The 57671-nt window shown below is 46.9% G+C and carries 56 protein-coding genes and 1 other RNA gene (1 of these 57 running past the window's edge); 16 read left to right on the top strand and 41 right to left on the bottom strand.

Going from position 1 to position 57671, the window contains the following annotated elements; genetic code table 11:
* Positions 1 to 56, bottom strand: partial view of an ammonium transporter gene (locus tag QD47_RS12050; RefSeq protein WP_044646350.1) — the 5' portion only. The gene continues 1348 nt to the left of window position 1, outside the view; only the first 56 of its 1404 coding nucleotides appear in the window; it begins with the start codon at positions 54 to 56; its stop codon lies off the left edge, out of view.
* A gap of 296 nt (positions 57 to 352) precedes the next feature.
* Between QD47_RS12050 and QD47_RS12045 the strand changes: the two genes are divergently transcribed.
* Positions 353 to 784, top strand: a complete 432-nt coding sequence (locus QD47_RS12045) for a MerR family transcriptional regulator (RefSeq protein WP_044646349.1) — start codon at positions 353 to 355, stop codon at positions 782 to 784.
* Between the two features lie 44 nt (positions 785 to 828).
* Positions 829 to 1500: a zinc metallopeptidase gene (locus QD47_RS12040; protein ID WP_044646348.1), complete on the top strand. Its 672-nt coding sequence runs from the start codon at positions 829 to 831 to the stop codon at positions 1498 to 1500.
* A 96-nt stretch (positions 1501 to 1596) separates the two neighbouring features.
* Here the strand turns inward: QD47_RS12040 and QD47_RS12035 are convergent, their stop codons facing one another.
* The gene (locus QD47_RS12035) at positions 1597 to 2526 is read right to left on the bottom strand and encodes a LysR family transcriptional regulator (RefSeq protein WP_014280860.1); all 930 of its coding nucleotides are present in this window, start codon (positions 2524 to 2526) and stop codon (positions 1597 to 1599) included.
* 98 nt (positions 2527 to 2624) lie between these two features.
* Entirely contained in the window at positions 2625 to 3248 is a 624-nt protein-coding gene (locus QD47_RS12030; protein ID WP_044646347.1) for a rhomboid family intramembrane serine protease, read from the bottom strand.
* A 119-nt stretch (positions 3249 to 3367) separates the two neighbouring features.
* On the opposite strand from QD47_RS12030, the gene tpx reads away from it, so the two are divergent.
* On the top strand, positions 3368 to 3886 hold the full coding sequence (gene tpx / locus QD47_RS12025; RefSeq protein WP_014280858.1) for a thiol peroxidase: 519 nt from the start codon (positions 3368 to 3370) through the stop codon (positions 3884 to 3886).
* Positions 3887 to 3996: 110 nt separating this feature from the next.
* Here tpx and QD47_RS12020 read toward each other — a convergent pair whose 3' ends face one another.
* From QD47_RS12020 to QD47_RS12010, 4 genes are all read right to left on the bottom strand, one after another.
* The gene (locus tag QD47_RS12020; RefSeq protein WP_044646346.1) at positions 3997 to 4389 is read right to left on the bottom strand and encodes a DUF1499 domain-containing protein; all 393 of its coding nucleotides are present in this window, start codon (positions 4387 to 4389) and stop codon (positions 3997 to 3999) included.
* 212 nt (positions 4390 to 4601) lie between these two features.
* Positions 4602 to 4795: non-coding RNA, 6S RNA (gene ssrS, locus QD47_RS30720), on the bottom strand.
* Positions 4796 to 4847: 52 nt separating this feature from the next.
* Positions 4848 to 5615, bottom strand: coding sequence for a YesL family protein (locus QD47_RS12015; protein WP_044646345.1), 768 nt, complete (start codon positions 5613 to 5615; stop codon positions 4848 to 4850).
* A 221-nt stretch (positions 5616 to 5836) separates the two neighbouring features.
* A complete protein-coding gene (locus tag QD47_RS12010) occupies positions 5837 to 7426 on the bottom strand; it encodes a DEAD/DEAH box helicase (protein WP_044646344.1) in 1590 nt (529 codons plus the stop codon).
* A 325-nt stretch (positions 7427 to 7751) separates the two neighbouring features.
* Between QD47_RS12010 and QD47_RS12005 the strand changes: the two genes are divergently transcribed.
* The 4 genes from QD47_RS12005 to QD47_RS11990 all read left to right on the top strand — a co-directional run bounded on the left by QD47_RS12005 (position 7752) and on the right by QD47_RS11990 (position 11911).
* Positions 7752 to 8573, top strand: coding sequence for a YitT family protein (locus tag QD47_RS12005; RefSeq protein WP_044646343.1), 822 nt, complete (start codon positions 7752 to 7754; stop codon positions 8571 to 8573).
* Positions 8574 to 8745: 172 nt separating this feature from the next.
* Entirely contained in the window at positions 8746 to 8934 is a 189-nt protein-coding gene (locus QD47_RS12000) for a hypothetical protein (RefSeq protein WP_082067170.1), read from the top strand.
* Positions 8935 to 9165: 231 nt separating this feature from the next.
* On the top strand, positions 9166 to 10344 hold the full coding sequence (locus tag QD47_RS11995) for a putative glycoside hydrolase (RefSeq protein WP_044646342.1): 1179 nt from the start codon (positions 9166 to 9168) through the stop codon (positions 10342 to 10344).
* A 196-nt stretch (positions 10345 to 10540) separates the two neighbouring features.
* On the top strand, positions 10541 to 11911 hold the full coding sequence (locus QD47_RS11990) for an MATE family efflux transporter (RefSeq protein ID WP_044646341.1): 1371 nt from the start codon (positions 10541 to 10543) through the stop codon (positions 11909 to 11911).
* 12 nt (positions 11912 to 11923) lie between these two features.
* Here the strand turns inward: QD47_RS11990 and QD47_RS11985 are convergent, their stop codons facing one another.
* The 5 genes from QD47_RS11985 to QD47_RS11965 form a co-directional block, all read right to left on the bottom strand.
* The gene (locus QD47_RS11985) at positions 11924 to 12127 is read right to left on the bottom strand and encodes a DUF3906 family protein (protein WP_014280850.1); all 204 of its coding nucleotides are present in this window, start codon (positions 12125 to 12127) and stop codon (positions 11924 to 11926) included.
* Between the two features lie 187 nt (positions 12128 to 12314).
* Positions 12315 to 13286 carry a 6-phosphofructokinase gene (gene pfkA, locus QD47_RS11980; protein ID WP_044646340.1) on the bottom strand — a complete coding sequence of 324 codons (972 nt, stop codon included), beginning with the start codon at positions 13284 to 13286 and terminating at the stop codon, positions 12315 to 12317.
* Positions 13287 to 13309: 23 nt separating this feature from the next.
* Positions 13310 to 14389, bottom strand: a complete 1080-nt coding sequence (locus QD47_RS11975) for a tetraprenyl-beta-curcumene synthase family protein (protein WP_044646339.1) — start codon at positions 14387 to 14389, stop codon at positions 13310 to 13312.
* Between the two features lie 238 nt (positions 14390 to 14627).
* Entirely contained in the window at positions 14628 to 16043 is a 1416-nt protein-coding gene (locus QD47_RS11970; protein WP_044646338.1) for an MATE family efflux transporter, read from the bottom strand.
* 206 nt (positions 16044 to 16249) lie between these two features.
* Complete coding sequence (locus QD47_RS11965; protein WP_044646337.1) at positions 16250 to 16447, bottom strand: cold shock domain-containing protein; 198 nt, start codon at positions 16445 to 16447, stop codon at positions 16250 to 16252.
* Between the two features lie 173 nt (positions 16448 to 16620).
* On the opposite strand from QD47_RS11965, the gene QD47_RS11960 reads away from it, so the two are divergent.
* The 6 genes from QD47_RS11960 (at position 16621) to QD47_RS11935 (ending at position 21548) form a co-directional block, all read left to right on the top strand.
* Complete coding sequence (locus tag QD47_RS11960) at positions 16621 to 16854, top strand: hypothetical protein (protein ID WP_044646374.1); 234 nt, start codon at positions 16621 to 16623, stop codon at positions 16852 to 16854.
* A gap of 6 nt (positions 16855 to 16860) precedes the next feature.
* The gene (locus QD47_RS33155; RefSeq protein WP_025686450.1) at positions 16861 to 17049 is read left to right on the top strand and encodes a hypothetical protein; all 189 of its coding nucleotides are present in this window, start codon (positions 16861 to 16863) and stop codon (positions 17047 to 17049) included.
* Positions 17050 to 17248: 199 nt separating this feature from the next.
* Positions 17249 to 19045, top strand: a complete 1797-nt coding sequence (gene pepF / locus QD47_RS11950; RefSeq protein ID WP_044646336.1) for an oligoendopeptidase F — start codon at positions 17249 to 17251, stop codon at positions 19043 to 19045.
* Positions 19046 to 19101: 56 nt separating this feature from the next.
* Positions 19102 to 19524, top strand: a complete 423-nt coding sequence (locus tag QD47_RS11945; protein WP_044646335.1) for a LapA family protein — start codon at positions 19102 to 19104, stop codon at positions 19522 to 19524.
* A 14-nt stretch (positions 19525 to 19538) separates the two neighbouring features.
* The gene (locus QD47_RS11940) at positions 19539 to 20576 is read left to right on the top strand and encodes a M42 family metallopeptidase (RefSeq protein ID WP_044646334.1); all 1038 of its coding nucleotides are present in this window, start codon (positions 19539 to 19541) and stop codon (positions 20574 to 20576) included.
* Between the two features lie 72 nt (positions 20577 to 20648).
* Positions 20649 to 21548, top strand: a complete 900-nt coding sequence (locus tag QD47_RS11935; RefSeq protein ID WP_044646333.1) for a LysR substrate-binding domain-containing protein — start codon at positions 20649 to 20651, stop codon at positions 21546 to 21548.
* 20 nt (positions 21549 to 21568) lie between these two features.
* Here QD47_RS11935 and QD47_RS11930 read toward each other — a convergent pair whose 3' ends face one another.
* From QD47_RS11930 to hemE, 10 genes are all read right to left on the bottom strand, one after another.
* Positions 21569 to 22558, bottom strand: coding sequence for an aldo/keto reductase family protein (locus QD47_RS11930; protein WP_044646332.1), 990 nt, complete (start codon positions 22556 to 22558; stop codon positions 21569 to 21571).
* Between the two features lie 277 nt (positions 22559 to 22835).
* Positions 22836 to 24782 carry an ABC-F family ATP-binding cassette domain-containing protein gene (locus tag QD47_RS11925; RefSeq protein WP_044646331.1) on the bottom strand — a complete coding sequence of 649 codons (1947 nt, stop codon included), beginning with the start codon at positions 24780 to 24782 and terminating at the stop codon, positions 22836 to 22838.
* A 120-nt stretch (positions 24783 to 24902) separates the two neighbouring features.
* Positions 24903 to 25487 carry a TetR/AcrR family transcriptional regulator gene (locus tag QD47_RS11920; RefSeq protein ID WP_044646330.1) on the bottom strand — a complete coding sequence of 195 codons (585 nt, stop codon included), beginning with the start codon at positions 25485 to 25487 and terminating at the stop codon, positions 24903 to 24905.
* A 19-nt stretch (positions 25488 to 25506) separates the two neighbouring features.
* Complete coding sequence (locus tag QD47_RS11915; protein ID WP_044646329.1) at positions 25507 to 26313, bottom strand: DUF92 domain-containing protein; 807 nt, start codon at positions 26311 to 26313, stop codon at positions 25507 to 25509.
* Between the two features lie 213 nt (positions 26314 to 26526).
* The gene (locus tag QD47_RS11910; protein WP_044646328.1) at positions 26527 to 27150 is read right to left on the bottom strand and encodes a fumarylacetoacetate hydrolase family protein; all 624 of its coding nucleotides are present in this window, start codon (positions 27148 to 27150) and stop codon (positions 26527 to 26529) included.
* Between the two features lie 35 nt (positions 27151 to 27185).
* Positions 27186 to 27959 (bottom strand): glycerophosphodiester phosphodiesterase, encoded by a 774-nt coding sequence (locus tag QD47_RS11905; protein ID WP_044646327.1) that lies wholly within the window; start codon positions 27957 to 27959, stop codon positions 27186 to 27188.
* Positions 27960 to 28032: 73 nt separating this feature from the next.
* Positions 28033 to 29520, bottom strand: coding sequence for a CapA family protein (locus QD47_RS11900; protein ID WP_044646326.1), 1488 nt, complete (start codon positions 29518 to 29520; stop codon positions 28033 to 28035).
* A gap of 154 nt (positions 29521 to 29674) precedes the next feature.
* On the bottom strand, positions 29675 to 31120 hold the full coding sequence (gene hemG / locus QD47_RS11895; protein ID WP_044646325.1) for a protoporphyrinogen oxidase: 1446 nt from the start codon (positions 31118 to 31120) through the stop codon (positions 29675 to 29677).
* Positions 31121 to 31127: 7 nt separating this feature from the next.
* Positions 31128 to 32069, bottom strand: a complete 942-nt coding sequence (hemH, locus tag QD47_RS11890; protein WP_044646324.1) for a ferrochelatase — start codon at positions 32067 to 32069, stop codon at positions 31128 to 31130.
* Positions 32070 to 32100: 31 nt separating this feature from the next.
* Positions 32101 to 33147 (bottom strand): uroporphyrinogen decarboxylase, encoded by a 1047-nt coding sequence (gene hemE / locus QD47_RS11885; protein WP_044646323.1) that lies wholly within the window; start codon positions 33145 to 33147, stop codon positions 32101 to 32103.
* A 230-nt stretch (positions 33148 to 33377) separates the two neighbouring features.
* Here hemE and QD47_RS11880 point away from each other — a divergent pair, with 230 nt between their 5' ends.
* Entirely contained in the window at positions 33378 to 34598 is a 1221-nt protein-coding gene (locus QD47_RS11880) for an MFS transporter (protein ID WP_044646322.1), read from the top strand.
* 124 nt (positions 34599 to 34722) lie between these two features.
* Here the strand turns inward: QD47_RS11880 and QD47_RS11875 are convergent, their stop codons facing one another.
* Positions 34723 to 35367: an O-methyltransferase gene (locus tag QD47_RS11875; protein WP_082067168.1), complete on the bottom strand. Its 645-nt coding sequence runs from the start codon at positions 35365 to 35367 to the stop codon at positions 34723 to 34725.
* A 157-nt stretch (positions 35368 to 35524) separates the two neighbouring features.
* On the opposite strand from QD47_RS11875, the gene QD47_RS11870 reads away from it, so the two are divergent.
* Positions 35525 to 36685 carry a THUMP domain-containing class I SAM-dependent RNA methyltransferase gene (locus tag QD47_RS11870; protein WP_044646321.1) on the top strand — a complete coding sequence of 387 codons (1161 nt, stop codon included), beginning with the start codon at positions 35525 to 35527 and terminating at the stop codon, positions 36683 to 36685.
* Positions 36686 to 36924: 239 nt separating this feature from the next.
* Positions 36925 to 38934 carry an LTA synthase family protein gene (locus QD47_RS11865; RefSeq protein WP_044646320.1) on the top strand — a complete coding sequence of 670 codons (2010 nt, stop codon included), beginning with the start codon at positions 36925 to 36927 and terminating at the stop codon, positions 38932 to 38934.
* Between the two features lie 153 nt (positions 38935 to 39087).
* Here QD47_RS11865 and QD47_RS11860 read toward each other — a convergent pair whose 3' ends face one another.
* The 18 genes from QD47_RS11860 to QD47_RS32145 all read right to left on the bottom strand — a co-directional run.
* The gene (locus QD47_RS11860; RefSeq protein ID WP_044646319.1) at positions 39088 to 39357 is read right to left on the bottom strand and encodes a hypothetical protein; all 270 of its coding nucleotides are present in this window, start codon (positions 39355 to 39357) and stop codon (positions 39088 to 39090) included.
* Positions 39358 to 39450: 93 nt separating this feature from the next.
* Positions 39451 to 39672 (bottom strand): YuzB family protein, encoded by a 222-nt coding sequence (locus QD47_RS11855; RefSeq protein ID WP_014280826.1) that lies wholly within the window; start codon positions 39670 to 39672, stop codon positions 39451 to 39453.
* Between the two features lie 23 nt (positions 39673 to 39695).
* Positions 39696 to 39998, bottom strand: coding sequence for a heme biosynthesis protein HemY (locus tag QD47_RS11850; RefSeq protein WP_014280825.1), 303 nt, complete (start codon positions 39996 to 39998; stop codon positions 39696 to 39698).
* 182 nt (positions 39999 to 40180) lie between these two features.
* Positions 40181 to 40447 (bottom strand): hypothetical protein, encoded by a 267-nt coding sequence (locus QD47_RS11845; protein WP_044646318.1) that lies wholly within the window; start codon positions 40445 to 40447, stop codon positions 40181 to 40183.
* Positions 40448 to 40580: 133 nt separating this feature from the next.
* Entirely contained in the window at positions 40581 to 41837 is a 1257-nt protein-coding gene (locus QD47_RS11840) for a M14 family metallopeptidase (protein ID WP_044646317.1), read from the bottom strand.
* A gap of 116 nt (positions 41838 to 41953) precedes the next feature.
* Positions 41954 to 42763 carry a glutamate racemase gene (gene racE / locus QD47_RS11835; protein WP_044646372.1) on the bottom strand — a complete coding sequence of 270 codons (810 nt, stop codon included), beginning with the start codon at positions 42761 to 42763 and terminating at the stop codon, positions 41954 to 41956.
* Positions 42764 to 42971: 208 nt separating this feature from the next.
* Positions 42972 to 43295 (bottom strand): YtxH domain-containing protein, encoded by a 324-nt coding sequence (locus QD47_RS11830; protein WP_044646316.1) that lies wholly within the window; start codon positions 43293 to 43295, stop codon positions 42972 to 42974.
* Positions 43296 to 43392: 97 nt separating this feature from the next.
* Complete coding sequence (locus tag QD47_RS11825) at positions 43393 to 44040, bottom strand: helix-turn-helix transcriptional regulator (RefSeq protein WP_044646315.1); 648 nt, start codon at positions 44038 to 44040, stop codon at positions 43393 to 43395.
* A gap of 8 nt (positions 44041 to 44048) precedes the next feature.
* A complete protein-coding gene (locus tag QD47_RS11820) occupies positions 44049 to 44489 on the bottom strand; it encodes a DUF86 domain-containing protein (RefSeq protein WP_044646314.1) in 441 nt (146 codons plus the stop codon).
* A gap of 24 nt (positions 44490 to 44513) precedes the next feature.
* Positions 44514 to 44801 (bottom strand): Dabb family protein, encoded by a 288-nt coding sequence (locus QD47_RS11815; protein ID WP_013309679.1) that lies wholly within the window; start codon positions 44799 to 44801, stop codon positions 44514 to 44516.
* 82 nt (positions 44802 to 44883) lie between these two features.
* Complete coding sequence (locus QD47_RS11810; RefSeq protein WP_014280817.1) at positions 44884 to 45309, bottom strand: phage holin family protein; 426 nt, start codon at positions 45307 to 45309, stop codon at positions 44884 to 44886.
* 208 nt (positions 45310 to 45517) lie between these two features.
* The gene (locus tag QD47_RS11805) at positions 45518 to 46654 is read right to left on the bottom strand and encodes a polysaccharide deacetylase (protein ID WP_044646313.1); all 1137 of its coding nucleotides are present in this window, start codon (positions 46652 to 46654) and stop codon (positions 45518 to 45520) included.
* A 330-nt stretch (positions 46655 to 46984) separates the two neighbouring features.
* The gene (locus tag QD47_RS11800; protein WP_152643797.1) at positions 46985 to 47269 is read right to left on the bottom strand and encodes a hypothetical protein; all 285 of its coding nucleotides are present in this window, start codon (positions 47267 to 47269) and stop codon (positions 46985 to 46987) included.
* A gap of 32 nt (positions 47270 to 47301) precedes the next feature.
* Positions 47302 to 48471 (bottom strand): RHS repeat domain-containing protein, encoded by a 1170-nt coding sequence (locus QD47_RS11795; protein ID WP_044646311.1) that lies wholly within the window; start codon positions 48469 to 48471, stop codon positions 47302 to 47304.
* A complete protein-coding gene (locus tag QD47_RS33150) occupies positions 48432 to 48569 on the bottom strand; it encodes a hypothetical protein (protein ID WP_235332252.1) in 138 nt (45 codons plus the stop codon). The genes QD47_RS11795 and QD47_RS33150 overlap by 40 nt, the downstream gene beginning before the upstream one ends.
* A gap of 222 nt (positions 48570 to 48791) precedes the next feature.
* Positions 48792 to 49445, bottom strand: coding sequence for a hypothetical protein (locus QD47_RS11790; protein WP_044646310.1), 654 nt, complete (start codon positions 49443 to 49445; stop codon positions 48792 to 48794).
* Positions 49446 to 49526: 81 nt separating this feature from the next.
* Entirely contained in the window at positions 49527 to 54488 is a 4962-nt protein-coding gene (locus tag QD47_RS11785) for an RHS repeat-associated core domain-containing protein (protein ID WP_161797175.1), read from the bottom strand.
* A 14-nt stretch (positions 54489 to 54502) separates the two neighbouring features.
* On the bottom strand, positions 54503 to 57671 hold a 3169-nt coding region (locus QD47_RS32145; RefSeq protein WP_044646309.1), incomplete at its 5' end, for a hypothetical protein.

Here is a 57671-nt window from a genome sequence, read left to right as displayed (position 1 = left end):
GGAAAAGCCAGTACCGTCAGCATGGCCAGTAATGAAACAAACCACTTTTTTCTCATGAAGCCCACTCCCTCGAATGTTAAGTTTCTTTACACTTCGTGAAATTCTTATTGTCATTATAATCAGAATACATGAAACTTGACAAGATTTTTTTTATTAACTGAAAAAAATTCGATCTCGAACTTTCCATGTCATGTTTACTAACTATTAAAGTAGCTTGTATCTTACCCTAAAAAAAGCATGACGTTTGACTGTACGGTTGGGAATCATGTAAAATATTTTTATAAGCACTCTGTTTGCAGATGCGTAATATGGAAGGCTGAATGAAGAGCGCGAGGTGAGGACAGATGGGGATATGAAGCTATTTCGAATTGGCGAGCTAGCCAAGACGGCTGGTGTCAGCGAACGGACCATTGATTATTATACGAAGCTTGGTTTGATCACACCTGAAGAACGATCTTTGAAAAATTATCGGCTATACAATGATGAAACTTTAAAAAGACTTGAACGTATTAACCAAATGAAACAAGAGAAGTATAGCCTCGAGGAGATCAAACAGACATTAATGAAGTGGAATTCGGTTTCAGGCGAAGAGCACGTCACCGACAAGCTGACAAGTCTGGAGATGCACATGCAGCGCCTGGAGCGCGAAGTCAATGAGCTACAACCTCTTTTGGGGCAGCTCAAGCCCGTTCAAGCGCGTAAGCTGCTTACTGGTCTACTACCGCAAAGCGCCGCTTGTATCGAAGCTCTGAAGTATTTGCTGGAGCATAGCTCTATGATGTGAATTTCCAGGCTATACTGATGAAATAATATTGGAGGGTTGCTTTTATGATGGGGATGTATCTATTGATTATTCTTGCGTTCGGCTTATCCTTATGGGCGCAATTTCGTGTTAAAGGTACCTTTAACAAATGGTCTGATGTTCCTACAGAAAACGGCATGACAGGCTACGATGCCGCCCGGCACATGCTGGATCGCAACGGTTTGCATGATGTGCCCATTGAACCTGTGCCCGGTGCGTTATCTGACCACTATGATCCGATGCAACGAGTAGTACGCTTGTCCGAGCCTGTATATTATGAAAAATCTATTTCCGCAGTTGCAGTGGCTTGTCACGAGGTCGGTCATGCGATTCAGCATAAAGAGCATTATCCTATGCTGGCGCTGCGTCACCGGATTTTCCCGATTGTCAACTTCGCATCCGGTCTTGCACCGTTTCTGCTGATTGCCGGGTTCTTGTTCAGCTACACCAACCTGATTGGCTTAGGCATTATCTTTTTCTCAGCTACTGTCGCTTTTCAATTAATTACATTGCCAGTCGAATTTAATGCTTCCAACCGAGCCCGTGAAATTATGGTGTCCGAAGGATTTATCCGCAGTGATGAAGAACGAGGTGTAGCTAAAGTATTGAATGCCGCTGCATTAACATATGTGGCCGCTGCTCTCGTTTCCTTGCTGGAGCTGATTCGCTTGATCGGTATCTTCAACAGCCGTGACTAATCGCTTTTGTAGCAAAAAAGGTTGTTCCTCCGCCATGATGATGGTAGAGGAGCAACCTTTTTATATTTTATCCAATTCCCTATACTCACCTGTCCGTTAGTCCGCTTTAGCACTTCCATCCGTCACAGTGCCACTACCTTGAAGACCAAAATATTGCAACAAAAAAGTGCGGAACGATTTGGCAACCAACGGAAGCTTGTCATCTCTACGGTGAATTAAGCCAATGGTTCGCGTCACCTCGGGATCAACAATAGACACCCTCGCGGGCTGGAGCGGATTGGTCTGGAACAACGCCATCTCCGGCAAAAGACTGACCCCCATACCTGCGGCAACTAATCCGCGGATCGTATCCGTCTCCTCGCCTTCAAAAGCGATGTCCGGCGTAAATCCAGCCTCCAGACAAGCCTGCCAGACAATCGGACGCAAGGAGTAACCGTCTCTGAACAGAATGAACTTTTCTCCTTTAAGCTGATCCAGCGTGATGTGCCCGGCTGAAGCCAAAGGATGGTTAGGGGGCAGGACCGCAAACAGTTCCTCAGTCAACACCACATCTCCCTCGACATGATCATGACGATCTGGAAAAGGGGATACAAAAGCCAAATCCACCTCACCCGCTAACACATCACGGATCAAACTTGGGTACATCCCCTGTTTAAATCTGAATTTAACATTCGGATACCGTTTACGAAATTCAGCTACAACCGTAGGAATAAGATGAATGCCCAAACTGTGCGGGAAGCCTATACGAATTTCTCCACCCTCCGGGTCTAAAAACTCATGAACCTCCAGAACAGCCCGCTCCAAATCCTTTATAATCGTTTCAACCCGCTTGCAAAATAACTGTCCCACCGGTGTAAGCTGCAAGTTGCGGCCCTTTTGCATAAAAAGGTTCACACCCAGCTCCTCTTCAAGCTGATGAATTTGCCGACTGACCGCAGATTGCGCCACATGCAGCTCCTCGGCCGCCTGAGTGACATGTTCCTTTTGCGCTACCTTCATAAAGTATTGCAACTGTCGTAGTTCCACTCCGTTATTCGCTCCAATCTGTTTTTCAACATCAGGAAGAAGAGGTTAGGTGAACCTCTCCCTCTTTCTTGCTCTGCTGACTTACGGTAAAGCTGTCTTTAGTGACGTTTACGTTGGCCAGTCAATCTGATCATCAATCCATACAGGAAAAACCCGCTGAGCAGTCCTCCAAAATGGGCGGTCCAGTTAATGTTCGCCACAGCAAACGAAAACAGGATACCAAAGCCAAGCAGCGTGTACAGTGTTTTGCGCGAAGCCTCATCCATAAGCGTCCGCTGGAACAGGGCAACGTACAGAAATGCACCGTAGATGCCATATATCGCTCCTGAGGCCCCTACAGAGACCGTAGTTTCCGCTACCATGTTGTAATGCGCAATGGACATTACGTTTCCTACAATGCCTGTAGCAAGGTACAACAGCGCGTATCGAAAGGACCCTAGCAGACGTTCCAGCGGCGGAGCAAATACGAGAATCGCAAAGGAATTAAAGAAAAGATGATCAAACCCCGCGTGTAAAAACATAGCTGACACATAGCGCCATAACTGGTCGGTAAAGGGCTCCTCATTGATCAAGGCTCCATACCGAATCAGTGTTAAACTATTTTCCGATCCACCATGAACAGTCAGCACAATAAACATCACGATATTGATAAGCAGAATCAAACAGGTTACCGGGTAAAAACGTAAATAACTTTTCCAGTTCTCATAACGTAAAAAAATCAAGGCAATCCTTCCTTCATGGGTGTCTCCACCTTATTCAAATTGGACAATGTCTTTTATAAAAGATTATAATAGATTTCGGCACCGATAACCAATGCTAAAAACCAAGGAGGCTATTACATATGGCACAAGAACGTAAAGAAGTTGCTACTTTTAAAGGCAATCCTTTGACTCTCGTGGGTCCTGAACTGAAAGTTGGAGATCAGGCACCTGATTTTAAATTGCAAAAAAATCTGCTGGAAGCTGCTACGCTTCAAGACTTTGCAGGTAAAGTCAAGCTAATCAGCGTTGTTCCTTCTCTTGATACAGGCGTGTGTGACGCACAAACCCGTCGTTTTAATCAAGAAGCGGATTCTCTTGGGGATCAAGTCGTGATACTGACTGTCAGCGTGGATCTGCCGTTTGCCCAAGCTCGTTGGTGTGGTGCTGCGGGCATTGACCGTGTATTGACACTATCCGATTACAAGGACCATTCCTTTGGAGAAGCCTACGGCGTGTTCATTAAGGAATTCCACCTGGATCATCGCGCTATTTTCGTTATTGATCAAAACGATAAAATCGCTTATGTAGAATACTTGAGCGAAATGTCTGAGCATCCTGACTATGAGCAAGCGATTGCAGCGGTGAAGAAGCTCGTCTAATTCATTTGCTTACGTTAAGGCTGATTCGAATATTAAAAAAGCGAGTGAAGGGTTGCCTTCCTCGCTTTTTTTGACGTTGGTCTGCCACGTTGCTGCTCACACGTCTGCAATCACTGTACGACCTTATGAGCGGACAGTTTCTTGTCAATCACGGCAAACAACTGCAAAATAATGCGATAATTTGCACCCATGTCCCCCAGCGATCCGCGCGAAGCGGAATAAATATCCACAGCACTCCGAACTGGCGAGACGGACAATATAGAAACGGTAATGTCTACAGTTCTGCCGAATGCTGTTCGCTTCTCAAGCGTAATCTCACCTACGGATGGCACTTCATGCAGCATCTTGTAGCCAGGAATCTTTTTTAAAACAGACGATACCTCTTCCCAGGCCTTGTCTCTCGATAAGTTATAATAGCGCGTCTTCATTTGGGGGTCTTTGACCCGGTCGCTTGTACCTTCTTGGCTGCGCACAATCCCTACCAGAGTCCTCTTCAACGACAAGACATTTCCTCCTTCATGATAATCGTTGCTGAATACAGCACATCGATTTCCCTTTGCTGCAAGCGCTTTATAAAAAAGTTAAAACAACAAAGTAAACCCGATCATACCTGCAGTATGCGATTGAGTACCTTATTTCTTATTTTAGCATTATTACATACAAAAAACACCCTGTTTCTGCACGGAGCAGTATCAGGGTGTGTTGATTACGTTATAGAGTACCCGCCGATGCCGTCCGACCATAGCGTCTTCTGAACCTGCTTTAGCAGGTGGGTGACCGCAGGACAAACTTTTGAAGTCCCCTTGTCAGAATTGACAGGGCTTTTCAGCTGTCCACCCGTATTGATCTCCCTAGACATTGTCATTGGTTCAAAACAACAAATGACCGTAACGTGCATCGCAGGATGTGACCTTATTATAGCGCTTCTCACTCGGAAAGTAAATGCTAGGAGAAATCTGTTTTATTTTTGGAGATTATCACTTTTCTTGTCTTCCGTGCTTGCTGCTTCTTCGTCTTTCTCTTTCATTTTTTCCATCTGATCCTGCATTTTGAGGAACGTTCCATAAAAATTAAAGAAAGCGAACCAGGCTACCACACTACCAATGAAGAACAAGAACAGCACAGGGTATTTGACCCCAATAAAGATAACAACCGCGCTGCCAAGCATGGTAGAAAATACACGGAACGGTCGAATGAGCGTCAGCAAGACCGCATTTTTGATCAGTTGTCCGATGGACATATGATAATGAGCAACCATCGAGAAAAAGTTAAACATGGATACAAGCAAAATAATCATGAGAATAAGCATGATAATGCCTACAATTTGCAAATTGCTGAGCTGCGTCATATACACGGTATAATCCACATACATAATGACAAACAGCAGCGTGTAAAAGATGCCTCCGATCAGGCTCTGCTTGTAGTTTTCCTTGTATCCTTTAAAAAAGGTACGAAACACACCTGCATCCGTATCGCCCATTGCCCATTTGCGAACGACGCTAAACATGGCAGATGTAGCCGGGAATAAAGTAAGCGGTGCCAAAATAGCCATCGCCCAGTTCATTTGTAAAGATTCATTAGCCAAGTTCTGATTCATCACAAGTAGTTTGAGTATGAGACAGAACATAAAAGGCGACGAGCATAATACCCATAACAAATTGGTAGCCGCCAGTCGGGTAATCCATTCAGTCAGGCGATAAATACCACCCATAGCTCCTTTAAACTCCAACGTTAGTCTCTCCCTCCGCAAGCCTTGGCAGTTCCACGGCTCATGTTGCTGTGCCTGTAAATTCCGGCTGTTGACTATATCATACCGTATTTCATCCCCAATGCGCCAGTGAAATCAATACTTCAGCCATCGAAGCAGGTTGCTAAGAATTTTATACTTTTTGATATTATAACAAAAAACCGAAGCGAGAATTCACTTCGGCTTTCCTGTTATTTCAATTCTTATTCAGAAGAGGAATCTTCGCGTCTTGCAGGACGACGAGTTTCTCCGCTACTGCTTGGACGTGGCCTGCGATCTCCGCTATTGCGGCTCGCGGAATCACGGTTGTAGCTACCGCCTTCTTTGCTGCCACGGTTATAGCCACCATATCCGCCTTTACTGCCACTACCACTGCCGCCAGTACGGTTGGAGTTATAACCACCGTTGCTGCGTCCGCTGTAGTTAGACGGCTTGCGACCGCCGGTACGAACATCCGGTTTACGACGTTTTGCACGAATTGGATCTTCCGGAGTCAGCTCAACAGACGCTTCTCTTTTCTCGCCAGTCATCAGCTTCAGAGCTGCGGAGAGAAGTTGTACGGAGTCATACTGCTCCAGCATTTGAATAGCCAAACCTTTGTATTCGTTCAGCTCACCGCTTTCTACAGCCTCCAGGAGACGTTCTGCGATGATGCGTTGTTTGCCTTCCAAAGCTTCAGCCAAAGTTGGAAGCGGCTTACGCGCAATACGGTGACGAGTTACACGCTCAATGAAATGCAGATGATCAATCTCACGAGGCGTTACGAAAGACCATGCTTCCCCTTCTTTACCTGCGCGTCCGGTACGTCCAATACGGTGAACATAGCTTTCCGGATCTTGCGGAAGGTCAAAGTTCACAACGTGAGTTACACCGGAAACGTCCAAACCACGGGCAGCTACATCAGTTGCTACGAGCACGTCAATGCTTCCGTCGCGGAATTTGCGCATTACGGCATCACGTTGGTTCTGAGACAAGTCACCATGCAGACCGTCTGCGGAATATCCACGTTTTTGCAGAGCTTCAGCCAGCTCGTCTACCCGGCGCTTGGTACGACCGAATACGATAGCGAGTTCTGGGGATTCCATGTCAATCAAACGGCTCAAAGCTTCGAATTTTTGACGTTCAGGAACTTCAATGTAGGCCTGATCAATCAGTGGAGCACTAACTTGCTTAGGGATAACTGAAACATGCTCAGGGTTTTTAAGGAATTGTTCAGCCAGTCTTTTGATATTAGGAGGCATCGTAGCCGAGAAAAGCATCGTTTGACGCTCGTCCGGAACCTGCTTCAGAATGGATTGGATATCTTCCATAAAGCCCATATCCAACATTTCATCCGCTTCATCCAAAACAACGGTGTTTACGTCTTCCAGCTTGATGGTTTTACGGTTAATATGGTCGAGCAAGCGACCTGGTGTACCAATGATAATTTGAGGTTTCTTTTTCAAAGCGCGAATCTGGCGCACGATATCTTGACCGCCATAGATTGGCAGGGTGCGAAGACCTTTGAAGCGGGACAGCTTTTCGATTTCTTCAGCAACCTGAATGGCAAGCTCACGTGTTGGAGCCATAATCAGTGCTCTGATTTTGTCGTCGTTTTTAGAGATTTTGCTGATCAACGGAATACCAAAAGCTGCGGTTTTACCTGTACCTGTTTGGGCTTGGCCAATCATGTCTCTTCCTTGCAACGCAAGAGGAATGGATTGGGATTGAATCGGCGTCGCTTCTTCAAAACCAAGCTCTGTAATCGCCTCAAGTACTTTCGGTTCAAGATTAAATTCTGCAAATGTCGTCAAATTTATTCAAACTCCTTCATAATGGTGGATGTGGTGGACAATCCACAATGTTGTCTGTATTCTTAAGTAGCGATATTATTGTATAGGTTTTCCCAATACAGTAACAGTTTATTTAGGCCTATAACTGCATCTTTCTGTATAAACTCGGGTAACCTTATCCGATACATCTTAAACGAATTTATCCTTTTTAAAACAGTTTAAATTTTAAGTGTTTCTCTGGACAGAAGGTCCCTACTCAAGAATATCCACATCGCATTATAGCACAAAACAATTCATGAATACCAGCAAGTTGCTTTCCGTATATTTTAAATGAGGTGAAAAAACGTTGTTAAAAATAGTGTTAAACTGTTTTGTTGTCATTTTGGGAGCCGCTGCTATAGCAAGCGGTTTTAATCTGTTTCTCGTGCCCCACCACCTGTTGAGCGGCGGAGTAGCAGGGCTTTCCATGTTAATCGGCTACTTTACAAAATTCGATATCAGCGTGATGTATTTTGTCCTGAACATCCCGATGCTTATTGCTGGCTGGTTTATTTTGGGCAAACGATTTATTAGTATGAGCATTTTGTCTGTTGTCGCCACAACATGGATTTTGGCCTGGATTCCGGTGCAACCTCTCGTTAAAGATCCGCTGCTTGCCTCCGTTTTTGGTGGAGTGCTGATTGGCGTTGGAGCAGGGATCTCCTTTCGGGTGGGGGGGTCTACTGGCGGTTTTGACATTATCGGCTCCATCGTCACCCGTTACCGTGATTTCCCTGTAGGGACTGTGCTCGTCGGTTTGAATGGGCTGGTTATTCTGGCAGCGGGATATTTGAACCAGGACTGGAATATTGCCCTTGTGTCCATGTTATCCATTTTCGTGACCGGCAAGGTTTTGGATCAGATTTATGTGAGTCACACCAAAATAACCGTTTACATCATTACTGGGCATACCGAGAAACTGCTCAGCCGAATGCTGACGACGCCACGTGGAGTCAGTAAAATTAAAATTGAAGGTGCATTTTCTCATACCGAAAAGGATATGCTGATGACAGTTACAACACGCTACGAGCTGGCAGAACTGAAACGCATTATTAAGCAAGTGGACCCCTCTGCTTTCGTTAATATCGTGGAAACGGTAGGGGTTATGGGCTCTTTCCGCCGAAGATAAGCATGAACCCAAGTGTCAAAATGCAGTTTCTGTGGTACACTATACGTGCGCTGTTCCCATATTATATAAAGACCAGCTTTACCTGCTATTTCACAGGCACTTTGCTTTTCCGATTCGTACCGAATGATTCTTATGGAATGATTCCGAGCAGGAAAGGGTGATTTTTGTGGAAATGGAAACGGTAAAACTGTCCGACATTGTCTTGAGATGGTATCCAGAAATGCTCCCGTTTCTCAAAAAGAATGAGCTGAACTCGATGATTGTACTTCGGGACGGGATGGCCATTCTCAAGCCCACGGATGCGCTCGAAATTATTCAGTACAGTATTTGTGAGCATCAGGACAATACGTATCTTCAGTAAACATCTTCATTAAATCTCTCCACCAAGTGCCGCTTCTTCCGGTTGCAGTTCGCAGCCACGAAGAAAGCGGCATTATTTATGTCATTTTACGGATTCAATAAACATGGGTTGGGTTAATCATGTAAGACTGTGCCTGATGATTCCAGTATTGGTTACAACCGTGTTGTTTTTTCGATACATAACTTTACGTATAATCAGGTAAGCGACATACATAAGGGAGAGAGTTAGGAAATGAATATGATTTGGGCAATTATGCTATTGGCAATGGGTATGGGCGGAAACGGGGATCAGTCAGCCAACGCCCCAAATGTAAAGGATACGGTGGCAATGACAATCAGCAGCGCGATGATTCAGGCCCAGCAAAGTAATCTGAAGGTGGATGCCTCCAATCCTCCGGTTAAAGTTGATCCCCAGCCGACGACTCCTGCAATCAAGGGCATTTATGTCACGGCTTATAGCGCAGGCGGTTCGCGTATGACCCAGCTGCTTGAACTGCTAGACAAGACAGAGCTCAATTCCATGGTTATTGATATTAAGGATGATGCAGGTTACATCACTTATCCAACGACCAATCCCGAGCTGTTGAAATTGGGTAAGCCGCAAAAATTTATTCGGGATATCTCCGGTTTGATGGAGCGATTGAAAAAGCATAACGTTTACCCGATTGCCCGTATTGTTGTATTTAAAGATACGGTATTAGCCAACAAGAATCCCGAAATGTCCTTCCGTAATCCTGACGGCTCTGTCTGGAAAAACGGCAAGGGAGATGGCTTCGTTAATCCCTACAATAAAGAGGTTTGGGATTATAATATTGCTATCGCCAGAGAGGCGGCAAGGCTGGGCTTCAAGGAAATTCAGTTTGACTATGTACGTTTCCCTGAGGGCTTTGAGAAAAGAGCCGACAAGCTGAAATATACCAAATCCAATCAATCACGTGTAGATGCGGTCGCTGAGTTCGTGCAATATGCCCGTAAAGAGCTTGCTCCACTGGGTGTGCGGGTATCAGTAGATATTTTCGGGTATGCCGCATCCGTTCCCGCTGCGGAAGGAATCGGACAGGATTTCGCCAAAATTTCCGAAAACGTGGATGTCATTTCTCCTATGATCTATCCAAGTCACTATACAACAGGCTGGTTTGGTGTAAAGGACCCTGACAAAAATCCGTACCAGACCATTAAGGGTTCGATGGCGGATACGCACAAAAAGCTTGACCCGACAGGTAAGCTGAAACCGATCATCCGTCCATGGATTCAGGATTTTACCGCAAGCTGGTTGGGAAGCGGTCATTATGCCAAATATGGTAAAACCCAAGTCGAGGATCAAATTCGAGCGCTCAAGGACATGAAAGTGGATGAATATTTACTCTGGAATGCTACAAACCGCTATACGAGCGGAGTAACGTACAAATAATCCATGTATCCCGGTCTTATCATTACTTTTAAGGAATACACCAAATTATTTAGAGGTTTCCAAGGCTGCCCCATTCGTTTGATCATGGGTGCAGTCTTTTTTGTTGCTGTTCAAATGCTGCCGCATCCCTTACAATAAATACTTGACATGTTATGATATATACGTTTGATAACTCCAAGTAAGTGAGGACATGAAAATGCATTTGACGCTAACTAACAGCCAAAAATGGAAGCAGCTTTTTAACATTTTGCTCCCTATTCTGGTAACACAGCTTGCACTATCCGCGATGACTTTTTTTGATACTAATATGTCGGGACACTTTTCTTCTGCCGATTTGGCTGGTGTGGCCATCGGAGTGAGTCTGTGGGTACCCGTGCAAACAGGCCTCAACGGAATACTTATGGCCATCACCCCCATTGTATCGCAATTGGTTGGAGCACAGCGCAAGGACAAGGTTTCTTACTATGTCATTCAGGCGCTGTGGCTCTCACTCACTCTATCCATGATTGTTCTGATTGCAGGTATTTTTCTCGTTAAGCCTATTCTTCACGGAATGAATCTGGAGTTGAGGGTTCATAATGTGGCCTTGTACTACCTTTGTGCGATGGCCTTCGGCATTGCCCCGCTCTTTGCCTATACGGTCCTTCGGAGCTTTATGGATGCACTGGGACAAACTCGGTTTACAATGACCATCACACTGATGTCGTTGCCTATCAATGTCTTGTTGAATTACTTACTTATTTATGGCAACTGGGGTTTTCCCCGTCTGGGGGGTGTGGGCTCCGGAGTAGCAACTGCCGTCACGTACTGGATTGTTATGCTTGTCACTGGCATCATCGCACATCGGGGAAGGATATTTGCCGAATACGGGGTTTTCAGCAAGATATACTGCATCGCTGCTAGCGCTTGGAAAGAACTTATCAAAATCGGCGTACCCATCGGCTTTGCGATCTTTTTCGAAACCGCTGTCTTCGCAGCTGTTACCCTCTTCATGAGCAGTTATAATACCGCAACAATTGCGGCTCATCAGGCCGCTATGAACTTTGCGACCACGCTGTATATGATTCCACTCAGTATTTGTATGGCACTCACGATTCTGGTTGGGTATGAGGCAGGGGCAGGACGATCACGGGATGCAAAAATATACAGCGTAATGGGGATCAGCAGTGCGATTGGTCTGTCATTGATCACAGCTGTTGTGCTTGTGATCTGGGGCGAACAGGTCGCCCGGGTGTACTCCACCGATCCACAGGTTATTCAGTTAGCGCAACATTTCCTGCTCTATGCGATTTTCTTTCAAATATCCGACGCTATCGCTACACCTACTCAAGGAGCACTGCGTGGATACAAGGATGTCAATTCGGCCTTTCTGATTACATTCCTGGCCTATTGGGTTATCGGACTTCCTGTAGGATATATTATCGCACGTTGGACATCATTTGGTCCCTACGGCTACTGGATTGGCTTGATTACAGGTTTGGCCGCGGGAGCAGTGGCACTTCTCTTCCGCCTGCTGGTTGTACAACGACGTTTTGCCGAAAAAAAACGACACGCAGAGGCTGTTTAGCCTTTGCGTGTATCAGCGTGTTTCCATGACATAGGCAGTACCCGAAGTTATTCTTTTTTTCTCCACAATAGCTACTTCGTTCAGTTTCGGAGGATACAGAAAATGTCTCTCCACATGCTGATCCACAGCCTGGAATGCCTGCTCCTCATTTTCCGCAACGAGAATAACAGTTAAGGCTCCTTCCGAGCTGTCCACTTCGATTTTGAACAAATACATGGTTCATTTCCTCCAGACCTGCTTTAAATGTCAGGATATTGAAAAATTTGATTCCAGCCGCTCCAATTACAGGTTCTTGGATTTTTGCAAAATCCTTATGTTAAAAAATAAGCGGATGACTGGGGTCATCCGCATGAGTTTAAGAATTCCCAGATGTGAACCAATTGTTACATAAAACTGCTATTCATTACTGGGACAAGCGCAAAGCCAGCTCGTAAAGCTCCATATTGAATTCTTTTTTCGTATTTACGACCTTGTCAATATCTGTGGCTACCAGCTTGCCGTCAATCGTTCCACAAGCCTTGTCAGATATACCTTCAATCAATTGACGAACAGCAAAGTCACCCAAACGGCTCGCCAGATTACGGTCAAATGCAGTTGGTGTGCCTCCACGTTGAATGTGTCCAAGCACCGTTACACGCGGCTCATAATCCGGACAGTTTTCCTGGATTACCTGTGCTACGGTGTCACCTTTGCCTGCGCCTTCAGCAACGATAATGATACTGTGGCGTTTGCCGTGCTTAAAGTTTTGCTTCATCCGATCAGATACTTCATTCAGGTCAAACTCTACCTCGGGCACCAAAATCGTTTCCGCGCCGGAAGCCAGACCTGCATGTAAAGCAATATCGCCGCAATGACGTCCCATAACTTCTACGATAGAAGAACGTTCGTGGGATGACATCGTATCACGCAGCTTGTTGATGGCGTCCACTACGATACTAACCGCCGTATCAAAACCAATCGTATAGTCGGTGAAGGAAATGTCATTGTCAATCGTACCCGGAAGACACATGGTTTTAATTCCTTGCTTGGTCAGTTTGTTAGCCCCTTGATAGGAACCGTCGCCACCGATCACGACTACGCCATCAATTCCGCGGTTACGCAAAATTTGTGCGCCTTTTTTCTGCCCTTCTTCAGTCGTAAATTCCTTGCATCTTGCAGATTGAAGTACAGTACCCCCACGTTGGATAATATCTCCGACACTTCTCAAATCCATCGGGAAAATATCATCATTCAGCAGGCCCTGATATCCGCGCTGAACCCCGAATACTTCAAGTCCAAAATACAAGCCGCTGCGCACAACGGCGCGAACTGCGGCATTCATCCCCTGTGAATCTCCACCACTCGTTAATACTGCGATTTTCTTAATTGCTGTCATGATTTATGACCTCCTCAAAATGTTCATAAAAGCCTTCTTATCCATCGACTGTTTAATAAGAAAAACAAACGCATGAGCGGACTGTTTTTCATTAAACGTTTCGAAACCGCGCGCACTTCCTGCTGCTCGCTAACTTTGGGGTCGGATAAATATAACGCCAGCAATCCCTCGATAATCATCCGGTGAAAGGAGCTGGCAGGGACATCTGCAATATCAACCCGCGCCCGATTCACAACGTAGGCGATCCGGTCCAGCATCATGTCGGTATCTTCATAGTAATTGCAGAAGTTAAGATCTCCGCCCTTCCGGTCTTCGTCTTGATCGATTAGATAATCCAGCAAAATATGAAGACTGCACACATGTGGAAAATACGATGCATGTATTGAGGCAGCCTCCGCATCTGTGAGATGCCGGTCGCTGGCAGCAAGAAACAGCATAAAGACCCCCAGGGTTGAACCGGTAGCCGCAGCAAATTCGTTCCAGCGCAGCTCCGGTGTACGGCCCTTATGAACCGACCACCAATCCAATAGCGCTTGTTCGCGCAATTCGGGTTTAATATGCTTGTAAACTTGCAAATCCGTGTATAATCCCGCCAGATCCTGAACGTAAGGCATTGCCGCCTCATAGCCAGAAAGCCTGCTTACACAAGACTGACAGGTTGTCACCAGCCCGGTCAAATAACCGCCATCCTCCTGCTCACGACGCAAAGCGTAATAATTCACTGGCTTGGCTGCCGGGTTGACCGCATCCAGCATAGACTGGTGCAACAGCCTGAAATCATCCGGGTCCATGGACGTGCTGCGATCACACAGGTTGTCCAGATAATCGCTAATCGTCTGGTACGCCACAATAAGCGGAATTAACGTCTGCCGGGCAGACATATTCCCTGCGGCATAAACCGCCCCGCCTACACAGTGAAACGTCTTTTCTGCTATGCTTGCAAGTGCCTGACTTCTCAGCTCGGGATCCGGAATCTGTTTAGCCTTGTGTTTCCAATTTCCCAATTCCTGCTTCGTTTCAGGGAGAATGTGCTTGTACATTCGGCTCATTAGACCTATGGGGCCTCTCGGAACTTGATAACGTCCTTGCTCAACATAACTCAAATGACGGTGCCTCCACATTGTTGTCTACGTAATTATACCTATCCAAACCATACTCATTATAATATGATCGTCCTTTTAGCACAAATGAACAACCTCACTTTTTCTTTAATATTTAAGAAAAATGAGCCATTTTCACAAAAAATCTTTATACCTGTCATGACCAAATGCACAAAAATTGAAATTAAACAAAATTTACCCTGATAAAATTATTAATCTCAAAATAGGTTAAAAGCCCTGCCTATCCCTCATCCTCTACGGGCTTCAAGCCTTGAAAGGCATCCCCCATGTTCGCCTGCTTCCATTTTCCAAAAGCATAATAGAAAATGACCGCCACTGCTGAGATGGCAAAACCGACAGGAAAGCTCCACCATACAGCATCCAGACCGTATTCATCGACGAACGCATAGGCCAGAGGAATACGAATGCCCCATAACGAAATGATGGTAATTAAAAGTGGCACGACTACGGAACCCGTAGATCGCATAATTCCTGTAATGACATTTGTAATACCGAATATGACAAAAGACCACAACGTAATCAGATTAATCCGCATCCCCAGTTCCAAAGCGCCGCCGCTAGAAGGAAGGAACATCAGCAAGGCCCCCCGGTTGAAGATGTAAATCAATACCACTAATCCACCAGTCAATACAAAATTGTACACAATTCCAATCCATGTGATCTTGCGCACCCGATCCCAACGCCCAGCCCCGATATTTTGTGCCGCAAAGGAAGACACAGCAGCACCCAGCGCCATGGCTGGCATCTGCACATAGCTGGACAAGTTATTTGCTGCAGTATAAGCCGCAGCCGCCACTGTCCCGTATCCGTTAATCAGGTTCATCAACGCAATTGCACTGGAGGAGACAGCAATCATTTGCAGACCCATAGGCACTCCCTTACGGATTAAGGTCCTAATAATTTCCCAATCGAATCTAAGCAAATGAAGCTCTGAAGATGTAATACGCAAAAAGTATTTTACACGGTAAAGATAAATGAGAATCAGCACAAAGCTGACCCCTTGAGCGATCAGTGTAGCCGCTGCGGAACCCCCGATACCCATCGCGGGTATAGGTCCCCATCCAAATATTAACAGCGGATTGAGCAGCACATCCAGTACGACAGAAACGAGTAGAAAGTAAAATGGTGTTTTGGAATCCCCCGCCCCTCTCATCACGGTCATAATATAGTTATAACCGTACAAAAAAGGCATGCCCGCAAAAATAATACGCGTATAAGTGATTGCCATATTCACAGATTCAGCAGGTGTGTTCAGCACACGAAGAATCCAGGGAGATCCAAAAAATCCGATAATGCCCACAGCCAGAGCAAGTACAAGAAAAAAGACTGCACTTGTGCCTACTATACGCTTGGTTTCAGCGACATCTCCCGCACCAATCTTCTGTCCGATCATGATAGTGGCAGCCATGGTGACACCAAAGATGGCGCTGATGAGAAAAAACATAATAATGTTTCCGTTGGAAGCGGCGGTCAATGCAGCCTCGCCCAGAAACTTGCCGACCCAGATCGAATTGATCGTTCCATTCAGCGACTGTATCACGTTTCCGAACAGCATCGGCAAGGAGAATAAAAACAGTGTTTTGGCAATTGGACCTTCGGTCAAGGAAGGTTTACGACTTGCCTCCGCTGCGCTCATCTTATCAACTCCTTCAATAGTAACTAATGTTTTGTTTCCATTACGGTATAATACCCTATTCCAGCTCAGCCTTCTCATATCATAAACTTTTTTACGCAAAAAAGCGCAGTCCCTTAAATTATAAGGAACTGCGCTCTCAATTCATCGTTTAACCGTAATATATAAGACATCCGTATAACGGAACAATTCTTACAATTCAGTTACACTTACAGTTTATTTACGTTAGCTGCTTGGGGTCCACGGTTACCTTCAGTGATTTCGAATTCAACCGCTTGACCTTCTTCCAAAGTCTTAAAGCCGTCGCCTTGGATTGCAGAGAAATGTACGAATACGTCCTCGCCACCATCCATTTGGATGAAGCCATAACCTTTTTCTGCGTTAAACCATTTTACTGTACCTTTCAAGTGAACAACCTCCTAAAAATACCGCCATCTATGGCGAATATCCATATTATACTTCATGCTTTTTCACAATGCAATTGATGTTTTGAGGGCTTTTACAGGCTGGAATGATTTGCTTTTGCGGCGGAAACTGAGGTATCATGAACCAAAACATCTTTAAAATCGGAGACATGCATATGATGAAAAAACACGAAATATACAAAAAAGACAATTGGAACATGATGACTGTCGAGGTGCAGGGCCGTTACATCGTTCTACGGGAAATATCCGATGACTGGGGCGAAGAAGCCCACACGTTTTTGAGCCGTCCAGCGCTGATGCATTGGGCTCAAAATCGGTTTCCCAAGCAGTCCTTTCAAGATAACGAGGAAGAGTGGCAGCAGATCATGAACGCTTTCAAACAGGTATAGCGCTTCATGGTATCCAATAGCTTTCTCATCTTCATTATTCTGGCCTTTACGCTGGGCGGAGTGCTGATCATGAAACGTGATACGTTACCAGCTCCTCTCAAAAAGTGGATGGCCCTCACTGCCGTAATCATGGTTTGCTTTGCCTTTTATCTTATTGTATACAGCTTATTAAATATAGGTTCCGACCCAAGGTAAAGAAAATTATACTTTTGGGCGCAGGAGGTCATACTATGGCATAACAAGCCATGGTATAAGGAGGATATGCCGTTACATGCATGCCACAAAACCTCTTGCTCTGCTGCTCACGGTCAGCGTGGCGGTTTCTTCGTTTTGGCAGCCGCCCCGTACCGCCGCAGCCCCACCCCACATTTCGTTCGATCAGAGGAGGCTCTCCATGAGTGAAATCGTAAAACGCGCAGATGCGCCTGCGGAAAATACCTGGAAGCTAGAAGATCTGTTTCCAGACCGCAAAGCATGGGATCAAGAGTACGAAGAAGTTAAACAACTAGCCAAAAAGGCTGCACAATTCCAGGGCAAGCTGAATTCAGCCGAAGTGATTGTCAATTGCTTTAAGCTGGAAGATGAACTATCGCTCAAAACCGAGCGCGTATACGTGTACGCCCATCTACATCATGACGAGGATACGGCTGAACCTACATATCAGGGCCTTTCGCAAAAAGCCAAAAAATTAGGCGTTGAGGTCAGTGAATCCCTGTCTTTCGTGACACCTGAAATTTTGGCGCTGCCCGACAATCAGCTCGATGCCTTGATTGAAGATCCGAAGCTGGCAGATTATCGCTTTACGCTCCAGGAAATGAAACGGGAGAAAGCGCATATTTTGGGTAAGTCGGAAGAAGCCCTACTCGCACAGGTCGGTAACCTGGCTCAAGCACCACAAACCATTTTCGGTATGCTGAACAATGCCGATATGAAATTTCCTAAAATCAAGGATGAAAACGGCAAAGAGGTTGAGCTAACACATGGCAGCTATATTCAATTTCTCGAAAGTCCGCACCGGGAAGTACGTGAGCGTGCTTTTAAAGCGGTCTATGATACGTATGCCAAAAATAAAAATACGATTGCTTCCACACTGAGTGCCAATGTGAACAAAAATGTTTTTTATTCACATGTTCGCAAGTACCCTTCCGTACTGGAAATGTCGTTATACGGTGACAATATCCCGAAAGAAGTGTATACCAATCTGATTGACACCATTCACGAAAGCTTGCCTTTGCTGCACCGTTATATCAAGCTGCGTAAAAAGCTGCTGGGTGTGGATGAGCTTCATATGTATGACCTGTTCGCTCCGCTTGTGGACGAATACAAGCTCGACATTTCGTTTGAAGATGCTAAAAAGCAAACGAAGGAAGGTCTAAAGCCGCTGGGCAAGGACTACCTGGCTTCGTTGCAAAAAGGCTACGATGATCGCTGGATTGATGTGTACGAAAATGAAAATAAACGTACAGGTGCATATAGCTGGGGTGCTTACGGTACTCATCCTTATGTGCTGCTGAACCATAAAGATAACCTGAACAGCATGTTTACGCTCGCTCATGAGATGGGACACGCGCTGCATTCGTATTACTCGGATAATGCGTTGAAGTATCGGGATGCCCAGTACACCATTTTCCTGGCTGAAGTAGCATCGACAACGAATGAAGCGTTGCTGATGGACTACTTGCTGAAAAAGTCCACCGATCCAAAAGAGAAAATGTACCTCCTTACCTACTATGCGGACCAATTCCGCACGACGGTATTCCGTCAAACGATGTTTGCGGAATTTGAGAAAATCGTACATGAGCGCGCAGAACAGGGGGAATCCCTTACACCGCAGCTTTTGTCGGAGATTTACTATGATCTTAACGTGAAATATCACGGCCCTGGCATGAAAGTAGACAAAGACATTGAAATGGAATGGGCGCGTATCCCCCATTTTTATAACAGCTTTTATGTCTACAAATATGCTACCGGCTTCTCTGCGGCAACCAGCTTCTCGAAACAGATTCTGGAAGAAGGCCAGCCAGCCGTTGACCGTTATTTAGGATTCCTGAAGAGCGGCGGTAGCGATTATTCGATTAATATTTTGAAGAAGGCCGGCGTGGATATGTCCTCTCCGCAACCGATCCGCGAAGCGATGAGCGTATTCGAGGAAGTTATTACGGAAATGGAAAAGCTGACCGCCGGAAAGTAAAACTATACACGATTAAAATCCGGCATTGAAACGATGCACGGATAAATCCCTTGTCCATGACGGGCAAGGGATTTTATAATGTAGCGGAAGGAGGTGGCATTTTGAAAACACAATGGTCTTTGATTGCAGCTCTTGTTATCGCTTTGTTAACGGCTGTATTCGCTGTCATTAACGTGAAATCGGTCCAAGTAAATCTACTATTCCGTACGGTCAACGTTCCTTTGATTTTACTTATTCTCGGCTGCACTCTTCTTGGAGGGCTTATCGTCGGTTCCTTCGGTATTTTCCGTCAATATAAGCTTCAGAGAGAAATCAAACGTCTGACCACCCAGCTTCATACACTGCAAGAAGAGCACACACCCGCTGTGGAAGCATATGCGGATACCGTCTATAACACGTCTGGTTCGTCCAGTTCGGTGTCTACATCTGACAAGGATACAGAGCAAACGTCCTCTGACCTTGACCGGTTGTCCAAATGAGGAGGAGCAACAACATGACGATTCATCTGAACGAAAATTATATCATGACCTTTCTGAATCAACTATTGAACACCCCCAGTCCCAGCGGCTACACACATCATGTGATGGAACTGATCCGTAAGGAAGCCGCAAGCCTTGGGGTACCCTTAGAATGGAACGCCAAAGGCGGTGCCATCTTGACCCTGGAGGGCCATGAAAAAGACCCTACAATTGCACTGAGCGCACATGTGGATACATTAGGGGCAATGATACGCTCGATTACCAGTCACGGCACCTTGCGGCTGACATCTGTCGGCGGTTTCATGATGAACAGCATCGAAAACGAATACTGCCTTATTCATACCAGAAGCGGACAAACGTATACAGGCACGATTTTGTCGAGCCATCCGTCTGTGCATGTCTATGATGATGCACGTAGCTTTGAACGCAAGGAAAGCCATATGGAGGTGCGGATCGACGAGCTTGTCGAATCCAAAGAAGATGTGCTCCAGCTCGGCATTGCGGTAGGCGATTTTATTTCGTTCGACGCTCGTCCGGTCGTGACACCCAGCGGCTTTATCAAGTCGCGGCATCTGGATGATAAAGCCAGCGTAGCTGCGCTGTTTGGTTTATTGGAATCCGCTGTACGCGAAAACTGGAAGCCCCGTCATACTGTTAAGCTGCTCATCTCCAACTATGAGGAAGTCGGTCACGGAGCTGCTTACATCCCTGAAGGGGTCAGCGAGATGATTGCTGTCGATATGGGTTGCATAGGCGAGGATCTGAGCTGCAAGGAGACGGATGTATCCATTTGTGCCAAGGATTCTTCCGGGCCTTATGATTATGACATGACGACTCGTCTGATTGAGCTGGCCAAGGAGCTGAATATCCCGTATGCGGTTGATATTTATCCGCACTATGGTTCTGACGCTTCGGCTGCGCTGAAAGCAGGCAACAATATCCATGCTGCGCTGATCGGCCCTGGCGTACACGCCTCCCATGCGATGGAGCGTACGCACAAGCAGGCTGTGGTGAACACTGCCCGTCTGCTTGCCGCTTATGTGACGGTTTAATCCGAACGATGACGACCGGCCTGTTCCACTGAGAATAGGTCGGCGAAGGCTTGGCGAAAGGAAATCACAACTATGGATCTGAAAAAACTACGTTACTTTATCGCAGTGGCGGAAGAACTACATTTTAATCGTGCTGCAAAAAAACTGAATATCACCCAGCCCCCCTTGAGCCAACAAATCCAAAGCCTTGAGGAAGAGCTTGGCGTGAAACTTTTGGAACGAACCAAAAGGCAAGTTCGACTTACGTCCGCAGGAGCCATCTTTTTAGAAGAATCCAGAAACATGGTTTCTCAATTGGAAAAATCCATTAAGATGACACAGCTTGCAAGTCAGGGGAAATTCGGACATTTATCCATCGCTTTTGTTGATTCGGCATCTGGCGGTCTGATGGTTAACGCCTTAAAGAAATTCCGGGATCGTTTTCCAGACGTGAAGCTTACGTTGTTTGAAATGACATCTGCCCAACAACTGAAAGCCATACACGACGGCAAAGTTCATGTGGGCTTCCTGCGCTGGGCAGATCCATCTATACATATCACCTCTCAGCTCTACACCAACGAATCACTCATTGCCGTACTTCCCGCAACACATCCGCTAGCCCGCCACCCAACCTTGTCTTTACGTTCTTTAGCGGAAGAATCTTTCATCCTGTCTCCACCTCATATGGGAGCGTCTTTTCATGACCTCATATTAGACTTTTGCGGACAACACGGATTCCAACCCCAAATCGTACAGGAAGCCGTTCAAATGTATACAATCGTTAACTTGGTAGCTGCTGGTATAGGCATCTCCATTGTTCCCTCTTCCGTTTCTGTTTTCCAACGCAGTGATGTCGTATTTCGTTCTTTTCACGAAGATTCTCCGTCCGTCCCACTTTACGCTGCATGGAAAACAGATGCGAATGACGCTGTTCTGACTCGTTTTCTGGAGGTGGTTGAAGAAACAGCTTGTAGTGAGCAATTAGACATGTAAACTACCATCAGCGTGTAGTCTTAACCCGTTTTATTCGGATCACGATCAACAACACCGTTTAAAATACTGTCAATTTGTCTCATAACCTCCCCTTCCAGACGGACACCCGCAGCTTTTACATTCTCCTTTACCTGCTCTGGCTTGGAAGCACCGATAATAGCTGAGGACACTTGCGGGTTTTGTAAAACCCATGCTACTGCAAGCTGTGGTAGCGTCAAACCATTTTCCTGTGCAATCGGCCGTATCTGCTCCACTGCCTGAAGGACCTCTTTACGTAACCATTGCCCGGCCAAGCGTTCGAAAAATGGTGAACCTGCTGTCGTAGAAGCACGTGAACCCTCTGGAAGCGGCTTGTCTACTGCATATTTTCCAGAAAGAATACCCTGTGCCAGAGGTGACCAAACGACCTGTCCAATTCCTTCCTGCTCACAAGCGGGAATCACTTCAGCTTCAATAATACGCCAGAGCATGGAATATTGGGGTTGACTTGCCACGAAGGGGACCTTTAGTTCTCTCGCTAAATCCGCTCCTTGCTTTATCTGATCTGCTGTCCACTCGCTCACCCCTACATACAAAACCTTCCCCTGACGAACCAAATCGGATAATGCCAAAAATGTCTCTTCAAGTGATACGGTTGGATCAAAACGATGTGCATAATAAACATCAACATAATCCGTCTGCAAGCGTCGAAGGGAAGCATGGCAGGCCTCCATAATATGCTTGCGGGATAGCCCTTTATCATTCTGTCCGGTACCTGTTGGATGAAAAACCTTTGTGCATAGTTCAATACTTTCACGTCGTATTCCCTTTAAAGAATGACCTAAAACCGTTTCCGCCATCGTTTCTGAATAAACATCAGCAGTATCAAACGTTGTGATTCCTGAATCTAATGCAGCATGGACACATGCTTTCGCTGTGGTGTCATCCACTTGTGCACCGTGGGTTATCCAGTTTCCCAATGCTATCTCGCTTACCCTCAAGCCGCTTTTTCCAATTTTACGATATTCCATTTTGAATGCCTCCCTTCCATATAAATTTGATTATAGCAAGCAAATTTTAATATTAGAAATATATAATAAACTTATTATTAATATGAAAAATATATTAATCAATTCATACATTTGCATAATGTTAGGTAGCTTCGAGTTTCCAAGTCAGGACATGAGTTATTTCCACGACCGATGTACTGGAATAAATACGAAAAAGCAAGTCTCCAGTGCTTAATGGAGACTTGCTTGTTTAAGTAACGACGGAAAAACGATTCACGTAATATACTTGTTTCGTATTTTAAGATTTGCTTTGTTCAATTTGCTCGGCCAGCTCGTTCAGATAGGTCCAGCGCTCCATTTGATGCTCCAAATGCTGTTCGGCCTTTGTTTGCTCAGCCATAAGTTCTTGTAGTCGTGCGGAATCATTGAAAGACTCTTCCATCTGTCGCTGGATGCTAGCCAACTTCTCCTCAGCCTGTTCGATCAATTCGTCAATTTGCTCATATTCCCGCTGTTCCTTAAAGGTGAATTTAAGCCTGGTTTTGCTTGTCTCCTTAACTGAATCCGAAGCATCCGCAGACTTAGACGTAGAAGACTGAGCAAAAGAAGTACCCGCTGGGACAGGCGGATTCGCAGCGGATGGAGCATTTTTACTGATCCATTCTGCATACTCGCTGTAATCGCCCACATGCACACGTACCTGTCCTTCTCCTTCGAATGCCAGTACCTTGTCTATCGTGCGGTCCAAGAAATACCGGTCATGGGAAACGATAAAAACAACACCCGGAAATTCATCCAGATAGTCTTCCAGCACGGATAGAGTCTGAATATCCAGATCATTCGTTGGTTCATCCAGTAACAGTACATTCGGTGCGGACATCAGCACACGCAGCAGGTACAAGCGTCGTTTCTCGCCCCCTGATAACCGGGAAATGACCGTCCATTGCGAGCTTGGCGCAAACAGAAAACGCTCCAGCATTTGCGCGGCTGTAATAGCCGAACCATCTGCTGTCCGGATCACTTCGGCTTCTTCCTTAATGTATTCGATGACACGCAGCGATTCGTTCATTTCCTGATGTTCCTGGGTAAAATAACCGAGCTTCACGGTCGGTCCCACGATCACACTGCCTGAATCCGGTTCTACGCGCTGTGCAATCATTTGGAGCAGAGTCGATTTTCCGCTACCATTGGGACCCACAATCCCAACCCGGTCACCGGGCACAGCGATATAGCTCAAATCATGTATCAGCTTGCGGGAATCTACCGATTTGGACAGATGCTCCAGCTCCAGTATTTTTTTACCCAGACGCGTGGAGGCTACCGACATGTCTACAGACCCGGAACGAGCTTCCGGCTGCTGATCCTTAAGCTGTTCAAATCGTTCAATACGCGCTTTCTGCTTGGTCGAACGGGCTTTTGCCCCCCGGCGAATCCAGGCTAGTTCATTGCGCAACAGGTTTTGCCGTTTCTGCTCCGAAGACGCTTCCCGTTCCTCGCGTTCCGCCTTTAGCTCCAGAAAACGGGTATAGTTAGCTTCGTACCGGAAAAGTCGACCATGATCCAGCTCCAGCATGACATTCGCCACTCTATCCAGAAAATAGCGATCATGCGTAATCATCAGCAACGCACCGCGTCTTTTCTGCAAATACTGCTCCAGCCATTCCACTGACTCATTATCAATATGGTTGGTAGGCTCGTCCAGAATGAGCAGCTCACAGGGCTGGATCAAAGCTGCCGCCAAAGCAACCCGCTTACGCTGTCCCCCAGAGAGAACGCCCATACGTGCTTCAAACTGTGTGATACCCAGTCGGGTCAATACGTTTTTGGCCTCACTCTCCAGCTGCCATGCCTGGAGCGTATCCATTTGCTGGCTTGCCCGCAACAGGCGGTTTTGAAGCTCCTCGCTGCCCGGATTCAGCTCCAGCATCTCCATCGTTTCCGTATATTCGCGCACCGCCTTCATTTCCGGCTGGTTGCCGTGGAAAATATGTTGGAGTACCTTCACCTCGGGGTCAAACTCCGGATTTTGCGCCAAATATTGAATGCGTACACCGTTGTTGACCGCAATATTACCATCATCCGGTGGCTCCAAGCCGGAAATCACACGTAAAAACGTAGATTTTCCGGTGCCGTTCACACCGACCACCCCTATTTTGTCACGTTCATCCATGCCAAAGGAAGCATCCTCAAACAGCATTTTTTCGCCATAGCTTTTCGTTATATGTTCAACGGTCATAATATTCATACGGATTCCCTACTCTTCCCCTATTTTGTGATGCATCTTGTTTATTTTAACACAGTCACACCAAATGATTAAAAAAACCGTAATCTGAACGAAGTCAGTACGGTTTCTGGCTTTACAATATCACAGTCTGCGTATCCCGCTCCCGGCCTTACAGCCGTGCATAAACAAGTTAGCCGCAAATTCAGCCGTCTGATCCACATCGTATTCACGGAAATCTTTATCCAGTAAAATGTCCATTTTCAGGCGCTCCATCATGCCAATGAATGCCTTCGCATGAAGCTCAGGCTGCCGCACACCCTCCAAAGCCAGCTTATTTTTGACCATATCGGTATAATCCTGAATAAATCCGCGCATAAACTCCATTAAATCAGGGTCACTGTTCGGGGTCATAAAAAACAGTTTGGTATGCTGCTTACGCTTGTAGTAGTAATGTAAGTGCAGATTTGCCATTCGCAGCAGTCCCTCCTCCAAAGCGCGGTTAGCCAATGCGCCCTGCATTTCAGCCAGGTATTGCTCGCAATCTCTGCGCGTGACCGCTGTAAACAGCTGTTCTTTGCTTTTGAAGTACAAATATACCGTGCCTTTGGCGACACCCGCCTGTTCTGCAATCTCGGAAATTTTACTTTCATAAAAGCCTTTGGTGCCGAAGACTGTGTAAGCGGCGTCCAAAATGGCCTCATATTTATCTCCATGTATACCGCCCATCTTCGCACCTCCCTTGTACCTAGAGTATAAACAGAATTCCTGCCAGAGCGACCAGCCCCCCGAAAATCGAACTGATGCTATTCACTCGATCATTGCTCATCCAACGCCAGCCCCGCACATAGACTGTCGGTTGTCCACAATGCGAGTCTACCTCTACTTCCCGGCCGCAAACCGTGCAGGAACGCATCATTTGCACCGTAGCACCAAGATAGGAGTCGGCAAAGGCCCCCGCACTACCAGATATTCCCCCGATCAGTGCCCACAGCCATAGCGGCAAGCCTGGCATTCCTATGGCGTATCCAAAGCCCCAGGCGCCTATTCCAATCAGAACTCCCCCAGCCAAGGCCGCAGCTGTCCCCAGAACAGATACCCCTCCCGAGGTTCCAGGTGCCAGCACCTTGCCATTCAGTATCGAGCGGGGTGGCTTGCGGCTCAGGCTGCCAAATTCCGTTGCCCACGTATCCGACGTGACTGTAGCCATGACGCCAACAAAAGCCAACTGCCAGGCAACATGAGGCCAGATCGCATAGCACAGGCATAACAGCATACCTAATCCCCCGTTGGCCCATACCTGACCAGCATCCCGATTTCCGGTTTTGGCATACGATTTTTCAAGCTCTGCCTTGCGCTCCTTTTTGAACTTCGACAGCAAGGTCGATGTAATGAAGAACAGGAGCAAGGTCCCGAACCAAAACAGGTTACCTGCACCATAATACACGGTTCCCATCAGCACAGCCGCCGCAAAGCCCGATAAGGTTAAGGATTTTTTATAAAAAGCAGCTCCCGCCACTACAGCAGCGCCAAGCAATCCGATGATCCAATCCATGATATACCCCCACTTTGAAATGAATCTCTCGTTTTTCATTTTTCAGTTCGTAATTTGTTGTACAACGCTCTACACTTATATAAAAGCCGCGTCCCATGCTATGGCACAGGACACGGCCCTTACATTCTTGCCTGCGGAAATCCTTCCATACTGCCCAACTACCAAGAGAACTCCCTTTTTAACCAACTTAATTATGCAATCACACGGATCAACTTAACCGATTGTGCAGCTTCCTTGATGGTCAGTTCCCCAAAATAGCTCGAAGCGATCTCCACTCGTTATAGGCCCTACACCTGCCGGAGTGCCTGTAAAAATAATATCGCCTTCACCCAGTCCATAATGGGTCGCTATGTAATCAATGATATGCTCGATGGAAAAAATCATATCCTTGATATGGCCGCGTTGTACTTCCTGTCCATTTTTGAGCAATGAAAAATCCTGCTGCTCCAGCGTGTCCAGTTTCTCTAAAGGCAAGAACGGTGTAACGGGAGCAGAAAATTTGAAACCTTTAGCCGCCGTCCATGGGTGACCCTTTTTCTTGAGAACGCTTTGTACATCACGCAGGGTAAAATCAATACCAAGGGCAAATGCATTCAGCATCGTTTCCGCAGACATACCCGGTTCGTAATTACGGCCTACCGCCACAACCAGCTCTGTCTCATAATGAATGTCTCCTTGATCTTTAGGAAGCTCCAGTGTTGCTCCATCCAGCGGTACTACCGCATGGGAAGGCTTTAAAAAAATCATCGGTTCTGTAGGAACCTCATTTCCCAGTTCCTCGGCATGCAGCTTATAATTGCGCCCGACACAGTAGACATTACGAATTTCCACGTTCATTACGACCCGTCACCCTTCCCGCGTATATAGTCCAATTATTTAATAAATAGATTACGTATATAGTGCCACATCCGGTGCTTGGAATGCAAAAAAACCTGCTCCCAGCGATCCGGCCAATTGGTACAAATCATCAATTCAGGATGTAACGAGGCCAATCTTCGCATAATGCTACGGTCATCCACCGTCCACGCCATGACAGTGATACCGCGTCCGGTCAAGTCTTTCATCAGCTTTCGATCCAAACGCGGGTAGCCCATGGATAGAAAAGAGCATTGCAGCCCTTCCAACTGCTTTGCCAGATCATCCGGACGAGCATCAATAATCAGACCGGTACGGATACCTGGAGCCAGCTCTTTGGCCCGACGTAAAGCGGAACGCTCAAAAGAGGTCAATACCACCTCATTCTCCATATCCCGCGCCACAATTTCACGGAGTACAGCCTTCTCCAGCCCCGGATACATATCCCCTGCGGTTTTTAGCTCAATATTGAGCGATACGCGGCCACGACACAGATCCAGCACTTGTGCGAGAGCAGGAATGCTTTCACCTTGATATTCCGTGCTTTTCCAGCCACCTGCATCCAGACGTTTCAGCTCTTTCCAGTCCGTATCCTTCACCCGACCTGTGCCGTTAGTCGTGCGCTCCAGCGTGAAATCATGAATGACCACCGGAACGCCGTCCTTCGACAGTTGTACATCCAGCTCAATCCAGCGCACAAACGGCTGATCGATCGCAAGCTTAAAGGCCGCCAACGTGTTCTCGGGAGCAATTCCCGAAAAACCACGGTGAGCCACGCACAAATGATCCATTCCGGTTATGACCTCCATCCACAAGTGGTAGCCTCAATACAGACCAGCCTCGTGTAAAAGATTCCTTCGACAACTATCGGGCGGTTACTGTACCGTCTGCGCCTACAGAAACATTAGCCGGTGACATCGCCGCTACTCCTTGCAAAATTTTGCTGGCTTCCGCATCCTTCATTGGAACTGGTTGCCCCAGCTCCGCCCGGTAAGGAGTCAGCTTCATCCTGCAAGCCCCAGCCCGGGTACAAGTTGCCTGAAATATCGCTGTATCCCAGGTGGCTGGTACTGTAGATTTAGAAAAAATAAAATTGCCTGTGCTGTATGCAATCCATTTGCCTTTATACTGCTCCATCCCCTGTAGCACGTGCGGGTGACCTCCGATTACGAGATCTGCCCCTGCATCTATAAAAGCATGCGATAGCTCGGTTTGATGAGGCTCCAATACAGTCACGCGCTCCTTGCCCCAATGGGCAATGATAATAACCAAATCAGCCTGCTTGCGCGCCTCACGAATCGACTTCACGATCGCGGTCGAATCGTAGGCTCCTGCAACACCGGGCTGTTTGACGCCTGCATTCCAGTTGGCCTCGGGCATAACCCGTGTAGCTCCCAGCAACGCAATTTTAATACCTTTACGTTCAAAATAGTGCGGAGCATACGCCTCTTTTGCATTACGCCCGGCTCCGGTATACGCTATATCATTTTCTTTCAAATATTTCAGCGTATCCAGTAATCCGTCTATGCCCTGATCCAAAATATGATTGTTGGCCAAATTTACAGCGTCTATTCCTGCCGCAGCCAACGCAGTCAACGCCTTGGGAGAAGACTTATACACATACGTTTTATTCAGCGCACCCACGCCCGCGGTTGTAACCGGCGTTTCCAGATTGGCTATCGTCAGATCGTCCTTGCGAAACAGATTACCGAGATATTGATATGGAAAATCAAATCCGTTCTTTTCCAAGCGCTGCTCAACTTTACCAGAAAACTGCACATCCCCTACAAAATGGAGCGTGACTGTCGGTGAAGCTGTTCCATCCGATGCCACGTTCTTTCCCTGCTCCGATTCATTGGGGTCAGCAGAATTCCCGCTGTCCGATGCATCCTTATTTGAAGAGCTGTCCGGTGATTGCCCGGCGTTCTCTGAAGATACTCCTGATTCTGACGAGTTGCCTTCGGCAACATTTGTGTCAGATGAGGTCGCGGGGCGGCTGTCTGTAACTGTAGCAGTATCAGAAGAATGCTCCGTTTTATCGTCAGCAGTGTGCTCATCTTTTTTGGAGCTGTCGTCCGGTTGTTCATTTGAAACGGCTGTAACGTTCTCTCTTATCGGGCTAGAAGACTGTCCTCCATCCACTGAATCCGTTTTGCCCTTGTTCTCCTGTTGCAATAGTCCGGCGTTTTCCGCAAGAGAGCTACTCTTCCCATGTTCAAATATGTAATAATATCCGAAAAGACCTACGATCATAAGCAGCAGGACCAGATTCGTAATGATCCAGGCCTTGCCTATTTTTCGCTTCCTTGCTTTCTTTCGACCTTCATTTTTCTGTGATCTGGGAGGGTACATTCTTCACTCCTTCTATGCTATTGCATATGCATTACATTCTTGAATGATCCGGCGATTTTGACACCTTCTCCATTATATATCAAATTTCGGTATAAATAGAACCCCTCGCTTGGATTGCGAAGGGTTCGTTATTCAAGTAGCTCCATTCATTTAATTATACCTGTACCTCGACCGCTTCCCGTTCCGCAGCTTGGACGGCGACAGAGGCCCATTCCTTGGCCTGACGGATACAATCCGGCAAGCCGATGGCATCATAGCCAGCACCCAAAACATACACTCCCGGCATCGTTGTACGCAGTTCTTCACGCAGATCGGCGATAGCCTGAGGGTGTCCTACCGGATATTGCGGCATGGAGTGGCGAAGACGGGTAATTTCCGTAAATAGCGGAGTCGCCGTAACGCCCATCATGTCCTGCAAATCCTTACGTACCAGCGCAGTCAGTTCATCATCGGGTAGCTCTACCGTTTCTTCGGCTCCAGCACGCCCCACATAACAGCGCAGCAGTACTTTATCGTCCGGACTGGTATGCAGCCACTTGGCGGACGTCCACGTACAGGCCGTCACACTGCGTCCCTCTTTACGGGGAACCAGAAAACCGGAACCATCAAAGACATTCTCGATGTCTTTTTTATTAAAGGCCATGACCACATTCGCCACGGACACATAATTAACGGCTTCCAGTGCCGCCACCTTTACATGTCCCCGCAACAACGGCGCAGCGGCAAAATTCGGAGTCGTGATAAATAGATCGTCCGCCTCCAACGTCTCCCCATTATCCAGTACAACATGGTAGATGCTTCCTTCACCGTCTGCTGTCTTTGTGAACTCTGTAACAGCAACGCCTATACGCAAATCACAGTCATGCAAGTCATTCAGTAACGCATGTACCAAACTTTGCAGTCCTTGTCGGAAGGTCAGGAAAGCACTTTTTTTCGTGCCTGTATGCGTCTCGGCTGGCTTTCTTCCGGTCATCATCCCGTGAATGAGGCTTCCATATTGCTGCTCTACTTCAGCAAATTGCGGGAAGGTCGCCTGCAAGCTCAGCGTCTTCATATTGGCAGCATATATGCCAGCCAGCAGCGGCTCGGTTACATTTTCCAGCACTTCTTTGCCCAGTCGGCGTTCGATAAAATCACCCAAGGCTTCATCACCGGGTATGCGCCGAGGCGGAATAACAAAGTCCATCATGGCCCGCAGCTTGCCGCCCAAAGAGATGAGCCCGCTTCGCAGAAATGGTTGCAGCTCCGTCGGAATTCCCAGTACCAGACCGGGGGGCATCGGATGAAGCTGACCTCCATGCAAAATGTATGTTTTTTTCGCCTCAGGATTCGTGCTTACCAGCTCATGATCCAGCTCCAGCTCTTTTGCCAGGTCGATCATAGCCGTTTTACGGGCCAGAAAGGAATCCGGCCCTTTTTCAATCACAAACCCGTCTTTATGCAACGTTTCGATTTTCCCGCCCAGCACCGGGGCCTTCTCCACCAGCGTAATCCGTGGTGTGTAGCCTGCTTCTTTGTACATTTTACGTGTATAAAAAGCTGCGCTCAGTCCGGTCAATCCTCCGCCTACAATCACAATATTGCGTAGTTTTTGCTCCATAATGTCCTCATCCCTTTTTCCATTGGTCTATGATGACATCGCTAAGCGTCTCCATGTACAATGGATCACTGTTAAGCGAATCAATCCGCTGGAAACGCATATCCAGTTCCTTCGTCAAAGCCTGCGCCTCAATATCCAGATCGTATAGTACCTCTAGATGATCTGAAACGAAGCCGACTGGCGCAGCCAGCACATATTCAACCTGCTCTTCCTTGAGACTATGCATGGTATCCAGGATGTCAGGACCGAGCCAAGGCTCTGCTGTACGGCCCGCGCTTTGCCACGTAAACTTCCAGTTCGTGATTCCTGCCTTGTCCGCAACAGCTTGCGAAGTAGCCATCAATTGCTCTACATAAGGATCACCCATCGCCAGAATCCGCTCAGGCAAGCTGTGCGCACTGAACAATACACGTACCTCGTCCCGATTCGCCCCTGCCTCTTCGAAAAGCGCCAGCTTTGCATTTACACGCTCGGTCAACGTCTTGATCAGCTTTGGATGAAGATGATAGCTTTCCACAAACGATATAGCCAGATTCAGTTCCTGTGCCTTGGCCTGTGCGCGCTTAATATAAGTGCCTACACTCATTACGGAATAATGCGGAGCCAGCACGACACCTACCGCTGTACGGATACCGTCTTGCACCATAGCCTCCACGCCATCCTCGATGAACGGCTTGGCATGTTTGAGTCCCTGATAGCAGACAAATTCAATATCCGGATTACGATTTTCCCGATTTAAGGTTTCTTGCAGATTTTGAACCTGACGATCCGTATTTTGACGTAGCGGAAATACACCGCCCACAATGGCTTCATAACGGTCCTTTAATTCTTTCAATTGCTCCGGGGAAGGAGGGTTACCACGACGAATATGCGTATAATAGGCTTCCACCTGATCCAAACTTTCCGGTGTCCCGTAGGACATAACCAGTACACCCACTTTGGTTTTCATCAGCACATCACCTCTTAACATTTTGGATTGATTACTTCTTTGTCAAAACGGAACGGGAATACTCGTGCACATACTCTGTAAGCTCTCTCAGCTTATCTAACGAAGCTTCTGGAAATAAACCGTGACCCAGATTAAAAATATATCCCGGCTCCAAAATTCCTTCATCCACAATCGTTTTCGCGTACTGTTTAATTACATCTAACGGCGCTGTGAGCACGTAAGGATCCAGATTTCCCTGCACACCAAAAGCATTCCCCAAACGACGGCGTCCTTCAGGTATACTCACCCGCCAGTCCAGTCCGATCACATCGGCTTTTACCCCGCCCAGCAGCGGAAGCAACTCACCGGAGCTTACACCTGGAAAATAAATTTTCGGTACGTCCAGATCGGACAGCTCATGGAAAATACGTGTAATCGTCGGCAACACAAGCGTTTGGAAATCATGAGGCGAAAGCGCCCCTACCCAGCTGTCAAACAGTTGAAATGCCTTGCCACCGTTAGCGATATGGGCACGCACGTATGTAATAACCATGTCTCCAAGCTTGTCCATCAGCCGACGCCATAATTCAGGCTCTCCATACATCATGGCTTTAGTGCGGATATACCCCTTGGACGGTCTGCCTTCTATTAAATAACTCGCAATTGTAAAAGGAGCTCCGGCGAACGTAATCAGTGGTACCTCCAGCTCACGGTCCAAAATACGGATCGTTTCCAAAATATGACCCAGATCTCGTTCTACATCAATCGGGCGCAGCTTGTCCACGTCCGCTGCTGTACGAATCGGATTATCAATAACCGGACCAATATTTTTGACAATATCAAAATCAACCCCCAGCGAGGCCACCGGATTCATAATATCAGAATATAAAATAGCAGCGTCCACCCCTAGCTTGCGCACGGGCATTAAGGTCACTTCTGCGGCCAACTCAGGCTGACGACAAATTTCAAGCAACGTGTATTTCTCTTTAATTTTGCGATATTCAGGATCATACCTTCCGGCCTGCCGCATGTACCATACGGGAATATGATCCACAGCCTGCTTGCGGCAAGCGCGGATAAAGGTATCGTTGTAGGTCATGACTTCAGCCTCCAGTTCGAATCGTAACTACTGTATTTTATTATGCCCTTTTTCAGGAGTCGTAACAACTGCCGCTGGCGGACAATCCATGACAAACCCATGACATTTGGATAAAGTTTCAATGAAGTGTGCTATACTAGAGAAATGGCTTTTTTAAAGCTCCGGGAAGTTCTACTTAGGATAAGTAGTTTTGCATCAGCAAGAAATGACAGAAAGGAAGTGAAAGCACATTGAAAACGTGGGAGACGTGGAAAGTCAATCTCATTGTGCTTTGGTTCGGTCAGTTTCTGGTCAATGCGGGTATTACGATGATTACTCCATTCCTCGCCCTCTATCTGGCTCAAGACCTTCATGTGAAGGGAGAACATGATATCGGGCTGTGGGCCGGAGTTATTTTTGCCGCAAACTTTTTGACTTCATTTATGTTCCAGCCTCTATGGGGCAAGCTGGCTGACCGATATGGGCGCAAAGCAATGCTGCTCCGCTCGGGTTTCGGTATGGCTCTGGTGATCGGCTGCATGGGTTTGGTCACCCATCCGTGGCAACTGTTGGCGCTTCGTCTGCTGAACGGTACGATTTCAGGCTTCAATCCGGCTTCGATTTCTCTGGTGTCGGGTACCACACCCAAAGAACGGACCGGTTTCGCTATGGGGATTATGCAATCCGGTCAGATGGCGGGTACGATTCTCGGCCCTCTGATGGGCGGTTTTTTGGCTGACTGGGTTGGATTCAGACCGATCTTTTACATTACAGGCGCTCTTATTCTTGTAGCCTCTCTCATCGCAATGTTTCTGGTTAAGGAAGATTTCAGCAAAGCCGAAGCTGCACGAATACCGCAAATTTCGGTTCTTGCCGGATTAAAGGAGCTAAGCCATACGCCCCAGCTTCCGGCTCTGTTTACCGTAACGTTCCTGCTCCAGTTTGCCATGATCAGTACGGTATCTTTGTTGCCGTTATATGTGCAAAAGCTGTATGGGTCGGCAGAAGGAATTGCGCTCATTGCTGGCTTTGTTACAGCCATTACCGGCGTATCCAATATGGTCGCTGCGCCGCTGCTTGGAAGATTGAGTGACAAGATCGGGGCACACCGCATTTTGACCCTCGCTCTGCTCGGAACAGCACTTATGCTCATTCCACAGGCTTTTGTCAATCAGGTGTGGCAGCTCGTCACGATTCGTTTTTTCATGGGTATATTTATGGGCGGTCTGCTGCCGAGCGTAAACGCGCTGATTCGCACGTATACACCGGAAGGCATGGAAAGCCGTTCGTTCGGCTTCAATACCAGCTCGCTGTCGCTTGGTAATATGCTGGGCGCTGTCATTGGCGGGGTGCTGTCCGGATTTATCGGCATCGAAGGACTATTCATCATGTCAGGTGTCCTGCTGATCGTCAACATATTCTGGGTACGTATGAAGCTCTACGATCGTAAGCCAGCACCTGATTTCAGGTAAAATAGCCCTCTCGTAAGGGCAGCCTTCCAGAACAGACAAGAACCTCCGATCCACAATTTTGTGGACAAGGAGGTTCTTTTTTGTATAGCTACTTTTTGTATAGCTATATAAGTAACATTACAACCTATTTTACTCGTGCCAACGCCAATCCGTCATAGGCTGGTAAAAGCGTACTAACCAGCCGTGGGTCCGTAGCTATCGTTTCGTTAAAGCGTCTCACGGCCTGTACGGCAGGGCCGTTCTTGTCGGTATTGAGCGTCCGTCCGCGAAGGAAACAGTTATCTCCCGCAATAATGGCTCCTGGATTCGCCAGAGCAATCGCATATTCCAGATACACCGGGTAATTTTCCTTATCGGCATCGATGAAGAAAAAATCAAAGGTCCTCCCCTCTTCCTGAAGCTCCTTCAGGCTGTCCGCTGCAGGTCCGATACGATATTCGACACGGTCACCGTAGCCGTTTTCCTCCATATGTCTATGTGCCAGTGCCGCATACGCTTCTTTCAGCTCCAATGACACAATGCGTCCCTTTTCTCCCAGCCCACGGGCCAGACATAATCCACTGTATCCGCCTAATGCGCCAATCTCCAGTACCTGCTGCGCGCCGGATACCTCAATTAGAAAGGTCAGCAGCTTCCCGTAAGGATGAGCCACCGATACCTCAGGCATTCCCTCTCCAATAATGGCCTCCCTGATGCCGCGGAGCGCTTCATCCTCCTGTACCAGTTGGTCTACGTATTGTTCAGGCGTCATATTGGGTGTAATTTCCACGTTTCATCTCTCCTTCTCGCTTTATCATAACGCAGGTTGAACGCGATGTCCTTCGTAAATTATTTGCCTTAATTATTTGTCTCTTCGTGTACAATGACCTATACTATAGGGATTGAACCAAGCTTATATGATTATGGGGACGGAGTGAATACGTTTAATGACTCAACTGCAACTAATTGCAACTGCGCCGATGGGACTTGAAGCCGTCGTGGCTCGGGAGCTCAGAGAACTCGGATATGAGGACCTGACCGTCGAGAATGGCCGCGTCGTTTTTTCCGGTGATTATATGGATATATGCCGGTGTAACCTGTGGCTGCGCACATCAGACCGCGTTCTTATTAAAATGGGTGAATTTGCCGCAACCACCTTCGACGAGCTGTTTGAGGGCACCAAGGCTTTGCCATGGGAGGATTGGATTCCTTTGGATGGTGAATTTCCAGTAGAGGGACGCTCGCACAAATCACAGCTTAGTAGCGTACCAGCCAGTCAGGGAATCGTCAAGAAGGCGATTGTGGAAAAACTCAAGGAAACCTATCACACGGATTGGTTTGAGGAGGACGGCCCTCGTTACGTTATAGAGGTCATTCTCTTAAATGACCGTGCATTGCTAACGCTCGATACGACGGGTCCGGGGCTGCACAAGCGCGGCTACCGCAAGCTCGTGACGGAGGCACCGCTCAAAGAGACGATGGCTTCGGCTCTTATTCAGCTTAGCCGCTGGACCCCGGATCGACCATTCTATGACCCGTGCTGCGGTTCCGGTACTCTGCTGATAGAAGCAGCAATGCAGGCATGGAATATTGCTCCAGGGCTGAGACGTACCTTTAACTCGGAAGACTGGCCTGTCATTGGTCGCGAGCTATGGGATCAGGCTCGCGACGAAGCGATGGATTTGACCCGCGATGACATTCCTTTCGAGATTGCAGGCAGCGATATTGATCCAGGTGCCATCGAAGTCGCTGAGGCTGCTGTAAAGGCGGCAGGCTTCGCTAAAGATATCTCATTAAAGGTCATGCCTGTAACGAAAGTCAGACTTGAAGGCCAATATGGTGTGATGATTACCAATCCACCTTATGGTGAGAGACTGAGTGAGGAAACCGAGGTGGAGAAGCTGATCCGGTCAATCGCACGCACGGCAGCGGAAATGAAGACATGGTCCTTCTTTGCCATCAGCTCCACCAAGCAATTCGAGCACTATTGGGGCCGTAAAGCCGATAAGCGCCGCAAGCTGTTTAATGGCCGGATTGAATGCCAATACTATCAGTATCTGGGCCCTCTACCACCACGCCGCAAAGATACTCCGCCGTCGCAGTCTTAAATAGATGATGCCCAGGCCAGGAAGCGAACCATCTGTTCGCCTTCTGGCCTGATTTGTGCTGTTCATAGGATAAAAATGTAGCTTTCCCCTGTTGTACTGGAAGGAAAATGCTGTATTTTCTTTACTTAATCATTGAAATGCGCGGGATGAGCGCTATAATAATTAAAGGCGATTTCGGTTTTAACATTACGTTAATATTTAGTTTATACTAGCCGAACATTTCTGCCGAAGGGGGTAAAGTGTTGGTTATTCGCACGGCCGGTGCAAATCGCACTGGAAACATGTTCAGCAGAATGCTGCTGTCCCGATATTTCGGGTTTGGTCTGTTTTTTGTACTTATGATTGGCAAGCTCGTTCTGATCCACCATAACCTGCATGCCCAAAATATTGACATGAATATGCTGGATTATGTCATCGCTATCGGTTCGCTCTTGCTTGTGAGTTTTTGGACCTTATGGCTGTCAAGGCGCGGACGCTTGGTCGCTCTTGTAGTGCTCAATATTTTGCTTACCGCTCTCATTTATTCTGACATGGTTTATTATCGGTATTTTCAGGATTTCATTACGATCCCCGTCTTGCTTCAAGCTGGACAAGTTGATTCCTTGGGTGGAAGTATCGCATCTCTGATGTACTGGTGGGATCTTTTCTTTTTTGCAGACTGGATTCTGTTCATTCCGTATGTGATGTTCGTAGCTTCCTTACGGCGTCGGTATGTAACGAGTGATCCTTACTTCAAAACGTCCCGCCGCTCATTCACCAAAAGCTTTCTGCTTCGCTTCTCCAAAGGCGCGCTGGCCTTCCTGATCGGCTACATTTTTACCTTTGGACCGATTAAATATTATACGTCGACGTGGGCAACCGGCATTTTCGTCGGTAATTGGTGGTCGATGGCCCTGTACAATGTAACCGGGCTGATCGGATTTCACGGGTATGACATTTACCGCTATGGACAGGACCATCTGGGATCCCAGCCTACGCTGGCTCAGGCAGAGTCCGATAAGGATAAGGAATGGTTTAATCAGCATCAAAAGCTGCTTCAGGTGAAAAATGACCTTTCAGGCAAGTATAAAGGCAAAAATGTGATGGTCATTCAAGCCGAAGCGTATATGAACTTTTTCATCGGCAAAAAAATCAACGGTCAGGCCATTACGCCTAACTTTGACAAGCTGACGAAGGAAAGCATGTATTTTAACAATTATTATCACCAGACTGCGCAGGGCCGTACTTCGGACGCGGATTTCTCTACACATGCTTCTCTGCATCCGCTCCCTACAGGCTCGGTATTCATCCGTTATGCGGACCATAAATTCGATACGTTGCCTTCTATTCTAAAAGATACTGGCTACAGCCCTAATGCATTTCACGTATACGACAGCAGCTTCTGGAATCGCTATACAATGTATAAGGCAATGAACTATGACAAGTTCTACAGTAAAAAGGATTTTGAGATTGATGAGCCACTGGGCTGGTCACTGGGAGACAAATCCTTCTTCCGTCAAACGCTCAATGATCTCACCACTGAAGTCAAACAGCCGTTCTACGCTTATATGGTCGGAATTTCGAGCCACCACCCGTACAATCTGCCACCAGACGCCGTGGATTTGGACGTTGGTGAGTTTGAAGGGACCATGTTCGGAGACTATCTGAAATCCGTCCATTATGTGGACGAAGCACTAGGCGAGCTGGTCGATCAGATGAAGAAAGACGGATTGTGGGATAATACGATCCTCATGTTCTACGGGGATCACGACAATTCTATTAAAGATAAGGCACTGTATGAGAAATTTCTGGGTAAACCACTCACAGATCTCGACATGCAAAAAATCATGAACCAGGTGCCACTGCTAGTACATCTTCCCGATGGAAGCCGCGCGGGAACTTACACTGAACCGGCAGGACAGCTTGATCTGACACCTTCGGTGATGCATTTACTTGGCATTTCAACGAAACCATATCACTTTATGGGTAATGATCTGTTCAGCGAAAAGCCTCGTATGGTCGTGCTGCGCAGTGGCGCTTTCACTGATGGTCGTGTGTACTACATTCCATCTGAGGATGGCACGTTCTCCAAAGGAACTTGTTACAACCTCACCACAGGCCAGCCTACGGATGTGAATGCCTGCGGACCGGGGTATACCGAAGCTCTCAATCGGTTGAACATTTCCGATCAGGTGATCACATATGATCTCATTCGCCAATGGGAACCGCAAACCCAAGAAGTGACTACGACTCCTTCGACATCCAATTAAATTTTCTGAGGAAAGTTGCTTACACAGCACTCTTCCCAGATTCCCGGAAAGATAATACCAACAAGAAAAGCCCGATCAAGCAGCAATATGCTGATGATCGGGCTTTTGGTATTCTTGAGCTAGTAAACCGCGCTCATTTACATTTACCAATGCTTATGGGCGCAATGCTTTTTTGGCTTGCTCCAGCCGTTGTGTCTCTTCACCAAGCATTTCCTCGGCAACCTCTACCGCATCGTCGCCAAGGCTGTCCTTCGCCTGCTCTAAAGCATGCTCCGCATGAGTACGGGACTGCTCCGCCTGCTCAATCAGTTGCTCAGCCGGATGTGACAGTGCCTGAGAAACGGCATGGTGAAGCTTGTCCACCGAGTTTTGCGTTTGGGCCTCGACACTGTGATTGTCGAGATTGGAATCATATTGGGCCATGAGTCACTCCTCCTTCTGGGCAGTGGTCTGCATCCATTAGCATGGATCAGAAGAAGGGGAACTATACAAAGCTGTGAATGCTACGTACTGGAATTATTTTATAAAACGCGCAGCCTTCTCCAATACTTCATCCTCTGTAGCTGCACTTATATAACGTCCGTTCACATATACAAACGCCCGCTTTCCACAAGGACCGCAATACGATTTGCAACCGATTTTGATCTCCGCATCCGGTGCCATCTTTTGCAGCTTGGGCAGGATCGTTTTCAAGCGAATATGATTGCATTCATCACATACGCGAATATCATTGGCCATCTGTCATCCCTCCGTGCTCCGGCTTAGTGGTCGCCGTGATTACCTTGGGAAGGGTTAGTAATGACAAAGCCTTCTTCGGGGAAGTACAAGTAATCAATTTTTACACCATCCAGCAACGGCTGGCCGTTTTCCAAAATAACATCAATGCCTTTATCTGTAGATACGACGGTATCTGTTTCTTTAGGCGTGTCCAAATCCAGCCCGTAATGAGCATGGTCTCCATGGGAATGAGTAATGACAACGCGCAGGCTCTTCCCTTGGTTTTCTTCTTTATCCAATTCAAGCTTTAATACTTTAGCTGCGTTGCGAGTAATTTTGCAATTCATCAACTTCATCTCCTTCATATTAATCAAATGAAGTGTGTCCATCGGAGTATGAATATCCGTGCCACACAATTTAACAGGTAAATTCAACAACTACAAAATAGCCTCTATACTAGAAAGGCAATATTCCTATTGTAAAGAAAATCGCGAAAAATCGCAATCACGAAATTCATAAGCTTTTATTCCTACCGGACACGTACGTGCTGCTTCTCAAGCACATCGGGATATTTACGTTCAGCGCGGGTCACAAACCAGTTCATCAGCAGCAGCGTCACCCCAATGTCGTCAATGGGCATAAATGGCATGACATCTGGCAACACCCAATAGAGCAATACAGGGACGGCAAACAGCAACTTTTCACCCAATGGAATCTTCGACGAAGTAATAAACCGGGGCATGCGACGAAAAACATGTGACCATTGACGGAGAGACAGTAATCTTTTCCACTTCATAGGTTGTTCACTCCATTTCCAATGCTCCTAAGTATATATACCCCATTGAAGGGACATGTAAGAGGAACACTTGTAAAAACATGTGCTCCTCCTAATACGTGCTGATAAACCATGGAGTTTCAGGCTAACCCTTTTACCATGAAAGCACCGTTGCCATTAACATGCCCACCTCTGCCGCAATATCGTCATAATCACGCATAGGCAACGGATTTACACCCAGCCCGACTTCAACGGTAAAACCCGGTTTTCCAAATCGCTGTATAAACCAATCCTTATATCCCGCATCGCTGCCCCCCAGCTTTACCGCCCGGTATCCTGTTGCAGCCGCCAGCCGTGATGCCCAATCCCGACTCTCCTTTGGCTCCAAATCCCGGTAATTCCAATAGATTTCCTGTCCCTGACTGTGTATGGACAACACCATATCAAACTGTTCCCGCTCCGTCAGATCGACAAGCGCTTTAGCCTCCGGCTCAGACAAAGGCGCAGGACCCGCATAATCCCTTCTGGACGGGCTTGTTTTACCGCGTCTGCGTACCTCTTCCTCCCAATACGCCGGAAACTGATCGTTAAGATCCACACCGCGAATGTTAGCCTTCCATCCACGATAATCAGCACGGCCTTCGTTCCACTTTCTTAAGTCATGGTACAGGGGATGAGACGGAAGGGCACCTTGTTGAACCAGTTCCACCCCATCTGGATTGACCATGGGCACTACCCATAAAGAAGTACGGTATAGCCAGGTTTGTGGAGAAACTCCATATATCCATAGAGGAGCCTCGCCTGGATCCTCTCGCTCATCATGATGCTCCCCCCCTTTATTTCCATTCGTACTGTCGACTCCTTGCGCATATCGCTCTACAAAACGCAGCAAACATGGTGTCGTCAGCCATTCATTGGCATGTACGGAGGCGTTGGCGTGAATTTTCAGCGGTCCCCGTCCAATGCGTACATAGGGGATATCCTTTCCCATGACACTGGTGCCGATGCTGCCCACTTCAATAAACGGATACCCTTTAGCCAGAGCCACAAGATCTTCTCTCAAGTCCTCGTACCCATACTCTCCACGCAAGCGTACAATCTGATTCTGATGGTTTTCAGGTATAATAATGGTTTTTCCTTCCACAAAATCATGCTCCGCAAGTTCAGGATTGGCCTGCCGCAGCTCATCAAGCTCCATACCAAACTGCTTGGCAATCTGTCTGGCATGCTCAGCGGCCTGAATAACGTATTTACGATCCATTGACGGACGAATGTACAGCACTTGACCACAAATCAGATAGGGTTGCGCGGCAGTCCACGGATTGTCTGCCATCAATGTATCTGCCGATAATTTAAAAGCCGAGGCGACTCGGTGCAAAGTATCTCCTTTTTGTACGATATATTCCCTCATCTTCTACGCCCCTTCCATCTGTCTTACTGCATGTTATGCAGACGCGGCGTGTCTTGATGTAACGAATACCAAAACAGCCGATTCTTTTGTCCAATGCAAAAAAATCGGCTGTCTCATCAATCCAGATTGGTGACCTGCCAAACAACAGGAGTTTGACGAATTTGCTCCCCAAGCCACTGTGCGGCAATGCTCTGGAACATTTCCGGATCACCGGAACAAAAAAGCTGATGCACAGGGGTTTCATCCCCGGCCTCTAACTTGCCCTTGTTATACAAAATCGTACTCGTCTCACGAGCCGTTTCGTCTGCTGAACTAATCAGCTTCACGTTAGGGCCCATCACTTCCTGAATCGTTTCCTTCAAAAAAGGATAATGCGTACAACCGAGAATCAAACAATCAATCGGGTACGCTTGAATCGGCTTCAACGACTCCTCTACGACCTCTGATGTCGTGTCTGAGCGGAACAGTCCCTGTTCCACCAAAGGAACGAGAGCAGGGCAGGCATGGCTCAACACGTCTACATAGGGGGATAGTTGCTTCAGCGCAGCCGTATAGGCTCCGCTTCGAATCGTACCGACAGTCCCAATCACCCCGACATGCCCGGTGGCTGTTGCGCTGATTGCAGCACGTGCCCCAGGGTGGATGACTCCGATCACCGGAATGGATACCTTTTGGCTAATATAATCCAATGCCGCGGCTGTTGCCGTGTTGCAGGCAATAATAATGACTTTCGGATCAAATTGAATCAGAAAATCAACCATTTGCTCTGTAAATTTCTTAACCTCTTCCGATGGCCGGGGTCCGTACGGGGTGCGCGCAGTGTCTCCAAAATAAATGATTTTTTCCCGTGGAAGCTGACGCATGACTTCTTTAACTACCGTCAAACCTCCTACACCGGAATCCAATATTGCAATCGCTTGCTGCACGTACACACCGCTTCCTTTTTTGTTCAAGTATGAGTCGTTCCCTCTCGGGAAGCTATCCGTTGCTACATACCTTATGTTGTATTCGAGTAAAAGGTACCCCCAAATATTACTCGAAAAAGGGAAAGCCATCAACAAAGAGGCTTCATCCCAACAGGAGAAGCCTCAAAGCGAATCCATATTCAGTTATATTATATACATTTAGAGCTGATTACAGAGAATCCTTTTTCGTATCTTCTTGAACAGGAGCAGATGAAATGCTGACTTCGGGAAGAACTTCACTTTTTTTACGAAATTGTCCGATTTCATGAATGACCGCTGAGGCCGTATCCTTAATTTTATCGGTATACTCAATAGAGACGTCTGTAATTTTCCCCGCCAGTTCCTGCCCTCTATCACTGACAAGACGGGCCTGATCCTTTATGTCCTGACGCAGATCACGACCTGACTTGGGGGCAAACAGCAGCGCAGCGAGCGAACCGGCAATGCTACCTGCTACCGCACCACGGATAAAGCTTTTGTGGTATTCTTTCATCATCATCTCTCCCTTGTGCCCGGGCGAATGCCCATCTGTTAATGCATTATAAGCACGGAGAGCTTGTCATGACACAGCGAACAAGCCATGAAAGTACCTACATTTTTCGGGACCGGATACGGTACAGGCAGCAACGTCCTCCATCCGCCAAGCAATCCTCACGAACAACCTCGGCATCAAGCAGCTCCTCGAACATTTGCTGCTCACATTCACAAGCCTTGCGGTAACGGCCTGCAATTTGAGAAATCGGACAATTGTATTCCACAATAGAGTAGCTCCCGTCCTCTTCTTCCCGCCACTCCGCCATATAACCGGAGGCGTTCTGAATACCGGAAAGCTTTTCCACACGTGAAGCCAGCGTGGTCTCGCGCTCTATCTGAGGGGCGTAACGCTTCATCATTTTGCGTTTTCTGCCGTCAAACAGAGAGTAAACAGCTTCCATTCCCCGCTCTTCATCCAGTTCCTCCAGCAGCTCCAGCAACAAATGATCATAATTTCGGGGGAACTGCTCACTTCCCTGCTCACTTAGACTGTACAAAAACGTCGGACGTCCCATCGCCTGCCGCACTACTGTAGCGACGATGAGACCATCCTGCTCCATCAATTTGAGATGCCTGCGCACCCCCATTTCAGTAATGCCCAATTGAGCTGCCAAGCTTCCGACGCCCACAGGTCCCTGGGTTTTCAATAGTGTCATAATCATGCGCCTGGTGGGCATTTCGGGTACGATATGCTTATCCGTCACTTTAGCCTTTACACTCCCTCGGGCTGCTGACCCAATTCCTTATTTAAGTAGTCATGCACACTGGATGCAAAACGCTCCAATAGCTCGGGCAGCACAGGTGTAAGCGGATGAAGGCTCGTCCGGTCCCAATGGAAATACTCCTGCACCAAGGGTTTCCGCAAGACTACCAGCTCCATCAGAGGATTAAACACGGTATCCTCCAGTACGCCCTCTTCATGAATGATACCAATAATATCCTCATAGCTGCTGGCATCACGCATAATAAATCCGTCAATGATATAGCTTCCTACGTCCGTCACCGTTTCAATCGCCAGATGAAGGCAGCGCTCCTGCACCAGCCCCTGCAACAAATCTCCGTTCCAACCGGCCGATATGCGGCGGAGTCCTGCAACAATGTCGGTAACGGCCCCTAGTCGAAGCTCAATTTGCTCCCGGTTGACATAATACAAGGTCCTGCACCTCCCGTAACCGCTTCAAATTTCATAATCAACTGCGATCGATACATCCTTCACTTCATTCATGTGTACAATGATCTCCTGATGCACAGGGTGTACCTGATATGTTTGCAAGTCCTCCAGTGTTTCGACTACAGCCGTAAGGGAAATATCATAAGATCGTTCCGAACGAATCACATCCGTGCCTACTTCAAGTGACAGAAGTTCTTTGATTTTACCGTTCATGCTGCGCAAAATGGATGCCGTATGCTCAATGCTTTCAGGGGAGCGGTCTTTCAATTTGAACAAAACAATATGTTTAATCATACGTATAGGCTCCTTATCTTTTAAAATGTTCTCTTCAAAATTTTATCATAACGCCCCACATACGGAAAGAAGCTTTATAATTCTAGCGATCTTTTCCACCATCTTTCCCACCAGACTCCTTGTCCTTCAGCAAAGCAAAAAAATTCTTGAGCTTTGGTGGAAGCGGCAAGCCCATGCGTGAGCAGTTTTCTGTAATCGAGATTAATTCGTTGGATAAATAAAAATATGTCGCCGCCCCTTTCATGATTTCGGTGCCCATCAGGAGATCCATATGATGTGCCAAAGAAATCACCATCAGCATCAAAGCCTTTCTCGTCAATCCCCAAAAACCGGCTTTGCTGCTCAAGCCTTGTCCAGTCTTAATCGCTGCGGCAACTCCTGTCACATAATCAACAGCCATCGCAACTGTGAACAGCACCATCAACTGATTCCAGCCACCAAATGCAAATGTAATAATGGCACCTGTGGTAGCACAAAACATACTAAACATAGCCGGGTTAATATTCATACCTGTTCCTCCTCTCGGGGCGGTTACTGCAATATATGCAGCGACGTGGCAACCCGTAAAGTCATATGACCTGAACAGGGATATGTAATTCATAGATTCATATAAAACAAGCTGTAAACCTCAGGATTTTCTGTGCAAATATGAAAAAAACAGACCCCCTCTTCAAAAAATAAAGTAGGGTAGTCTGTTTTTCTGACAAGCTATTCAATTAACGATGATCATTCCAAAAATTAAGTGGAGTCAAATTGCCATTTAACGGCTCGAACGAATAGCCTTCTTTCTGCAAAGCTGCCATGATCTGTGGAAGAACCTTGATCGTAGATGGCTTATCATGCATAAGAACGACAGGTGTTCTGCCTTGTTTTTTCAATCTTTTAATATCACGCAGAACGCTCTGTTCAAAATGCTCTGGATTTTTAGTATAACGCCAATCGTTGGAATCTACATTCCAATCCCAAATATGATAGCCTGCACCCGTCAGCTGATCACGGAATGCTTTATTCAAATAAGGTTTGCTGCCATAAGGAGTACGAATTAAAGAAGTGCGTTGCCCTGTTGCCTGGAATAAAATCTCATTATCCTGATTCATTTCTGCAAGCGCCGCTGCCGGAGAAGCATAGATTTTCTTTACCTGGTGTGTCATCCCATGCAAGCCCAAACCATGACCCGCCTCTACCATTCTCTTCATAACTGCACTATGTTGACGAATTTCCGGTCCCAACATGAAGAAAGTCGCCTTGGCATTATATTTATCCAAGATATCCAACAGCTGTGAAGTATGGGCTGTAGGACCGTCATCGAAGCTCAAATAAATCGTACGGCTTGATGGGGAAGCGTTCCCCTTAGTTCCTGTATTGCCAGATTTTCCTGGCTTCACAGCAACATACTGTTTAATTTCTGCGGCAAATTTGTTCAAAAATTGTGCATCAGACAAGCTTGCATTCGCATTCTGAATCCGGTATACATTGCTTGAAGGTATCGTGATGGTAAAACCGAAGGCATCCGCCAATGTGCGAATTGGCACCATCGTACGTCCTCCGCGCTCAAAAACATCACCCTTGGTCACATCCAGCGTAAAGCTGCGATTATGTCCCGTCAACTGCAATGTACGACCACTGACCGAAGTGGAAATCCCCATTTTTTGACCTAATGTAACGATAGGTACATACAATTTGTCATTTTCCATCACTGGCCGAACCGTATTAGAGTCCAGTAATACATCATTGACCCCCAGCAAAGGAGCCTTCGCTTGCGCACTTGCCGTATTCGTATGTATGCCCAACAGACCCAAACAACAGATTGCTATCAAACATACAGCCATCCATTTTACTTTCAAAAACTTCATTACTTACACCATCCTGTGCTGTATTTTATATTGTGCGGGAGCTATCTCTAGCTTGTCTATGAAGTTATACAGACATGACGGTATAGACATGGCAATATAGACATTCACTAAACATATAGAACATAAACGCATCTCAACTTATTGAATCGGAACGCCTTTCCGTTCCCCCCTATATATATTAATAGATTACCAGAGTATAGTATGTAAATATAGTGAAACAATTCGACAACAATCTCGCAATCTCCCCGACCATCGAGATTACAAAGTTGTGAATAAATTGGCTGAGTTAAAATGCAAGCTATTAATAAATTCTTTTAGTTGAACTAGAGCTTATGAAACAAGCCTTTCATGAATTTTATACTCAGTATCGTTTGTCTTCTTAACATCAACCAACATCTTATTCATTTTGTCCATATCAAACACGCCTTTTCTATCACCCGATAGAAAATAAAGTTTCATCCAGTAAGCGTCATCCTCTGCAAAAGCTTCAACGAACTTCCTAATATTCTCTTTAGTTAGGCTTCTTACAATTATATCAGGTGCAGACGGTGGTATATAATCAAGCCCTTCTTTATCCATATACCAATAATAATTTTTTGGCGTAGAAACATCCATTGTATTTATATCGTCTACAATCAAGAAATTGGCTACAGTGCGGATGCCTGAATAGTTCCTGCTTTAAACTCATTCCAGCAAGTCCCCATCCCTACTCTTTCACAATGAATAATCGTCTTCTGGTTGGTATAAAATATCCCTCCTTTAGTCGTAGGCATAAATTCATGCCCATTAGAGTCTACATAACCGAGAGGATTATTGGCTACATACGCATACCAGTTCAAGCTTTGCGGATCGCTAATATTCCCCTGATACGTATCCTCGCCCATAAAACGGGCTGCGCCCGGATCATACCAGCGGGCTCTCAGATACTGAAGCCCTGTCGTGTCGTCCCAATACTCGCCAGCATAGCGCAGCACATTCGGTACGGTCTCTTTCACCGTCTTCGGGCCGCCCCAAATGTCGTAGCTGTAGCTGTTCAGCTCCTTGCCCAAGCTATCACTCAGGCCCACTACATCACCGTGGCCATTCAACTGATAATATTGCAGCTGTCCACTGGCTTTGTCTTGTCTCGCCCACAGTTGACCGGACAAGTCATACACGTAAGCGTACGTGATCTTCGCCGCTCCACCTTCGACCTCAGCTTCCGCCATCAGCTTCGCTTCTTCGTCGTAGTAATACCGGGTCGTTTTGCCACCCTCCGTACGCTCGTACAGCAGCCCGTCTCCGTTATAGCTGTATCCGACCTCTTTGCCTTCACCGCTCACATGGGTCAGACGACTGACGGAATCATAGCCATAACTGGCGTTAGTCATACCGAACACCTTGCCGCTGCCTTCCGCGCTTCGGTTTCCATTCGGATCGTAGCCGTAGGTCTTGTTCTTCTCTCCTGCGGCTTCGCTGGCTATTCGGTTGGACGGGTCGTATCCAAATGAATCCGTGATTCCGTTTTGTGTACGTCCAATGATGTTTTTATTCCCATCGCGTTCATACCCAAATTGGTGCAATGCCGTACCGCCTTGCTCTACCGTAACCCCGGACAAGTCCAGTCCGTTATAGCTGAATCGCGTACTCAACCCTCGGCTGGAAGACTGACCTTTCAGCAGCCCATTTGGTGCATACTCAAACGTCATGCTATCCAATGATCCGCCCGCAGCAGCCGTCGCTCCTGCCACACTCTGTACGCCCGCTGTCCCGGCTCCACTGCTAACGTCCATTTGATTCACTTGGCCCAAGCTGTCCAGCTTCGATTGAACGTGCATAGACGTACCAGCAGCATCGCCAGCACATAACCCGTACGAGACTGCTTGTTGTACTCATAGTGTATTTGCATTCCATCTGGGTACTTCAGCCCGGCCAACGACCCATCTGCTGGATCATACTCATAAGAGGTCGTTCCGCTGGTTCTGCGTCCCGCACGTCATAGGTATAGTTGGTTTTAAAATCTGGTCCCATTGCTTCGGTAATTAGCCCACCATAATATTTATTTACAATAGCATGAAGTAAGCGCAATTAAGGACTAATAATTAAAAAAGACCACAACACGAAACTATATCGCATTGTGGTAAAATATTCAAAAATCCTATTTCAATATTTGCGCAGTCCCCGCCTCTACATCAATTAGAAAAACTCTGGGATCCATACCATACCTCCCATTATTATGTTCGTCCAGTGTAGACAACTCGTATTGATTCGGTACATTTGTCGGTTTTAAAATACCCCAAGCCCAGTCCTCGCTACCTCCACCTGAATAGCCCTCATTTTCCTTTCTAATTGAAATAGCAATATTTTTTTCTTCTCCTGTTGAAATATTTTTCAAGTGCAATTGTTCCCTACTATTCCTCTGGAAAGGATTAATTAAATCAATGCGATATTCATATTTTTGATCTGAAGTTAAGCGTACTGGATCACTATCAACATTATCATACAGCCATCCTCGAGTGGGAGTTCCATCTACTAAATAATAAGAAAAAAACAGTAAAGATGCCATCAATATTGCTGACACCACATATTTTATTCCACTAAATGGTGCCCATCCCTGCCAGATATACGTTAACGATATTAATACAATTATAACTGACGGAACTCCAAATAAAACCAATGCAGCTGTCCCCAAGATATCATGTCCACGTTGAAAGCCCCCTGTTGAGCCTAGAATAAACCATATGAAAGCCGCTATATTTATAAGAATAGGTATCATCCATATGATTTTGAACCAGATAGGCATTTTACTCATTTACTCCCTCCTGTCTATGTTTGATTTTTTACTTTTCAATTTATATCATATCTAAATAGCGCTTACCGTTTAATGTGTTGCTCAGTTTTTCATTGAATTTTTATACCTTGCTTCAGAAAAATTATGTTGTAACAAAAGTGGCTTTACGTATTTATCCAATGTATTAGGATTATTATGCATTACAGAATGGGCTTCAATTCGATGTGTAGAAAAATATGAAGATAATTTAACTTTAACATTTTCAGCGCCACTGAATGTACGCATCGCTTGCCCCAAAGTCCAAATACTCCCTCCAAGTTCTTTTTGTACTAAATCATAATCGTTATATACATTGATATGTTGTCCTACATCCGTTTTCAGCTTATACCCTCGTACTGGTGTCGCAATGGTGATAAGAGTATCAACGTGCACCCCACGTTTAGCCAAAATATTAGTTGCCATTATGGATACATTACCTCCATGGCTATGCCCCATAATCCGTATAGGTTCTTTTGGATGAGCTTTGTGATAATTATAAATTTCATTCGCTACAATTTCTGCCCCCTTAACGCGGGCTCCATTGTTATTCTTACCGCTCCATCGCGGAGTATCAATCGGTTCATGAAAAAGTTCCTTTTCAATGTAATTTTTACTATTATTCCATGTATTTGGATAAGCAAAAGTACCGTGAACTAGCCAAACTTTATGCCCACTTGGGTCAACATAAATCAACGGATTATTGGCTACATACGCATACCAGTTCAAGCTTTGCGGATCGCTAATATTCCCCTGATACGTATCCTCGCCCATAAAACGGGCTGTGCCCGGATCATACCAGCGGGCCCGCAAATACTGGAGTCCGGTCGTGTCGTCCCAATACTCGCCAGCATAGCGCAGCACATTCGGTACGGTCTCTTTCACCGTCTTCGGGCCGCCCCAAATGTCATAGCTGTAGCTGTTCAACTCCTTGCCTGTGCTGTCACTTAGGCCCACCACATCCCCGTGGCCATTCAGCTGATAATATTGCAGCTGTCCACTGGCCTTGTCTTGTCTCGCCCACAGTTGACCGGACAAGTCATACACATAAGCGTACGTGATCTTCGGCGTTCCACCTTCGACCTCAGCCTCCGCCATCAGCTTCGCTTCTTCATCGTAGTAATACCGGGTTGTTTTGCCACCCTCCGTACGCTCGTACAGCAGCCCGTCTCCGTTATAGCTATAACTAACCTCTTTGCCTTCACCGCTCACATTTGTCAAACGACTGACGGAATCATAGCCATAACTGGCGTTTGTCATACCGAACACTTTGCCGCTGCCTTCCGCGCTTCGGTTTCCATTCGGATCGTAGCCGTAGGTCTTGTTCTTCTCACCTGCGGCTTCGCTGGCTATTCGGTTTGACGGGTCGTATCCAAATTGATCCGTGGTTCCGTTTTGTGTACGTCCGATGATGTTTTTATTCCCATCCCGTTCATAACCAAATTGGTGCAGCGCCGTACCGCCTTGCTCTACTGTAACCCCGGACAAATCCAGTCCGTTATAGCTGAATCGCGTACTCAGCCCTCGGCTTGAGGACTGACCTTTCAGCAGCCCATTCGGTGCATACTCAAATGTCATCCGATCCAGTGATCCACCCACAGCAGCACTCGCTCCTGCCAGACTCTGTACGCCCGCTGTCCCTGCTCCACTGCTAACGTCCATTTGAGTCACTTGGCCCAGGCTATCCAGCTTGGACTGGACATGCATAGACGTTCCGGAAGCATCGGTCAGCACATAACCTGTACGAGACTGCTTGTTGTATTCATAGCTGATTTGCGTGCCGTCCGGGTACTTCAGCCCGGTCAACGATCCATCTGTTGGATCATAGGCATAGGAGGTTGTTCCCTGCCCATCTGTCATGCTGGTTCGGCGTCCCACAAGGTCATAGGTATAATTTGTTTTAAAATCCGGTCCTGCCGCTTCCGTAACCAGCCCGTCCGTATTATATTCAAAGGTGATCGCTTGCGATTTTCCTGTCATCATACGAGTGATGTTTCCATCCGTATCGTAAATATTTAGGGTCGTTCCTCCACTGGATTTCTCAAGCAACATGCGTCTGCCCAGCTCATCATACGAATACACATTCTTTTGCCCATCAGGATACTGAACGGTCTTCAAATTTCCGGCCAGATCATACATATAGCTAACCTGCTGTCCGGATGGATCTGTGACCGAAGTCATTTGTCCCAGAGCATCATAATCATAGGTCATACGTTGGCCGTTACCGTCCGTCCGGCTAGTGACCATACCCGCATGATTGTAAGCTAAAGATTCCAGCGGCTGAAAGGATCCATTTGCAGCTTCTTGTGTGGAAGTCACACGACCTAAAGCATCCGATACTTCACGTACACGGTAGCCAGAGGCATCCGTCTGAGTCACGGTACGTTCCACCGCATGATACGCCACGGTATCTGTTGTTCCATCCGCATAGGTCGTCTTCACAGGCCGTCCAAAAGCATCGTAGGCGTAGCGAGTGGTGGCTTGTTCCGCATCCGTGCTTTCTACCATATCTCCATGATCATCATAACCATATCCGTAAATCGCATCCCCCACCTGCTGCTGGAGCATTTGTCCGAATGGATTATACATTCTTTCAGCGCTCACGCCATCCGGTCCGGTGACGGTGACATCGTTCGTATCATCCTTATACACCACAACGGTTTGAGTTCCATCCGGATAAGTAACCTTCGTTACACGCCCCAATGCGTCATACACATAGGACTCCGTTTTGCGCTTGGCATCGGTTTGGGACTTGATTTCTCCGGTCGGATAGTAATCATACGTATACTCAACACCTTTAGGCAAAAGCTGCCTTGTTGGGAGCTGAGAACCATAGGAAGATTTATAATCTATAGAAACATCCGTATAGTTTCTGTCGTCAATGAGAACCTTCTTGCCGCTTACATTCCCTTTTGCATTGTAAAAAGTATAGCTGTGGGATAAAAGCTTCCCTTGCTCTGTACCTTCATAGTTTTTTAGTTCATACAATGTGCCCTCTGCTTTATAGGTTCGAACTGTCGTTCCGGTTTTTCCTTCACTGATTTGGCTAACCGTCTGAACAGGTTGTACCCAGAAAAAAGGCTCATTAGAGGCTTTATACGTATGAACCGTCTCCGATCCCGTACTTTGGGATATTTTCAAAGGAAGACCATATTCATTGTAGTCATAGGAGGTCGTTACAGGCTCGGATGAAGAACCCCCCTCCGTATAGGACTCCCGCATTTGCACAGGTAAATTCCAGTCCATGGCATCCTTATACGTATAGTCTACATGATACCCGGTGGATTCTCCCTCTTGATCATAGCTGTTTAGAACAAGCTTGTCCGGTGCGTTATCTCCTCTAAAAACTTTACCGAAATGGGTGGTTTCCGCTGTACGTGTCCCTTTGGCAACCACCGTCCACTCAGCGTTTTTGCCATAGCTGGCTAGATCTTCTCCCGAATAGGTGAAATCGGTTTGATTTAAAAAACGGTTACCTGCCGTTGTACTGTACACATCTGCGCGTGAAATCACTTTAAACACGCCTTGTGTACCGTATACGCCTATTTGCTTGTTATAGGCTTCATAACGAATGTCTGTCATGGACGAAGTAGGTCGTACAATTCGTGTGAGCAGCGCGGTTGCATTTGGCTGTAAGGCTCCCGTTTTCCCTTCACCATCTGCTACCAGATTAAACGGAGCATCCATGAAGGTATACGTATAGCTTGTGCTTCGAGAAAGAGAATCCAGCACTTCCGTTAGCACTTTGTTGCTTCCCTCGCCACTTTGACGATAGGTGTACTGATGGTCTGTGCCCTGCTCTTTAACAACAAGCTGTCCGGCATTGTAAGTGAAGTCAAGCTCTCTGCCATCATTATTTCGAATCGAACGAATGAGCTTAGCTCCACCAGAACTTGTATAGTCAAACTCCACCCGATTCTTATACGCATCCTGAATTAAAATCAAATAACCGTCCTGATCGAGATAATAGTCGTTTCCATTCAGCTCAGATATTTTGTATTCACTTCGTATTCCCTGCACGCTTGCGCTTTGATCTGTACTGATCTTCAGATCTTTGTATGCATATCCTTCAAGCTTCAAATCATTTTTCAGTTCATAGGAGCCTGTTCCCGGCATGTACAAATACCGTTTACCGTCCTGTTTCTGCATATGAGGAAGATCCCATTTCCAGCCTCGTCCCAGACCAGAAGCTGCTTCCTCCTCGCGGATGGCACTTGTGTTTGTGTACACCCCTTCATTTTGCTGCACACCAATCTGGTTATTGGCCAATGAATTGTTATACACACGAGTCAGTGCAAAGGGCAATGACCCCGGCAGCACGAAGTCCGTATTTTGAACGATAAGCTGACCAGAAGCGGTTGATACACTGTTGTCACCGTAATCCAGCCCATAACGCGAAGCATCATCACTTAACCTGCTTTGTGCAAGCGCCGCCTGATCCAAAGGAGCATACACATCTGTTGCAGCAGATACCTGTAGCAAGCTTTGCTTAAGTAAAGCCTGCCCGATCAGGCCGTTTTCTTCTGGAATCGGTGCATACACGGAATCATGTACGCTGGGTACGGATGGTATACCTGCCTTAGTCGTCTCAGGAACCAGCGATGGTTCCTCATCCTGATCCAGCGGTTTGGGATTCACCACTTCATCCTGAACGGGCGTTTCACCCGCCTTGAGTTCAGCCGATTCCTTGGGCGGTTCCGTCTTCGCTTTTGTGCTCAATTCAAGCCCATTTTGCTGTACCCACAAGGCAGGACTTTGTTCCGGTAATGAGTTTTCCCCGCCATCTTTTTGCCATGCTTTATAAATATCATATAAAGTATAGCCCTTGGATAACTGTGCATTGACCCAAGCCTGATCCTTGCCGGTTTGCTGTGCAAGCCACGCTCTGGTAATAATCTGTGGAGTGGAAGACGAAGAAGCCTGAGAAGCCGCAGCCTCTCCTTTCCCTTCTTCTCCATATGCCCATGTACTCCATGGACCCAGCAACATTGCCACACATAATAGACTACAAATATAACGTTTAAACACATGCTCACCCCTATTTAATTTGTAAAAGGAAATACCTTTTTCAGCCGCATACTGACGTTTCCGTTTAAATCATAATGCAGCTCGATTTGATCTCCGGTGGAAAAAATAACTTTATTCAGTCGGTTCCCTTTGCCGTATTCATATGAAGTATCCTTGCCAAGCGCCATATGTGCTGCCTTAATTACGGTTTGCAATGCGCCGCTATTGGCTTCTGTCAGCTTTACATAAACGGTTTGTCCTGCCTTCATCTCATACTCTAAAACAGTGAAATTCCAACCATATATTTGCGCTTGCTCTGTTGAGGAGACAAGCTGATTAGAAAAATCAGGGTCGGTAAACAAGGTTACAATAGGCTGCTGCGCAGCTTCGTTGGATTTTTCCCACACCGCAAAACGGTACATTCCGTCTTCTTTGGGCGTAAACCGATATTTCCCTTGCTGACCTGCCGTAAAGTCAGCTTCTTTTTCTATGAGTTCAATGAGCTCGTCCAGCTTGCTGTCATCGTTATTTTTCATAGCAAACAAACGATAAGGCGCTCCAAAGTTAACAGCAGGAGTAGCTGCTGCTACAGCAAGATGAATGTTTGCTTTACCTGGCACTTGCTGTAGATTATCTGTCGCCTCTTTATGTTCATGAATCACTTTTCCAGCCTGATCCGTAACGGTATACTGATACGTTCCACCAGCCGTCTTTGCATTCGTCAAGACAGGGGCTGCCTCGCTTCCGCGATTGATCCATACTTCCTGCTTTCCGCCGGACAAAGACGTTTTTAATAACGCCGGTTCTGTGCTTGGCTCCGCTTTAATTTCATTGTTGAAATAAAAGGTCACAGCTTGCGGTGAAGTGACGGTCACAACGAGCGTACCTCCAGCTCCAAGTGAGACTTTGGGTAAAGAAGCATCCATTCCTGCTCCATCCACCTTGGAATTCACACCGCTACCTGCTCCATATTCGAGATAGTCATAAAGGCGACTTTCGTTTGAAGCATCTGTGGTCAACGAGGAAGCCTGTGAGCCAGTATTATTGAATACATAGCTTTCTCCCTGCTTGACGGTAATCTGATTGCCTGTCGGTACCTCGGCAGCCTCAACATCGAATATCCCCCATATGGCTCCAAAAGTCACAGGTATTTCCGATACCGTCGTAACGATGGCATAGCCGCCAGCCTGAACTAGTGGCAACTGAGTCGTATCAATCGCTTGACTGTATATCGTCCCATCTTCCAGATAGTTAGTGTAACTCCATTTCATCCCGGTGGAAGAAAGTACGTCCAAAGCCTTGGCATTCGGACTTCTGTTGATAAATTTCCGGCTTTCTCCCTGCTTTAACGTAATCCGATAAAATGCCATTTGCGCGCTGAGTAAAGCCTTTACCTTAGTGCTATGGCTAAAGGTGATAGGCCGATCCGAAACATTCGTTACAATACCAACACCATTCTCGATAATTTCCGGGTCAGCCAAGGTATTAAAATGATCGGCTGCGAGTAGCCTAAGTCCCTTGTAGCTGGCAAAATCAAATCTAGAGCTTCCACTGCTTTTGTTACGACGCAGCGTTTGCGATGTATTGTCATGATTCTCAAAAATATAGGAATCCCACGGCTGCAAAGTCGTTTCCTGAAGTGGGTCACCATCATCTCCTTGACCATGGAAGCTCCGATAAATACCGCCGAATGTAATCGGCGTGTCACCTGTTACCGTAAGAAGAGCTGTCTTTCCAGCACCAACCTGAGGGGCTGTACTTGTATCACTGCGCCTGGATTGCTCTGTACCATCCGCTTTATACAGGACCGCATCAAATTTACCTTTAACGGTTTTGGCGGTGCTGTGCAGATTCCTATAACGATCGCTAATATTCGTATAAGCATAACTTTCACCCTTCGACAGTGTTACGCGTAAAAATGCAGGTTCACTGCTCGGTTCCCAGGAAAAATCGTCCGTATAGTCAAAGATAATGGGACTCGGGCCAATCACGGTCACAATGGCATATCCCGAAGCCGGGATCAAAGGGCCTGCTTGACTGTTAAAACCATAAGTATATACCGTTCCATCCGGCTTATAGATAACATAATCGAACAAATTTCCAGCCTTTCTGGAGTTATTGTAGATCGGATTCAGCAGCGTGCCGTTATTATGGAAAATGTAACTCTTGCCTGCCTCAAACTCGACGCGGCTGATCGCATATCCGCCTACAGGACGGGCCATAAAGTTACGATAAGGAGCGCCGTATGTAACCGGATTGGCAGTGACCTGAGTAATGACCGCGTATCTGTCCACACCAATCTGCGGCTTCCCCGAAGTGCCACTACCGCGTGAAGACTCCGTTCCATTTGCCAGGTAAACAACGTAGTCAAGCTTATCCTTGGTTGTCCCATCGCTCTCAATCGTGTCCAGTCTGGTTCCCACATTGATAAACTGGTAGCTTTCTCCTTGATTTAAGGTAACCCGTGCATAAGCCGGCTCTCCGGTGTTTTCTATACTGTATTTTCCATACGGAAATCCGAAGCTAACCGCGTTTGCAGTGGAGCCTGTAATAATCAGCTCTTCGTCATCCGCAAAAGTAGGGTGAGCAATACTATTAAGACCGGATGCGACTAAAGTTCCATCTTCCTTATATTTTGCATAGTCAAAAAGGCGATTGTCCGCGCTCGAAGCATTATGCAAAATGGTACGGCTGCCCGCCCCCTCATTTACAATGCGATAACTCTCGTCCTTAAAGACAGTAATGCGCTCCAGTGCCGGATTCTCGGAGGTGCTGTAGGTAAATTGGGGCTTAACCGATATGACCAGAGGCCCTGATCCTGTAGCCGTTATAAAAGAAGAACCTCCTCCTGGAACCACAGTTGAAGCAGAAGTGTGATCCAGATAGGCTACATTTATAGATCCATCTGCTTTATAAGTGACCAGGTCATAAGTAATATCATTTTTTGCTGATGCATTACTGATTACTGCTCTGCCAGCAGTATCTATATTCTCAAATTCATAGGTCTCTCCGGGATTAATGACGAGCGTCGTGTTATCCACCGCCGCCAAGCTCATCATTAATGCGTTATAGACGCTGTTTGTCGCAGAAGCAGACGGGGTGAAAGAAACGGTTCCATCAGAAAGCTCAAGTTTCTCCTGTGCTGCATCCGCTTGATTTTGTTCTACTCTGTCCCTCGTGTCTTGTTCCTCCGCTCCTACCACA

It is taken from the genome of Paenibacillus terrae (assembly GCF_000943545.1).
In the GTDB taxonomy this organism is placed as follows: domain Bacteria; phylum Bacillota; class Bacilli; order Paenibacillales; family Paenibacillaceae; genus Paenibacillus; species Paenibacillus terrae_A.
Note: the sequence above shows the minus strand (reverse complement) of the source record. Positions and strands in the feature narration are given on the sequence as shown.

What these genes read in the sequence shown, in the direction of transcription:
- QD47_RS12045 (WP_044646349.1), top strand. Translation starts at nt 353, where the DNA reads ATGAAGCTATTTCGAATTGGCGAGCTAGCCAAGACGGCTGGTGTCAGC.
- QD47_RS12040 (WP_044646348.1), top strand. Translation starts at nt 829, where the DNA reads ATGATGGGGATGTATCTATTGATTATTCTTGCGTTCGGCTTATCCTTA.
- tpx (WP_014280858.1), top strand. Translation starts at nt 3,368, where the DNA reads ATGGCACAAGAACGTAAAGAAGTTGCTACTTTTAAAGGCAATCCTTTG.
- QD47_RS12000 (WP_082067170.1), top strand. Translation starts at nt 8,746, where the DNA reads ATGGAAACGGTAAAACTGTCCGACATTGTCTTGAGATGGTATCCAGAA.
- QD47_RS11995 (WP_044646342.1), top strand. Translation starts at nt 9,166, where the DNA reads ATGAATATGATTTGGGCAATTATGCTATTGGCAATGGGTATGGGCGGA.
- QD47_RS11990 (WP_044646341.1), top strand. Translation starts at nt 10,541, where the DNA reads ATGCATTTGACGCTAACTAACAGCCAAAAATGGAAGCAGCTTTTTAAC.
- QD47_RS11985 (WP_014280850.1), bottom strand. Translation starts at nt 12,127, where the DNA reads ATGTATTTGTTCAAAATCGAAGTGGACAGCTCGGAAGGAGCCTTAACT.
- pfkA (WP_044646340.1), bottom strand. Translation starts at nt 13,286, where the DNA reads ATGACAGCAATTAAGAAAATCGCAGTATTAACGAGTGGTGGAGATTCA.
- QD47_RS11970 (WP_044646338.1), bottom strand. Translation starts at nt 16,043, where the DNA reads ATGAGCGCAGCGGAGGCAAGTCGTAAACCTTCCTTGACCGAAGGTCCA.
- QD47_RS11960 (WP_044646374.1), top strand. Translation starts at nt 16,621, where the DNA reads ATGATGAAAAAACACGAAATATACAAAAAAGACAATTGGAACATGATG.
- QD47_RS33155 (WP_025686450.1), top strand. Translation starts at nt 16,861, where the DNA reads ATGGTATCCAATAGCTTTCTCATCTTCATTATTCTGGCCTTTACGCTG.
- pepF (WP_044646336.1), top strand. Translation starts at nt 17,249, where the DNA reads ATGAGTGAAATCGTAAAACGCGCAGATGCGCCTGCGGAAAATACCTGG.
- QD47_RS11945 (WP_044646335.1), top strand. Translation starts at nt 19,102, where the DNA reads ATGACGGGCAAGGGATTTTATAATGTAGCGGAAGGAGGTGGCATTTTG.
- QD47_RS11940 (WP_044646334.1), top strand. Translation starts at nt 19,539, where the DNA reads ATGACGATTCATCTGAACGAAAATTATATCATGACCTTTCTGAATCAA.
- QD47_RS11935 (WP_044646333.1), top strand. Translation starts at nt 20,649, where the DNA reads ATGGATCTGAAAAAACTACGTTACTTTATCGCAGTGGCGGAAGAACTA.
- QD47_RS11930 (WP_044646332.1), bottom strand. Translation starts at nt 22,558, where the DNA reads ATGGAATATCGTAAAATTGGAAAAAGCGGCTTGAGGGTAAGCGAGATA.
- QD47_RS11925 (WP_044646331.1), bottom strand. Translation starts at nt 24,782, where the DNA reads ATGAATATTATGACCGTTGAACATATAACGAAAAGCTATGGCGAAAAA.
- QD47_RS11920 (WP_044646330.1), bottom strand. Translation starts at nt 25,487, where the DNA reads ATGGGCGGTATACATGGAGATAAATATGAGGCCATTTTGGACGCCGCT.
- QD47_RS11915 (WP_044646329.1), bottom strand. Translation starts at nt 26,313, where the DNA reads ATGGATTGGATCATCGGATTGCTTGGCGCTGCTGTAGTGGCGGGAGCT.
- QD47_RS11910 (WP_044646328.1), bottom strand. Translation starts at nt 27,150, where the DNA reads ATGAACGTGGAAATTCGTAATGTCTACTGTGTCGGGCGCAATTATAAG.
- QD47_RS11905 (WP_044646327.1), bottom strand. Translation starts at nt 27,959, where the DNA reads ATGGATCATTTGTGCGTGGCTCACCGTGGTTTTTCGGGAATTGCTCCC.
- QD47_RS11900 (WP_044646326.1), bottom strand. Translation starts at nt 29,520, where the DNA reads ATGTACCCTCCCAGATCACAGAAAAATGAAGGTCGAAAGAAAGCAAGG.
- hemG (WP_044646325.1), bottom strand. Translation starts at nt 31,120, where the DNA reads ATGGAGCAAAAACTACGCAATATTGTGATTGTAGGCGGAGGATTGACC.
- hemH (WP_044646324.1), bottom strand. Translation starts at nt 32,069, where the DNA reads ATGAAAACCAAAGTGGGTGTACTGGTTATGTCCTACGGGACACCGGAA.
- hemE (WP_044646323.1), bottom strand. Translation starts at nt 33,147, where the DNA reads ATGACCTACAACGATACCTTTATCCGCGCTTGCCGCAAGCAGGCTGTG.
- QD47_RS11870 (WP_044646321.1), top strand. Translation starts at nt 35,525, where the DNA reads ATGACTCAACTGCAACTAATTGCAACTGCGCCGATGGGACTTGAAGCC.
- QD47_RS11860 (WP_044646319.1), bottom strand. Translation starts at nt 39,357, where the DNA reads ATGGCCCAATATGATTCCAATCTCGACAATCACAGTGTCGAGGCCCAA.
- QD47_RS11855 (WP_014280826.1), bottom strand. Translation starts at nt 39,672, where the DNA reads ATGGCCAATGATATTCGCGTATGTGATGAATGCAATCATATTCGCTTG.
- QD47_RS11850 (WP_014280825.1), bottom strand. Translation starts at nt 39,998, where the DNA reads ATGAATTGCAAAATTACTCGCAACGCAGCTAAAGTATTAAAGCTTGAA.
- QD47_RS11845 (WP_044646318.1), bottom strand. Translation starts at nt 40,447, where the DNA reads ATGAAGTGGAAAAGATTACTGTCTCTCCGTCAATGGTCACATGTTTTT.
- QD47_RS11840 (WP_044646317.1), bottom strand. Translation starts at nt 41,837, where the DNA reads ATGAGGGAATATATCGTACAAAAAGGAGATACTTTGCACCGAGTCGCC.
- QD47_RS11830 (WP_044646316.1), bottom strand. Translation starts at nt 43,295, where the DNA reads ATGAAAGAATACCACAAAAGCTTTATCCGTGGTGCGGTAGCAGGTAGC.
- QD47_RS11815 (WP_013309679.1), bottom strand. Translation starts at nt 44,801, where the DNA reads ATGATTAAACATATTGTTTTGTTCAAATTGAAAGACCGCTCCCCTGAA.
- QD47_RS11810 (WP_014280817.1), bottom strand. Translation starts at nt 45,309, where the DNA reads ATGAATATTAACCCGGCTATGTTTAGTATGTTTTGTGCTACCACAGGT.
- QD47_RS11805 (WP_044646313.1), bottom strand. Translation starts at nt 46,654, where the DNA reads ATGAAGTTTTTGAAAGTAAAATGGATGGCTGTATGTTTGATAGCAATC.
- QD47_RS11800 (WP_152643797.1), bottom strand. Translation starts at nt 47,269, where the DNA reads ATGGATGTTTCTACGCCAAAAAATTATTATTGGTATATGGATAAAGAA.
- QD47_RS11795 (WP_044646311.1), bottom strand. Translation starts at nt 48,471, where the DNA reads ATGCACGTTCAATCGAAGCTGGACAGCTTGGGCCAAGTGAATCAAATG.
- QD47_RS11790 (WP_044646310.1), bottom strand. Translation starts at nt 49,445, where the DNA reads ATGAGTAAAATGCCTATCTGGTTCAAAATCATATGGATGATACCTATT.